The organism is Chryseobacterium sp. FR054, assembly GCF_056844565.1.
The window spans coordinates 1,119,294-1,176,964 of record NZ_JBXDSA010000001.1 but is presented as its reverse complement, the minus strand read 5'-3'; the positions used below and the strand labels follow the sequence as shown (position 1 = coordinate 1,176,964).

At 40.3% G+C, this 57,671-nt stretch carries 35 protein-coding genes (1 of these 35 only partly in view); 20 read left to right on the top strand and 15 right to left on the bottom strand.

The annotated features are described in order from the left end of the window. The 10 genes from AC106S_RS05430 to AC106S_RS05385 all read left to right on the top strand — a co-directional run. Positions 1-480, top strand: the 3' portion of a protein-coding gene (locus tag AC106S_RS05430) for a hypothetical protein (protein ID WP_482438065.1). It extends 456 nt beyond the left edge of the window; the window shows 480 of its 936 coding nt (coding positions 457-936); the start codon falls outside the window, past its left edge; its stop codon occupies positions 478-480. Next, positions 480-2,072 (top strand): hypothetical protein, encoded by a 1,593-nt coding sequence (locus AC106S_RS05425; protein ID WP_482438064.1) that lies wholly within the window; start codon positions 480-482, stop codon positions 2,070-2,072. The genes AC106S_RS05430 and AC106S_RS05425 overlap by 1 nt, the downstream gene beginning before the upstream one ends. A gap of 1,002 nt (positions 2,073-3,074) precedes the next feature. Next, positions 3,075-6,002 carry a S8 family serine peptidase gene (locus AC106S_RS05420; RefSeq protein ID WP_482438063.1) on the top strand — a complete coding sequence of 976 codons (2,928 nt, stop codon included), beginning with the start codon at positions 3,075-3,077 and terminating at the stop codon, positions 6,000-6,002. 13 nt (positions 6,003-6,015) lie between these two features. Next, a complete protein-coding gene (locus tag AC106S_RS05415; RefSeq protein ID WP_482438062.1) occupies positions 6,016-9,501 on the top strand; it encodes a hypothetical protein in 3,486 nt (1,161 codons plus the stop codon). Between the two features lie 92 nt (positions 9,502-9,593). After that, the gene (locus AC106S_RS05410) at positions 9,594-16,433 is read left to right on the top strand and encodes a hypothetical protein (RefSeq protein WP_482438061.1); all 6,840 of its coding nucleotides are present in this window, start codon (positions 9,594-9,596) and stop codon (positions 16,431-16,433) included. 8 nt (positions 16,434-16,441) lie between these two features. Continuing rightward, on the top strand, positions 16,442-22,624 hold the full coding sequence (locus tag AC106S_RS05405) for a hypothetical protein (protein WP_482438060.1): 6,183 nt from the start codon (positions 16,442-16,444) through the stop codon (positions 22,622-22,624). A gap of 17 nt (positions 22,625-22,641) precedes the next feature. After that, positions 22,642-24,453, top strand: coding sequence for a hypothetical protein (locus tag AC106S_RS05400; RefSeq protein ID WP_482438059.1), 1,812 nt, complete (start codon positions 22,642-22,644; stop codon positions 24,451-24,453). Positions 24,454-24,455: 2 nt separating this feature from the next. Beyond that, on the top strand, positions 24,456-25,916 hold the full coding sequence (locus AC106S_RS05395) for a hypothetical protein (RefSeq protein WP_482438058.1): 1,461 nt from the start codon (positions 24,456-24,458) through the stop codon (positions 25,914-25,916). A 353-nt stretch (positions 25,917-26,269) separates the two neighbouring features. Continuing rightward, positions 26,270-27,268, top strand: a complete 999-nt coding sequence (locus AC106S_RS05390) for a hypothetical protein (RefSeq protein WP_482438057.1) — start codon at positions 26,270-26,272, stop codon at positions 27,266-27,268. Between the two features lie 19 nt (positions 27,269-27,287). Then, positions 27,288-27,806 (top strand): hypothetical protein, encoded by a 519-nt coding sequence (locus AC106S_RS05385; protein ID WP_482438056.1) that lies wholly within the window; start codon positions 27,288-27,290, stop codon positions 27,804-27,806. Positions 27,807-28,512: 706 nt separating this feature from the next. On the opposite strand, the gene AC106S_RS05380 is transcribed toward AC106S_RS05385, so the two are convergent. After that, complete coding sequence (locus tag AC106S_RS05380; protein WP_482438055.1) at positions 28,513-28,983, bottom strand: Lrp/AsnC family transcriptional regulator; 471 nt, start codon at positions 28,981-28,983, stop codon at positions 28,513-28,515. A 143-nt stretch (positions 28,984-29,126) separates the two neighbouring features. Here AC106S_RS05380 and AC106S_RS05375 point away from each other — a divergent pair, with 143 nt between their 5' ends. The 9 genes from AC106S_RS05375 to AC106S_RS05335 all read left to right on the top strand — a co-directional run bounded on the left by AC106S_RS05375 (position 29,127) and on the right by AC106S_RS05335 (position 42,624). Then, positions 29,127-30,515, top strand: coding sequence for an MFS transporter (locus AC106S_RS05375; RefSeq protein WP_482438054.1), 1,389 nt, complete (start codon positions 29,127-29,129; stop codon positions 30,513-30,515). A gap of 547 nt (positions 30,516-31,062) precedes the next feature. Continuing rightward, positions 31,063-31,809 (top strand): metallophosphoesterase, encoded by a 747-nt coding sequence (locus AC106S_RS05370; protein ID WP_482438053.1) that lies wholly within the window; start codon positions 31,063-31,065, stop codon positions 31,807-31,809. A gap of 83 nt (positions 31,810-31,892) precedes the next feature. Beyond that, entirely contained in the window at positions 31,893-32,810 is a 918-nt protein-coding gene (locus tag AC106S_RS05365) for a helix-turn-helix domain-containing protein (protein WP_482438052.1), read from the top strand. A 218-nt stretch (positions 32,811-33,028) separates the two neighbouring features. Further along, positions 33,029-34,174, top strand: a complete 1,146-nt coding sequence (locus AC106S_RS05360) for an efflux RND transporter periplasmic adaptor subunit (protein WP_482438051.1) — start codon at positions 33,029-33,031, stop codon at positions 34,172-34,174. Positions 34,175-34,183: 9 nt separating this feature from the next. After that, a complete protein-coding gene (locus AC106S_RS05355) occupies positions 34,184-37,324 on the top strand; it encodes an efflux RND transporter permease subunit (protein WP_482438050.1) in 3,141 nt (1,046 codons plus the stop codon). Positions 37,325-37,341: 17 nt separating this feature from the next. Next, positions 37,342-38,757: an efflux transporter outer membrane subunit gene (locus AC106S_RS05350; protein WP_482438049.1), complete on the top strand. Its 1,416-nt coding sequence runs from the start codon at positions 37,342-37,344 to the stop codon at positions 38,755-38,757. 59 nt (positions 38,758-38,816) lie between these two features. Continuing rightward, a complete protein-coding gene (locus tag AC106S_RS05345) occupies positions 38,817-39,371 on the top strand; it encodes a DUF2652 domain-containing protein (protein ID WP_482438048.1) in 555 nt (184 codons plus the stop codon). Positions 39,372-39,566: 195 nt separating this feature from the next. Further along, positions 39,567-41,711 (top strand): outer membrane beta-barrel family protein, encoded by a 2,145-nt coding sequence (locus tag AC106S_RS05340; RefSeq protein ID WP_482438047.1) that lies wholly within the window; start codon positions 39,567-39,569, stop codon positions 41,709-41,711. Between the two features lie 118 nt (positions 41,712-41,829). Next, entirely contained in the window at positions 41,830-42,624 is a 795-nt protein-coding gene (locus AC106S_RS05335; protein WP_482438046.1) for a response regulator transcription factor, read from the top strand. 148 nt (positions 42,625-42,772) lie between these two features. On the opposite strand, the gene AC106S_RS05330 is transcribed toward AC106S_RS05335, so the two are convergent. From AC106S_RS05330 to AC106S_RS05275, 12 genes are all read right to left on the bottom strand, one after another. After that, entirely contained in the window at positions 42,773-43,378 is a 606-nt protein-coding gene (locus tag AC106S_RS05330; RefSeq protein WP_482438045.1) for an isochorismatase family protein, read from the bottom strand. 24 nt (positions 43,379-43,402) lie between these two features. Then, the gene (locus tag AC106S_RS05325) at positions 43,403-43,762 is read right to left on the bottom strand and encodes a nuclear transport factor 2 family protein (RefSeq protein ID WP_482438044.1); all 360 of its coding nucleotides are present in this window, start codon (positions 43,760-43,762) and stop codon (positions 43,403-43,405) included. Between the two features lie 57 nt (positions 43,763-43,819). After that, positions 43,820-44,038, bottom strand: a complete 219-nt coding sequence (locus AC106S_RS05320; protein WP_482438043.1) for a (4Fe-4S)-binding protein — start codon at positions 44,036-44,038, stop codon at positions 43,820-43,822. Between the two features lie 55 nt (positions 44,039-44,093). Next, entirely contained in the window at positions 44,094-45,125 is a 1,032-nt protein-coding gene (locus AC106S_RS05315) for an LLM class flavin-dependent oxidoreductase (protein ID WP_482438042.1), read from the bottom strand. 238 nt (positions 45,126-45,363) lie between these two features. Then, on the bottom strand, positions 45,364-45,711 hold the full coding sequence (locus AC106S_RS05310; RefSeq protein WP_482438041.1) for a DUF4377 domain-containing protein: 348 nt from the start codon (positions 45,709-45,711) through the stop codon (positions 45,364-45,366). A gap of 84 nt (positions 45,712-45,795) precedes the next feature. Beyond that, positions 45,796-46,347, bottom strand: coding sequence for a hypothetical protein (locus AC106S_RS05305; protein ID WP_482438040.1), 552 nt, complete (start codon positions 46,345-46,347; stop codon positions 45,796-45,798). 18 nt (positions 46,348-46,365) lie between these two features. Next, complete coding sequence (locus AC106S_RS05300) at positions 46,366-47,940, bottom strand: hypothetical protein (RefSeq protein WP_482438039.1); 1,575 nt, start codon at positions 47,938-47,940, stop codon at positions 46,366-46,368. 54 nt (positions 47,941-47,994) lie between these two features. Then, positions 47,995-49,557, bottom strand: a complete 1,563-nt coding sequence (locus AC106S_RS05295; protein ID WP_482438038.1) for a cell division protein ZapB — start codon at positions 49,555-49,557, stop codon at positions 47,995-47,997. 75 nt (positions 49,558-49,632) lie between these two features. Next, a complete protein-coding gene (locus AC106S_RS05290; protein WP_482438037.1) occupies positions 49,633-50,892 on the bottom strand; it encodes an Ig-like domain-containing protein in 1,260 nt (419 codons plus the stop codon). 46 nt (positions 50,893-50,938) lie between these two features. Next, entirely contained in the window at positions 50,939-52,582 is a 1,644-nt protein-coding gene (locus tag AC106S_RS05285) for a hypothetical protein (protein ID WP_482438036.1), read from the bottom strand. A gap of 319 nt (positions 52,583-52,901) precedes the next feature. Further along, positions 52,902-53,216, bottom strand: coding sequence for a helix-turn-helix domain-containing protein (locus tag AC106S_RS05280; RefSeq protein ID WP_482438035.1), 315 nt, complete (start codon positions 53,214-53,216; stop codon positions 52,902-52,904). Then, on the bottom strand, positions 53,203-53,631 hold the full coding sequence (locus AC106S_RS05275; protein ID WP_482438034.1) for a transposase: 429 nt from the start codon (positions 53,629-53,631) through the stop codon (positions 53,203-53,205). Before AC106S_RS05275 ends, AC106S_RS05280 begins: the two co-directional genes overlap by 14 nt. 388 nt (positions 53,632-54,019) lie before the next feature. Here AC106S_RS05275 and AC106S_RS05270 point away from each other — a divergent pair, with 388 nt between their 5' ends. Beyond that, positions 54,020-55,708 (top strand): LuxR C-terminal-related transcriptional regulator, encoded by a 1,689-nt coding sequence (locus tag AC106S_RS05270; RefSeq protein WP_482438033.1) that lies wholly within the window; start codon positions 54,020-54,022, stop codon positions 55,706-55,708. Positions 55,709-55,806: 98 nt separating this feature from the next. Here AC106S_RS05270 and AC106S_RS05265 read toward each other — a convergent pair whose 3' ends face one another. Both AC106S_RS05265 and AC106S_RS05260 read right to left on the bottom strand, forming a co-directional pair. Then, positions 55,807-56,298 (bottom strand): SMI1/KNR4 family protein, encoded by a 492-nt coding sequence (locus tag AC106S_RS05265; RefSeq protein ID WP_482438032.1) that lies wholly within the window; start codon positions 56,296-56,298, stop codon positions 55,807-55,809. Between the two features lie 7 nt (positions 56,299-56,305). Continuing rightward, complete coding sequence (locus tag AC106S_RS05260; RefSeq protein WP_482438031.1) at positions 56,306-57,415, bottom strand: SMI1/KNR4 family protein; 1,110 nt, start codon at positions 57,413-57,415, stop codon at positions 56,306-56,308. Positions 57,416-57,671 lie beyond the last annotated feature (256 nt).

Genomic DNA, 57,671 nt, shown 5'->3' with positions numbered 1-57,671 from the left:
GACATCAGAAGGGGAGGAAGCTATCACAGCAGCATAGAATCGTTTCTGAATGCGAATATCCCGCTTACCTTCATTATTGTTACAAGCTATGAATCTGCCCATAGGGACGACTCACTGATCAACGAGTTCCTGGATGAGCTGGAAAGAAAAGGAAAAAACCTGAAATCTGTAAACGCTATTCTGGTCATTTCCAAATGGGATAAATCAGGAAGAATGGACGTGGAAGATGCCAGAGCCCTCAATACTTTCATCTCTGAACGTCTGCCGATGACTTCACAGAGGATTGATACCTACGGACTCAGCAAGACCTACTACACCGTAGGAAGCATTCAGAATACTATGGGACAGGAGAGGATCAGCCTGCTTGACCTTTCTACGGCCGCAGTCTTATCCAAATGGCTGTACAGAAGCATTACAGGATACGATCTGGATTACGAAGGAACCTTTTGGGAACGTCTGAAATTTAGTTTTACAAGCTGATGAACGGAACGTATTTTTTCACAGCATTCGGAACTTTTGGAAATCCGAATGGCTTCAGACAGTCCTTTGTACTCGGAGGAAATGCAGCAATAGCAAAAGAAATCCGGACCTTCGATCTGAAGACGGATGCCATCAAGCTTTTTCCTGACAGCCGTATTTATGCCTTGCGGAAAGATTACGCCGGAGGTAGCGGTATCATTTCCTATAACGTGTATACATTTGCCAAAGAGCAGAACTCAAACAGGGGAGGAACGTTTATCGGATCGGGTCTGCTGTTTTCGGGGAAATCGGCTTCTGAAGGCCTGGTTATTGAAACCCTGAATGAATTTCACGAAAATCTCGAAAAAAATAATGTTACAGAAGGAGTCATTTCAGTGGGGCATTCTGATCAGTTTGCCGTACAGAAGCCTAAAGATTTTGATAAGCTGGGATTCCATCTGAAGAGTATTGATGAGGTGGATTTTACCCGGTTCAACGGGAATTACCTGGTGGTATACTGTATAACAGATCCGGTGGAACTGAAGGAAAAACTGGTAAAAGCAGTTGAGCTTCTCAATGTTTATGATACTGTTTACTTTACACAAAGCAGTGAGATTGCAGAATTTGTGCAGCAGAAAGGGATTTTTAAAATCGTTAACGATGAAGGTTTTGAAAATGAAATCCAGGTCCTTCAGGAGCAGAAAGAAAGATCAGTTCAGAATCTGATCCGTGAACTGGAGGCTGAAAAAGCTGACCTGAATGAAGGAAAGCAGAAATCGGTAACCGAGCTCAGCCGGCAGATTGAAAGAAACACACAGCGTCATCAGGAAAATGAAAAAAAGATAAGGGAATCGAAAGACCAGGTTCAGGCGGTCGGCAAAGAATATGATCAGTATTCAAAAAAGATAGAGGAACTGATCCGTACTTTAAAATCCGGAGAAAATACCGGGACCGTCAGAAAAGAATACCAGGAACATAAAAAAATGCTGAGTGCTGCAATCAGCAGGAATAAGGATGTTTCTTCCCTGAATACGCTGTCGTTTTCCGGCCAGACAGGACCGGGAACTTTAAAACAGAATTCCTTGCCGGAAAATCCTTTGGCAGAATTCAATACCGGACAGAACAGGGAAAAAGGATCCCGGAGAAATCCCTACAAAATAATGACTTTCATTCTGCTGTTCCTGCTGGTAGGCTCCTATGCTTCCTGTTTCGTATTTTTCTATAAGGACAAAAAGCTGGAACTGCCTTATACTGAGGCTTCAGTTTCTGAAAATACAGATCCGGCAGACACTGCTTCAGCGGTAAAACCGGATTATCCGGCAGCAGCCATACAGGAACCGGCTTTAAAGCTGAATCCGGCTCCGAACGGCCAGCTGAATGATAACGACAGAATCCTGATCTCGAAAAAAGTGAGGTCCGGAACAAAAATCGACAGCCTGGTTGGTGCGATCTATAATCTTAACCCTTCCACCATCAAAGATTATTACAGACATCAGAAAAAAGATTATAAAGAGAGACTTTACCTTATGAATACAGCCAGTTTTAACATCAAAAACTCAGATACGGTCTGGGTGGATACCTTAAAAACAGTGCCCAATTACAGCCCACTTTAAATATCGGTTGAATGCAAAAAAGACGGCCCGGAAATTTACTTTTCCGGGCTGTCTTTTTCATATATAACGTCAGGTTTTGTCGCCGGCTCCTGATATTTTTGCCGTAAGATAAATGGATGATCCATTTATTACAGGCAGATTTCCTGAAAAACTGAATTTCCACCCGTGATCTTTTTTACTAAAAAAATCCTTTCCGAAAATAAAATATAATGCGTCAAGTTTTGACGTTGCCCCCTGATACTTTTGTTTCAGAATCAATTGAGGAATAAAATTCATAAAATAATAAATGATGTAGTGAATTTTAATAAAATTATGCATAATAACTAAAAAATATTAGGTTTTTACAGAATTATAACTGAATAAAAATTTAATGTACCCAAACCAGATATTAATAAGAATATGAAAAAGACTAAAACCAAAATCAAAATCATTCTGAGGCGTAATCAGCTTCACAGATAGACATCCTGACATTTTTATTCTCCGTTTAAAAATACCGGTCACAGAAAGCTGTAAGGAAATTTGAGCAGAAGACGTATTAAATCAAAGGAACGATGTTCCTGTTGAAATAACGGAGAATAACGGACAATACGGTTCCAAAAACCTTTTTATGTTTATTCACCAAAGAATTTTTTCAGACTCAAAGGGCAGTGATCTCTGAAGAATTTTTTGAAGAAAACAGGACAAACATGAAACTGAAAACACAGATTCATAGAGTATCATACAAATTTCTCCCATTTTTTATAACTCTTTTCAGAACAGAGCAGAAAGCAGAAATCTCCGTACGGAATATTCTTATCTGTTTGTTTTCAGATTTCCCGCATAGCCGGGAAGAGAAATGTCATGAGATGTAATTGGTTTTTCTGTGATTATTCAAAAAAACTTAATGCGTATGAACAATGAAATTTATAGGGATAATCCCATAATGAGTTTTGAATCATCCTTTCCGGATAAACGGAAGGAAGTAGATTCTTATCAAGTTTACAATAACAAAAATATTACATAATGAGAAATTGGCATCACGAACTTATAAATGTTCCGCAAGCACTTGCTTTAATGCCTGATACTGTACGACATGGTGATAACACGCTCTATATAGGTGTGGTGGAAAACTTTTTGGAATTCGATCCCCTTGTTGTAGACGATAACCTGGAAAGGAGATTCAAAGTTTCGGAGTATAGAGCAGCGAATAAAAGCTTGTATCAAAATAAACAGAATTTTACCAGACAGGTATTAGATGGGAAATTTACCCATGATATCAAAATAAACTATATGCTCAGTAAGGATGATAAGTCCAATTATTTTTCTTCACACACAACCTCTGTAGCATCAATAATTGCGGGTGTAGATTATGAAACCTCCCAACCGATAGGTATAAAAGGAATAGTACCCAGGTGCAACCTGATCAGTGCATACAAATTTCAGGGTATGCCGATGATTGCTTCAGTAAATAAAATGGTGAAAGGTAATTTAGACTCCTACCATCATGAAAAAAATATTGGGTATTCTTCATATTTTAAGTTTCAGGATAATATTATTCCCCTGGCTCCGGGTAATGCATCCGAATCTCAAAATAATATCGCGGCATCTATTGTTAATACAAGTTTTAGCTGGCCTGTGCGAACTAATGATGTAGACGCCAGCGATTATATTTCAAGGAAAACAGTAGACTTCATATACAGTGATTTGTTTGCATATGGAAGAAACGGAAAAGGTATTTTGGTTATCTCATCTGCAGGTAATGAAAATATCAAAATAACAGAGGCTAACAGGTATAATGCTCTTACTAAAAAACCATTACTGGTATCAGCATCAAAACTTGTATTGGGAATACCAAATGATTTTAATGGTAATAATCCTGTATTCAATGAGGAAAGAGCCGGATATTCAAACTATGGTCAAAGGGTAGATCTTTGTGCACCAAGTAGCCCTGCCGCAGATTTCAAAGAAGGTGATAGCTTTATTTATGCTTCTGCGAATATAAAATGCGGAGATGTAGGAGCAAATGATAATACCTATCTGTTTCCTGATGTAAATGAAATAAACTCCTCAAAGGTTAAACTCACCGGTGAAATAAAAGGAGTATTTCCAGGACAGGCTATTGAATTCGGGGCACAGAATAGCTATTTCCATGAATTAAGACACATAAAAACAACTGAATTTCTTACGGTGAATAATCAGAATTTTCTGAATATTACATTAGATAAACCTGTTGAATTTACTAAGACCAAAGGAAGTCTGAGTATTGTAAACACCAAAGCTAAAGTGCTGGTCTGGAAAAAAGATGCGGAAAGACCGCAATACACGACTAATATTGTAAAAGTAACAGATTTACGGGGATTTCAGAATGGACAGGACGTATACATCTATCCTGAAGCCGATTATAATAATGGTGTTCAGGCTAAAATTACAAATATCAGCTTTGATACTAAAAAAATTACTGTAAATACCTCATTGGCAGTTTTGCCGGAAAACTTAAAAATAATTCCGGGGCAAATGAAAATGAAGGTAAAGACGATAGACGAGAAAGGGAATTTTATTGTTTTAGACAATATCAATGATATTAAGTATTCATTTTTTAGCGGGCAGTATGTGCTTGTAGATGATAAATATTATAATACCCTGGGTAAAATAGGATTCAAGGGTGATTCTCAATATAACAGAGGGTTTATAGATCATATTGGAGATAATGTAATAGAAGCCTATAAAGAGATTTTTATAAAATCCCTTTCATATGGAGATTTTACTTCCAAGTTCGGAGGAACTTCTGCTGCCTCTCCTATTGTATGTGGTGTTGCTGCAATGCTTATGTCTGTAAATAAAACTCTCAATGCAGCAGAAATCAAGCATATATTAAAACAGACGGCCAATAAAATCACTGGTGATAATAAGTATAAACTACAGGACAAGATCAATGAGTACAATTATGGTTATAGAATCAATGATTATTTTGGTACCGGAAGAGTCGATGCATCTGCGGCCGTAGCAATGGTACTCAACTGGGCGAATGAGCCTAAACCGATCATGAGACTCAGACATACTCCCGATGGAACGCCTGCAGGTACGGTTCCGGACAGTCCTGATATCTGGATCGCTCCGATCAACAGTGCAGATACTTTGATACCGGATGCTCAAAATAAATATAATACTCTGAAAACCAATCAGGAACAAAAAATATATGTCAGAGTAAGAAATGAAGGGAACAGAACCAGTTTTAAAGAGACCGACCTTAGAGTTCTGGTAGCTTTTACCAATGAAGCAGACCCGAAATTCAAATTTCCTGACTGCTGGTTTCATAATACGGAGAATTTAAATATGAAAACTCTGCTTTTAGATGTAAAGGAGGTATTACCGATCGAGGCAGGTAAAGATAGAGTTGTCGTAATACAATGGAAAAATCTTTCTGATGTTTGGAAAAAACATAATCCGGAAGGAAAACTTCGTACGTTTATTCTTGCCCATATTGCTCCTTTTGATGGCCCCGATGTAGATCTGAATGATATTAAGAATAATAAGAACCTGAGCTGCAGGGAGATCATTGCTACTCCAATTTCAATTAATGCTATTGGAGCTAACGGCAAAGTCGATATTTTAAACGATCATAATCAATACGAACTAAAAGTGGAAAGCCAGACCACCAATAAAAAGTTCAGCTTTGAAAACTATAATATCGCTTCAGCCGACCTTGACACTATGGAGTTCAAATTTTCACTGGTCAACAGAACAACCAATAATGTTGAACAGGATGTGGTCTTCAAAAAGATCAATGGAAACTGGGCGATGAATACTGTCCCTTCCAACGGATGGCTGCAGGCGGATATGAATATTTCAGATTCCACGCTGTACACCAATTACAAGAATGCTCTTCTGAATTATGAATTCAATTTCAATAATAATGATAAAGAGATCAGATTTAACGTGACCAACGCTTAAAACAAAAATTAATATGTCAAATTTTTTCGATTATAGTTTTCCTGTCGTACAGGAAACACAGTCAGATCCGGGCGGAGGTCCGGGATCGGGGATTGAAGGGCTGAATGTCCCCCCAAGAAAACCGGAATCGTACTTCTTTATGGATCCTTCCGCCGCTCAGGTGCCTTCGGATAAGGCTTTTGGACCTGTCAGCAGCGATGAATTCCAGATTACAACAGGCTTTAACAGTGGCGGAACAGAGGTGAAGGCCTATGCGGTAACCTCCGGAACTTTATTCTTTGCCCAGCATGGAAATGAAATCAATAAAGTCAACATCTTTTTAAAACCCAACAAAGATATCGGGCTGGGGGTAAAAGTGAAATACTTTGTGTACAGGGGGATAAAAACAGAAAATATCTTCAAAAATGTAGGCGGTGAAAAATTTCTGATAGAGAAACTCAATGTCAATACACTGGATTTTTTAAAACCTGTGTGGGACGATTATACCGAGTTCAATGAAACAGATCAGGATTTTAAAGCAAAAAAGATAGGCTATCTGGACGAGAATACACCTGTTGATCAGATCCTGCAGATGTTCTTTACAAAAGATACACATTCCCTGCTTCATGTAACAGGAGGAATGCATATCGGTAATTTTGAAGGAAATTTCGGCTTTGAAATTGTTCTTGATGACGGTGACTTTACAGAAGGAAAAGCTGTTTCAGGATTGCAGTTCAACGAAAAATTCGCCAACGCGAAAGAATGTATCCTGAATACAGGAACTGCCGGAGCTGCGTATGTGTTCGGAAGCAATACCAACGGAATCGGAGAAAAGATATTCCGTGAAAACATCTACCATTTTGTAGATCCCGCGGCCTACTATGGAGCCCATATTACCGCTGTCGGAGCCAATAACAATAATGGCGGAAAGGTCAAAGTAAAGAATGGAAGCTCAGAAGATACCTGGAAAAAAGCGGCTGATATTTTTACCCATGTCGTGAGTAAGTTCAAAAACAAAAACAAGGTATATCTTTATATAAAAAGTACAAAAGGACGGTCATATAATTTTTATGACCAGGTGGCTAAACCTGTTCTGGTTTCTTACAGTGTGAACAGCGTCACTACACAGCTTGAGCAGTTCCATGCTGACGGATGGCCTATACAGATCTTTAACAATGAAGCAGACTCTGTCAGGATTACTTTAAAGTTAACCAAAATCCGCAATAATCAGGTATATTATCATACCGGAATGAATGGCGGAACATTCTGCAAAGATGAAGAACTGGTATATGAAATTGAAGGAGGAGGACATATTCCACGCTATATGACAGCAGATATTCCTGCCAACCGTGCCTCCTCACTGATATTTTTATCATGTTCCCTGAATGACGATAAGAACAGCTTTTTTGGCCCTCTGGATATTGATACCATTTTTGAAGAAGAGGATTTTACAGGAACCGAGAGCAGAATGAGCTGGGGAGTCAGTACAAGACCTGTTCTGGCAGGGCGGGGAAAAGAAGCCGTTCTTTATAATACCAAGATCGTATTTGATAAGAAAAATCCGGATGTCAGTAAAAGGCTTAAAACGTTTTTTTTAACTCCGGTTACTTCTACCGTTGAGAATGATGAATATGCTGAATTCCAGAATCCCGGTTTCCTGAGTGCCGGTTATACCTCCAAGAAGATCAGCAGTTCCCGGGAGTTCTGCAGGGAAGTCTTAGGAAAAGCCAATGCTTCCGTTTTCAGAGGAAAGATTGCGGGTAATATTTATTCGCTGGCATTCAGAGCGGATGAATCTGTGAATGTTTTCCCCAATATGATACTTGGGCTTACACAGGCGGATATTGATGCTTTACTGGCGAGAATTCCGGCTGATGAGAAAAACAAGGCTTTAAACTATTATATAGATTTTCAGGAAAATAAAGCCACGGATGCCGAAGCGATGTATTTTGCCAAATATGCAGTACAGGTAAGCTACGAGATCGGGGATGGAATAAGAAAATCTACGCAGACCCCTTCGGGACAGGCTGAAATTTATATGTACAGCACAGACGAACAGTTCTTTTTTACCAAAAGCTATTCAGATCATTTTGCCTATTACGAAGAATTGGCAGAGACTACCGTAGATTTCAGACCGGCAGATAACTGGATGCAGTTTTATAAATATCCGCTTGCAGCTCCTCCGGGATCTCCTCCCGGAACACCTCCTGCACGCAATAATAATCCGGATTTGTTCTATGGTTTCGACTGGCTCAGAAAAGGAGACAGTGAAAGAAAATCTCCTTACAGGATCTATGATATGGCGTATCAGAATGCTTATAAAAGTATAGGAAGAAATATATCAACCGATCCTAATAGTTCCAATGTAACACTCGACAAAAAAGAATATGTAAGAGCGAAAGGATTATACAGGTCGATTCCTATGAGCTGGAAATTACCCAATGGTAATCTGTTTACCGGTACGGATGATTCCGTATACACCAATACAGAACCTGATGATTTGTATGATAGAGACTACTCACCGGCCTGGATCAGTATTCCAAACATAGAAAACTATAAGATCAGCACTCTGAAACTGAAGATGAAGATCAGAAGCCAGAAAAAAGCAACGGATTTAAGGCTCTATTTCAATGCGGGGAAATTTAAAATCAAAAAGATTGGAAGCGCCACAGGTGCTGCATTAACCGTAAAAACAGATGAAAACTTTGCCCAGTCACAATTGAGTTATGTAAGCTTTGCCGGCAGCGATATACCGGCAGTAACCAATGGTAAAAAGGTAAACTGGATCGATTTCGAGTTTGAAGTTATTGCCCCATACGAAAAACTGGAAATCTTTAAGGTAATGGCCGGGAAATTACTGGCCGGCAAAATGTACCTTTTCCCTAATTCTGCGGAAAATATCCGGGAGAAAAAGCTTCTGGTTGTAAAGATCAGACACAAAAGCGGGGATGCCGGAATTGGTAAAGTGACGGATGATGAACTGGAGCTCCTGAGAATATTCAGCAGTACCAATAACATCAAATTAACCATAGATACGACGTCCGTACCGGAAAAAGACCTCATTGGTGACTCTACCTTCCAGAATTATTTCGATTCCCCGGACGTAATCAATGACGAAAAACAGGTAAGCGGAATGAGGCTGGCCAAATATCTGAAAGGGCTTGTTCAAGGGTATGATGACCATGTAAAAGTCTTTTTCATCAATGCCAGAAATGAAGAATCTGGAGTAGGAGGAGCTACCTCTCAGGAAATCAAGACCATCTTAATGTTTAATTCGGCCCACGAAACGAGCGGACCTCACGTATGGGATCTGGCACATGAATACTTTCACAGTCTGGGCATTGCCCATGCTTTTACAGACCGGGATATTCAGGAATCAGCCTATCTGACATTTGCTAAAGGATCCACCAACAATGTCATGGATTATGACAATGACGATCCCACTGCACTGTCGTTCATTCAGGGAACCTTCTTCTGGCAGTGGGGAATTGCAAGAAAGAATGCATCCAGGAACTCTTAGTATGAATAATACGGTTTTCCGGCTTCTTACGTTACGGATGCCCTTAACTCCGGGATGTAAGAAGAAAATAAATTTAAAAAATATAAACGAATATGCCTAATAATACACCAGCACCATTACATTATTATCCGAGGCTTTCTAATCTGATTACTTTAGACAGCCTCCCGTCTTCGCTGGATTTCGTGAAGACCCTGGCCCAAAGCATATTTTCCAGGATATATTACAAAAATTATCAGGGAAGTATCAGCCCTTTGGGTGAAAGTGCGTTTTACAGCTTAAGCATTGTTTCAAAAACCAGATTGGAGTTCGATCTGATCTATGGATTGAAGTTTGTGCTTAACAGAGACCATGAGGATAATACCATTTCCTCATTTCCGGTAACAGTCCGCTACAACTGGCCTGTTATTGCCTATCTGTCGAGATTTGATCTGGACAGCTTTTCATTCGAGCCTCAGGAGATCTTCAATATTGCACTGGTTTGTCTGAATGTTTCAGAAGAAACAGTTGTGAATGAAGCCATCAATGTATTTGTGAACGGAACAGGTGATCCGGTTCATCAGTTCGTAGATGATTTCAATGCAGAGCTCGGAACAGCATTGTCTACCCCAATTCCTTATCCGGTAACGGGTAACAGAATCAGGGAGCTGATTACTTCCATCAACAAAGCGTATGGAGACGGAGCTGCACTTGCTGCATTCTCCCTGTATATTCTGGACAAAGCAGACCTGTCTAAAACAAAAGAAAATATTAAGAAATTCTTTAAAAGAATTCTGCCTGAAGACATTAATGAATACATTAAGAATATTATCAGACCGCAGGCCCTGGTAACCCTGGAAACCTCAGCTTCCGTTGAATTTCCAAGAAATATCCTGCTGCCGTGGAAAGAAGAAACGGTAAACGGAGAAGTCGTTCTGATGCCCGACCCGGATGACAATAAAAAGACCAGTTTCGATTTTGCAAAAGCGGTTTTCTATGCAGATACCGATGCGGGAATTGGGTATAACCTTGATCTTGCAGGTACACTGGATCCCAAATATTCAGAAATTGCAAAAACAGGCTTACTCATCCAGATCGAGCGGCTTAAACTGGATCTCAGCAAAAAGAAAAATATTCCCGAAGCCGATGCTATGGGATATCCGCCGGACTTTGTGGGGGTATATGCCGATGCACTGTCTGTAACACTGCCGCCGAAATGGTTCAGTAAAGAGAGTACATACCAGTCTACACTGCGTTTGGGAGGATATAACCTTCTCGTAGGAACAGGTGGGGTTACCGGAACTTTTGCACTGGAAGCAGTACCTGTTTCCAGCGGAGCCGGGCAGGTTACCTCATTCTTTAATAACAATTTCTCATTTACTTATCCTATTACAGGCTATAAGATCCTGAATGACGAAATGATCCAGGAAGTTCCGATCGGAAATTATGACGAACTACTGGCTTATGTGAATGCACTTCCCGATAAAAACCAGTACCGTTTTAAATTCCCGCTGCAGGTAAATGAAAACGGAGGAGCCGCCAAAACCATTGAAAGCCAGGATAAATTCCGGGAATACATCAATTCCTTCTATTCTGGAAATAATGATTATATGTGGCTGAATCTGGGGAAAGATGCCGATAAATCCTGGAAAATAGGATTTAAAAAATTCGATATCAGCTTTTTCCACGGAAAAGTAACCTCATCACATCTGCATGCCCAGCTGGAGCTTCCTAAATTTACAAGACAGGATAATCCGAACGGGCTGGCAAGGATTGATGTTTACGGAGAATGGGAAAGCAAAGAAAACTTTAAACTTTCCGCAGCATTTCTTCCGTCAGGATGGAAAATGAACCTGTTTAACTTCCTGGATTTCCATCTTCAGAATATAGAAGTAGGAAAGAAAAATGACAATTTCTTCATTGGTGCCGATACCAAAATTACCTTCCCGCCAGGATCTTTCGGAGCAAAAATGCTGAAAGACGGAATTGATCTTCCCGCAATGCGTTTTTACGGTAACGGTAAATTTGAACTGGCCGGAGGAAATACCGTGATCCCGGTTAACCTTAGCCTGGATATCGGACCGATCACGATGAGTGTAACGGCCGTTCACTTCGGAACCATTCAGCGAATGAAGAACGGGGTAATGAGAAGTTACAACTATATCGGGTTCGATGGAGGAATCAATGTGAATCCGCTTGGTCTTGATGTAAGAGGAAACGGAGTGAAGTTCTATTATACCAATGACAATGATGAGCATGGTGGTAGCGGAGACAGCTATTTCCATATCTCCACTTTAGAGATCGACCTTGTGATTCCGGGATCAGCAAGCGCTTCAGCAGCAATGGCTATTATCAAAGGAGCACTTACCATTCCGGAACCGGGAGTTTCCACAGAGTACAGAGGAAAAATCTCAGTACAGCTTCCTAAAATGAATATGTACGGTTCAGCAGAAATGGCTTTTGATCCTAAATATCCCGGCTTTTATATTGATGCCAGCGTAGAGCTTCCGGTGGCTATTCCGTTGGGCTCCTTTGGAATCTTCGGATTCAGGGGACTTCTCGGGTACCGCTATATTGCCCATAAAAAAGCGATCGGAATGACCGATGACGATTCCTGGTACGACTTTTACGTACACCCGGAAAGAGGGATCCATATGGACAAATTTATCGGCCCGCAATATACCAAAGAATTCAGTGCCCCGTTCTCGGTAGGTGTTGGAGCTTCACTGGCAACTCTGGACGGGCGTCTGGCCTCACTCAGGGCGATGGTGCTTCTGTCGCTGCCAAGTATGTTTGCCATTGATGCAGGGCTTACCATTATCAGCGAGCGTCTGGGGCTTACGGAAGATGATCCGCGTGTTCCGCCTTTCTATGCATTTGTCATTGTAGGGAACAACTCTCTGGAGATAGGAGCAGGAGGAAACTTCCAGCTCAACAAAAAAGACGGATCTTTTATAGACATCAAAGCCGAGGTACAGATGGGATTCTTTTTCAAGAACCAGAAACCGTGGTATGTGAACTTCGGAACAAAAGATAAACCGATTACGGCATCCCTGTTTAAAGATTCGGTGAATATCCGGGCACAGGCCTACCTGATGATTGCCGCCAAAGGAATAGAAGCCGGTGCAAGGGTAGACTTCAACCTGAACCTATTCATCGTCAAAGTGTGGGCTGCTATCGAAGTCGGTGGAAAAGTCAGCTTTGAAAGACCGCAGACAGGAGGATATATCTATGTAGAAGGAGGAGCGGAAATCAATTTGTTCATCATCAGTGTATCCCTGTTCATTTCCATCTACTTCAGGGTAGAACTGATCAAGCCGTTCCTGATTCTTGCAGAACTGAAATTTGAACTGAAGGTGAAAATTCTTTTCATTAAGATTAAACTTAAAGTTCATTTAACCCTCAAATGGGAGAAAAACCCGGATACAGATACCTCCGGAATACCACCTATTACCTATGAATCTGATTCCCCGGATATCGATTATCCGAAAGAAGCCAGACTGGAAAATGCGGTAAAAGGAGTGCATATGCTTACCAATGAGGAATTTATTCTTAAACCTCTGCCTGTAAATGTAGTGCCGGACCCTGCTGCTATTAAAGAGAAGTTACCTTATATCCCATTGGATACCTATGTGGATATCAAGATTGAAAAAGGAATGATTCCGGTAGCGGCTGTTGATAAAAAGATCGGCGGACATACAACGGGAGCCAACGGATATCTTGATCTGATTCCGCCTGAGAAAAACCAGCCGGGAGGTCATGTGATCCGCCAGGTACAGCATAAATATTCTATTGAAGATGTGATCATCAATATCGTTAACGAACAGGGTGTCTGGGAAGAATACAATCCGTACAGGGCGGTAGTTACAGAAGAAGAACTTCCGAACCTTCCGAATATCAATAATTTCAAAATTGGTTTCTGGCAGAAGAACAATGAAAAATACGATACGATCAGAATTCTTGCTTCCACGCCTTTCTCTTTCATGGACGGAGGACAGCCGGGATGGTTTATTCCTGAGCAGTACGGGATCACTGCCTCTACCTTATTCTGTACGGAACATACGGAAACATGGCATGAATCCAACGTTCTGGATAAAACGGTAGGAACTGTATACCACCAGCCTTTAATGTATCCGAATGAATACATCAACGGAGCGTATTACAATATTCTGGGAGCCGCATCGGATAACGATTATATGAGTGTTTCCAACATATCCAATCCGCATAACTTTGCCAGGTCCTTAAAGATCGAAAACGGAAACGGGATGGTCATTCTTCTTCCGCAGGCTTCTGCCCAGGTAAGATTATGGCTTACCACAACGGCTGTAAACCTGAGGGTAAGATACTATAAAGATGTTTTCTCCAATTCCATCTACCAGCAGTATGAACTGATCAATGAGGTAGTAAAATCAAAAGCTGAACTGGCTGCCGATCTACTGGCGTATAAATCAGATGATTATGGCGGACAGTATGTAAGCAAAATAGAAATCATTCCTCAAAATCAGAATCAGGCGGAGATAGATTCTATTAATGCCCAGATTGAGCAGCTATGGCTGGATGCAGCTTCCAACTCATCAGGTGAAGTATCCACTATTTTTCTTAACAGGTTCCAGCGTGAAGTGTACAAATCTCTTATGGCAACGCTGTCTAAATTAAGAAGCAGAGGATGTACATCTTCACTGTGCAGCGAACTTGATTTTGATATTCTTCATACTCAGGATAATTACCAGGGGACCGGATGGCCGGGAACTGTAAATCTTTCAGACTCTACGGTAATTAACAATTATACGGAATACCAGGCACAGTTCAATGCAGTGACAGGCCAGGACGGACCTTATGTGGACTTTAATACCCATTCCGTAATATTCCTGTATGTACCATTTCAGGACCCTTCCGTTCTGCATAATACCACAATCGGGAAAATATCGGCAGGTTCATCCAGACTGGAGATCTGCTATGTAGATGATCTTCCGAAACGTCGTACAGACAAAGCGGTGATCATTAAGGTAAATAAAACCCAGGACAAGCCGATTAAACTCAGCTTTACACCGGACTGCGGATGTAACGGAAAAGAAGACCCGTGCCATCGTAAAGATGAACTGTGCAACTTCCTGACCCAGCTGATGTATGACCTTAACACATGTCTTTTATACAATGGCAGTTCAGATGATCTGAGATGGCATTGGAAATGTTTTGAAATTTTCATCGGAAGTATTCTCCGCTTTGAAGAAGAACATCCTCAGTATGAACTCGTAGGAGGTTATGGATATATCATTAACGAATTAAAGGAACTTGAAGAATACGGACATCTTGAAGGGGCTACGGTAACAGGAGCAATGCAGATTGTGAAGAAAATCTATGATATCATCTACCAGCTTGGAGATTGCGGATGTAATGACAGCGGTGAAACAGCCGTGAACTGTTTTACACTGATGCACCAGGTATCATGGCTTACGGCACAGGATCATGAATATCAGCAGACTATTCCTTCTCAGCCGGCTGTGGTACAGGATTCTCAGCTGATGATGGAGGCCATGGAAAAAGTAATTCAGCCGATCTGGAGACCAAACAGTGTATACTGTGTCAATCTGAAGCTGAAAGACGAAGTAAACGGAGATACACCTCACATTTATGATTACTATTTTGGATTTAAAACCGCCGGACCGATCGGACATTTTGAAAAAAGAAATATAAAATATCTCGAACTGATTAAAGATGAAAACGGAGTTCCTTTGGATCCGGAGCAGAGAAAAAAACCGGAAGAATATCCGATTACCTCTCTCAAATCTTATATCGATATGAAGAGGTCTTATCCTAATGCAGACGGAAGCCTGCTGATGTCCAAACCGATCTTCTATGGAAACAGAGAATGTGAAATACGTCTGTTCTTTACAAAACCATATGTCTACAATATGCTCAAGACTTGGGATAAAATAGAACCGGGACTGAAAAAACTGAAAGGAAATATCAATATCGTGATCAAAGATCCTGTTACAGATGTTATTGTACCTTATCCGCTGCCTCAGGACTGGACCATGCACGAAACAGTACCTGAAGGAGAAGAATCCTGGTTACCGGATGATCCTAATCTTCCTCTAAGCATTCAGCAGATGTTCAATTATGTGAATCATATTAACCAGAATCCGGGTTCTATGGTCTGCAGCCTTCAGTTGGGAGATCCTGTTAAACCGAAATCATACAGCTACTCAGTTGTACTTACGAATCTGAATCCTGAAAAGCTGTATACAGCAATTGTGTACAATGCCTTTGATGAAGACGGAAACGGAAGCATTGCCGATCAGCTCAACGACAAAGGAGAGATCATCTATGAAGAAAACCAGAAAGTTCACGAGTTTACCTTCAAAACTTCCAGATATATGAATTTCAGGGAGCAGGTAGAAAGTTATAAACTGAAAGATTTTGACGATACTAACGTCCTTGTAGATGAAAAAGATGCGGTTTATAAAATCAATGTAAACCTTTCGGAACAGTCGCTGAACGATGCCTATACTTTGGTGTCCGGAGGAACTGAAAATGCATATCTGAAAAATCTGGTAGAAACCTATTCTGAAGTGTTTGACAGGGCTTTTGAAGGAGTTTTGGGAATAAAACCACTTGATCCGCCTTCCGCAACAGAATTTGTGAAAATTGTAAATGCAGAAAAAGATGTCGTGGCAATCCTGGTGAGAAACCCGGAACCGTTCAACGATCCGAAAATTCCTCTGACTGAAGTGGCGAATACTTTCGAAATTCTTAAAGCAGACGGAATAAATGCAGATGACAGCTTTAAGGTTTTATACTCAAAAGATTATTCACAGATGCTGATCATGAATAAAAACAAGAAAATAACCAATGAGAAGATCCGTTGCAGGTTCAGATACAAAGCATGGAACGGAACTGCCTATACAGAGCAATCAGAGGTGATTACAAACGATATACAATTAATCAATAATTAAATCAAGACATGAGTTTTTTTAAATATAATCATTACAACACTTCTGAAGTGGCTATTAATTCCTCTTACAAAGGAACTGACAGTGTTATTTTTGCCGGACGTTTTAAAGATTCCGGGCTGATCACGGCGATCAGCGAGAATGGAGTGCTGCAGTGGAACAAGGCCTATAACTTTGCAGATGGCAGAGATCTGGTTTTTATCAAAGCGCTTCCGTTTTCAGATAATGAACATATCCTGGTCGGAATCAGATCTGGAAAGACCCCGGTGATAATAAGAATCAAAAACTCCGGAGACATCATCTGGAGCCGTACTTTTCCGGATATTACAACCAGTGAAAAGAATCTGTTTGCCGAGATCTTTATAGGAAACATGATCTATCTTGCCTATTATGACCTCAATATGGGCCGAAGCGGAACACTTCTCATCGATGGAGAAGCAAATGTTTTATCGAAAAAATATATAGAAAACCAACCCGGAAGCTATCTGCAGGTCACAGGTATTGCCACATATCAGGAAATGGTGCTCCTGAGCGCCAATGAGGTGATCAATAATGATATGAAAAGAGGGGTTTTCATGAAAGGACAGGTAACAGTCCCTGTTCTCGAGTCCATGTATACACAAATGGGAGGTGCTCCCATAGAGCTTAATGGAATTTACTGCCGTGAAATCCAGGGGAATTATGAAATATACCTGACAGGAGTGGTGGACGGAACCCCGGTTTTAATGACCGGGGAAAGTGACCAGGCTATTGTTTACTCTCATCATCCAGGCCAGGATCTCCGGTTTACCTTTGGCAATGATTACTTTTATATCTGTAACAGATACAGTGAAGTTACCCTTTCTAAATATAATTTCACCCATGACTGGACCAAAAGAGTAGATCTGAAAGGATTTATGATCGATCACGTTAAACAGAATAAAGTAGTGGTGAGAGCAGAGCCGGATACCGATAATTATTCAGGGTATATGGCCGGTACAATCGACAGCTGCCGGACTACGCCTGTCGATAATTTCCAGCCGGTTTTCAGGGAATATCAGAGACAGGATGCAGGCTATACCTCTTCTGATGCTTCCTCTTCAGTAGACTATCCGGATTTTATTCTTGAAGATCTTTCTTATGAAGGAGAAAACATCTGTGATAACGGTGGAGGTACAGCCATTCCTTTTAACGATCTTTCCGGGCTTCAGACACCAAGTTTCTATCTTCAGGCTGCCGGCTCCAAAGGAGAAGACAGTGCCAGGGGAATCCACTTGAGATGGGCATTCGGAGGGTTGCTGGGTGAAAATCACCTGCCTAAAGGAAATATGGCCGGTACGTATTATAACTTCAACAAACCCGGGGATTTCGTAAAAATATACAGAACCCCTTATGTAAAATCGGTTTTCACACTCGATTTTTCAACACCTCCGGAACTGATCGATGACGGGCAGAAAGCATGGATCTATAAGTTTAATAACGGCCAGAGAATGATCTATGTTTATTTTAAAAATAAAAATACATATTCCTTTGTAAGACAGACCGTAGACCCCTTCACAGAACCCCTGAAATTTATCAGAACCTATGGGAACGAACTCATTGAAATCCATTGTAAAACGGATATGTTCTTTGCCGCAACGCAGAACGTTACATGGCAGCCCGGTTCCCGTCTGATGACAGAAGTTCTTTCAACGGAAAACTCAGGAAATGTTTCGGAATATTACCTGAGCTGCCGGAGAACAGGCAGGGTGGGAGCTCCCTATTTCACCGCAGAGAACGGGAAGATCATCCGCTTCAAACCGGATAACTGCCTGGTGTATTCTGTTGATTTTGAATTTTATTCAGACTTTATCATAAGCAGAAACGAAGAGCAGGCCTGGACTTTTATCAATGATTTCTCTCTGACTCTGGAAAGTGAGCGCGCTTATAAAGAACTCGATCCGCTTCCCAATGAAAATCCCGTTCATGGTGCCTGGCTGAGATACAACGACAATGCATTTGTGAATATTGAGAACTATAAAAACAGATGGGAACATTCTTCACAAGGGCCTCTTGACAGAGATATCAGAACTGTTGTGGAACAGTATATAAAACTGAGTGATGAACAGGCCAATCCAAAAGCCTATGAAACCATTGATTTTAATTTTTCCCAGGATTCTGTGAACGATCCTTTCGTTACCATTTCCAATGATCCTCCGGAGCCGGGTTCCACACAGGTTGCCAATCTGGATATGCTGAATATTGCAGCACTGGATTATCATGTGGCAAGAATGCTCGGACTGGGTTATCTTGACATCAGAGACAGTGTTGTAGGACAGGAATTTATCTATATTGCCGAGTACTATACCAATAACGATCTGGATATCAATGCTTCCGAGAAGACCTATCAGCTGCTTTCAATGTCTCTCCCTGTATCTACGGATATAGAAAGACTTCCTATGCCTGTGGACCTGATGAAACTGTCGAAAGGAATGGGAGCCAATAACCAGAATTCTTCCCCTTTATATGATAATGAAGGATATTCACATGATGGAAAATTCCGCTATATAGGAATTCATAATCAGAATGTTCCTGATTATGAAGTCAATCCGGGCTTCTTCGCATCATCAGTTCCTTTTGATGCCTCACAAATGACCAAACCGGTATATGCAGGATTGGAATACCGTTTCATAGAACCCGGAAAACCCGATAATTATCTATGGTTCAAGCCTGAGCTCTGCCATGATACCCGCTATTTGAATATAGACGGAACCGTAAATTCTGATCAGGCCTTTGAAACACTGCCGATAAGAATTCCGGATAATAATGATCCGATGTATATGCACAAGCAGGATAAAACAGGAACCTACTTTTATAAATCTTATGGGATCAGCTGGTTCTCCAGATCGGGAATGGGAGATATGGAACTTTCCATAGAAACAGAAATCAAACCATTCAACAGGCTGCTGCCTCCGTCAGGGGTTACCGCTTTTAATATTCAGAAAGAGTTCCCGCTGACATTTACCTCCAAAGAAGAACAGCTGAGGCTAAAGGAAATCGGGAGTACAGATAAGACACTGGTAAGGCTTTTATATGATTATTACAGCTATCAGGATATGATGACCTATTCTATTCCTTTTGATTCTGCAATACCTGATCAGGACTATCTTAACGATCCAAACTCACTGTTCCCTGATGATAAAGAGGTTTTTGCAGATGAAGCTGAAATTTATTTCAGAAACTATACGCCAAAGATCATTTCCGCAAAAGCATATGAGGTAGCCTATCATCCCAATCAGCTGATGGCAACCATCCGGACGCAGGATTATGCTGTTCCGGGGTCAGGAGCTACCGTGCCGGGAAGTTCGCAGCCGTCGATTGTTCCGGAATATTTCAAATCCAGGATTCCGGACGGATCCGTGGCAGCCGATTTTATCGGAGGAATATTCCTGATGGATTCGGAATCCTATATCATCCATGAAATTGCTCAGGGAGCACAGGGACTGGATTTTACAGTCTTCAAAAAAGTTCCGAGTGAGGCAATCATTGCAGGGCAGACTCCTGTTATTGATCAGACGTCGCTTGCACTTCCCGTCATCAGTTCTGCATCTGAAGGATTATTCAGTGCTACGGAGAACCTTCAGAATACAACAGCATGGGGAGTTAAAAATCCAAATTCGCTGAAAGTGAAGATCGGTACAGACGACTGGACGGTACACAGGGAAATCATATCAGTACCGCAGTCTGGAGGAACAGTTCAGAAATATCTGGAAAAGAGCAGGGGCTTCTGGAAAAATGCCAATATCGAACCGCTTTTTGAAAAACTGTACAAATACCAGAACAGTGTCGGTACCGTTATAGAATATGATGTTGATAATCCTCCGCAGGTATTTCAGGGAGTATATAAAATAACCTTCCCCGGGTTTTCATTAAGCCAGCATCCGCAATATTCTGATGGCGGTCATTCAGCAGAGTGGTTCAGGGGAATGGTGAGACTATTTACCAATGAAAGTTATGTAGACGGGACAGCCATCGATTCCAGATCCATATTTAAAGTGGTAAAAACCGAAGGGATAGGAACATCTCAGGATCTGGTACTTTATATTTATGACGAAAGTTTTGAGATTATTGAAGAGGTAGACAGCCATCTTCCGATTCTGTACACTGCTGCAGATACCATCCCGAAATTGCCGTCAAATCCTTTAACCGGAAAAGAGCTGGATGTCAATTATTATCCTTCCTATAAGGTGTATCTGTATGAAAATACGGACAACAACCTGAATGAGGACAATATTTTACCGTCAGGAGACGAAGATGTAAGATATTCTATTTTCGGACTGAGAAGTGTTGATGAAGACAATACCGATATGCAGGGGGCAAAATATAAATCGAAGTTCAGCATTCCTGCGGTGATGTTTGCCAACAGGATCATAGAACCCAAACAGCCCCGAAAACCTAAAGGTTCCAAATATGCAACCAGACCGGATAAATTTGGAAAATCTACTTATAGTTTTATTACAAAATATCAGCAGAAACCTTATTCGGTACAGTTTTTCAGAGCAAACAATACCCTGATGCTGGCCGCGCTTTATGAAACTGAAACGATCAGGGAAATAAAAGCCAATCTGGCATTGCTCGGTGGAAACGAAGAGACATTCTTCAATGACCGATGGATGAACTTTGTGGATTTTGAAATGCTAACCAGTGGAGCAGACGGCTATGAAATACTTCCGGAAACAGGAGACTTCACCTATCAGCTTCCGCTTCCGGACAGTAAGGATTTCTTCAATGCAGTCAATCATTTTATCACAGAGCATAATAAGTATTATAAACTCGTTCAGGGCTGTCCGCTGATTGAAGAAGTAGAATTCGGAAACGTAGAGTTCAGCAGGGAGATTATTTCAGCAATTCCGGGTGTTTCAGGATCTTTAAGTTTCGGAGCATTTGTTAAAGAAAGGCTGTTCAACTGCTTCATGCCGCTTACAGAAGTTCCGGTGATCTATCAGCATATTAAAAACCTTAATTTGTCTGACAGTCTGGGACACAGACCGAAAAATAAAAAACAGAGCATCAGGGATGCCAGCGGTTATCTGCTGCCCACCACCCATTCTGATTTTGATATGGCACCAATGGCTGCAATATACAGCCAGGCACCGGAACATTCCACCCTGTTTACAGACTTTACCCTGGACGGTTCTTCGGATAACTTCTACTTCTATGGAGTAAGAGAGCTTGGGAATCAGATGCAGATGGGAGAGTTCAGTCCTTTCTTGGGTCCTGTAAAGCTCGTAAACACCAACCCTGCGGAACCTGCCAAAATCATGAGCCTGCTACCGGTTATGGAAGATACGGCAACAGGTGAAAAGGCAAAAATAAGAATCGAGATCAATGCGTATCCGGAAGTGCAGAAAATTAATAAAATCTCTGTATACAGAACAGATAATAAACTGAGCTCCGAGTCTATTCTCGATATGAAACTCATTAAAACAGTTGATATTGATGATGTGGAAACCGATCCGGAAAACAGTACCTGGATTGTGTACGATGAATTTGAAGATATGGAAAACAAACCGTATGGAGATCTGATGTTCTACCGTGTTGTAGTATCCAGAAAAGTGGAATATTCTACAACAGATTACAACGTAATGCCTCCGGCTTCTCAGGTTATCGTGGAGCAGGCACCGTCTTTGGCCTCTAAAGTTATCGTTTCCACGCTGATAGAAAGTGCTGCCCCTCCGGCTCCGGAACTGAGGTACCATTCCGAACCTGTGGAGTCAGATGTCATCAACTGGGTGATTCTGTCCTGGGATCAGGTTTGCTATAAAGGAAAATATCACCTTTATAAAATGGGCGCACAGGGGAACTGGAATGAAATTGCCAGAATAGATACAGATAGAAAAGACACTTCGAAAGCTCATCTTTACCTGCTTGAAAATGATCCGGTAACAGGTGTCGGAGAATGGATACAGAAAGAAACATTTGATATGACGCAGAATGAGTTCTTCCTTCCGCTGGAAAAGCTGAACCTGGATCCAATGTCCATCAGGAATGCAGACGGCAGTATTCTGTACCACCATTTCAAAATGGTTGCAGAGAATACATCAGATATGTACAGTAAAGAGGAAAAAATCCTTACGATTTACAGAGAAGAAACCTGGTCGGATATAGGAGGGATTTCTCATGACGGAACAGACGGAATGATCCTTCAGGGAACCTTTATTGTAAGACCTAATTAATCATTAAATTTTAAATCATGGCAAAAAAAATAATAGCAGAACTGAAAGAATACTTCAAAGCCGGGAGGAGACCCACGGAAAGCCAGTTCGATGATCTGATAGACAGTTATGTACATTTAGATGCCTCTTCCGAGTATTCTGCTTTTGTAGAGTTCCCTGCCGATTACCGGGCAGGAGACTACATAGAGTTTGTAGAAGTTGAACCTTCCAGTGCCCGCGCAGGTGGATTTTATGAAGTTTCAATAGCCTACACCAGAGGGAATATCGCCTGTGCGGCTACCCATATTGCTGCTGTTTCACATTCAAATCCGGATATCTGGAGAGAATGTGGAACAGTCAATAAGAACAATTATGTTGACGGACCGGAGAACTACAACTTTACGGTTGATGTAAACGGAGGAACATGTAGATTCAGGATCAGAGCCGTAAATATTTACGGAAGTGCAACACAGCCGCTGGGAGTCTTTATCAAGATAAGATCCGTTAATAAAAACCTGGAATGGAGAGCAATAGATAAAAGAGGCAGTATCCGTACCTTCGTTCCTCTCCAGCCTATGAGCAACGAATGGAACCTGTGGGTAGGAAACCTGCTGACCTCTGAAAGTGCTAAAATAGCACTGAAAGTAAATGAAAAAGGAAATGTAGGAATCGGAACCGCAACTCCCGAAGCAAAACTGAATGTGGTTCAGGAAAATACCGACCATAGGAACATTACAGTTGCTAAATTTACATCCAACGGAGCAACCGGTGGAAGTAATATCGTTAATCTTTATTATCACAACAATGTCAATCTGGAGCTGAATTCAGGATTTTCCAGCTATGGAAGAAGGTACGGAGACTATTTCGATTTCAATATCGAAAATGACAATGCCGGATTTACCAGTTACGGAGCCATTAATTTTATTACCGGCAAGAAAATTCAGATGACAGTCCGCCCCAATGGAAACGTGGGGGTCGGGGAAAGTAATCCGTTAGCTAAACTGGATGTCCGCGGAAACATTTTAGCCGGGGAAACTCATGCTACGGAAGGCATCAATGCTTTTTCTATACGTTATGAGGACGGATCGGTCAATAACTGGGGATCACTGAGAAGTAATGCGGAAACCTATATGAGCTACGGAGCCAAAGCAGATAATACAACCGCTTCAGGATGGCTGTCAAGCTGTGGGATCTTTTCAAATTACAAAACAGCTGTAACAGCAGGGAACGAAGGAATAAAGTTCTTGGCTTCTTCCAATCAGCAGACTCCTATGAACGCCCCGGTGGCGATGGCCGAACTGATGAGAATCAGCCCTAACGGTAACGTCGGAATAGGAACTGATTATCCACAGCAGAAACTGGATGTGAGGGGAGCCGTCGTGTCACAGGTAAATACGAATGAAGGAGGAGCCTTATTTCTGGAAAATCACAGCAAAACACAACCCGGTACTGCCAACAGGTGGGCCCTGTACAATATGACAGGAGGCTACGGCAATGGCCTGCAGTTCTGGAGTTATGGCAGTGATGGCAGTTACGGATCGAGATTATTGCTGTCTGACGCCGGTAATATGGCATTGTATGGTAAACTGCAGGCTAAAGATGTCATCATCAGCCCGACTCCTACTGCCGATCATGTTTTCACAGCAGATTATAACTTAAGAGAAATCAGTGATCTGGAACGGTTTATCTCCGAAAAAAGTCATCTTCCGGAAATTCCTTCCGCAGAAGAAATGACAGAGAACGGGCTTTCAGTAGCTGATTTCCAGATAAAACTCCTTCAGAAGATTGAAGAATTAACCCTATACATCATTTCTCTCAAAAAAGAAATTGATGTTCTAAAATTAAATTAACTATGGCTAGAAAAACAGTTGCAGAATTAAAAGAATATTTCAGGGCAGGAAAAAGGCCTACTGAAAATCAGTTTGAGGATTTCATAGACAGCTTTGCCAGTCTGGAAGACCCTCAGCTATTCCCGAAAAACTATTATAAAAAGAGACTTGAAGTAAATTTTCCTCATCAGGTAACCGATCAGGCCGTAGATATCCTGTTCGGAAACAGGGGAATATCCGGCTGGCTGGAAGTGGAAATCGTAGGAACTTTTGCCCACGTCAACAGTGTCGGAAATATAAAAAAACTATTTCAGCTCGGAGCAAATCCGGACAACTACTTATGGAATCCGGCGGTTTCCAGAATTGTGGAAGCAGGTGGACCAATTATTTACAATATCTATATTGGAGATTTTGTTTGGGACAGCAGCAGCAGCCAGTATAAAATAACGGTCTTTCATACAAGCCCGTCAGGCAATATGTATGACATCAGGATTACTTATCACTGCGCCTTAGATACATCGGATCTTACGGATGTAAAGGTTTCCGATATATATACGAAACCTCTTACAGGACAGAAAACTCATTATATCCACTATAATGATAATCTTGGAATAGGTACTAGCTTGCCTGAAAAAAAGCTGCATGTAAAAGCTCCTCCGAAACAGGGAAATTCCAATGTGGTTGCTGCATTGTTTGAAAGGAGCGATACATCGGGCGGCAGTAATATTATTCAGCTCCGTTATCAGTCAACAGCCGATATGGAACTTAATTCAAACTATACAGGAGGTATTTTCAGATACGGTTCATATGGTGATTTCAATATCGTCAATAACGGGCCGGGATCAGGCATCAATTTTGTTGCCAATGCCGCAGTAAGGCTTTCTGTAAAGCCTGACGGGAATATAGGAATCGGTACCCAGAACCCTAAGGCAAAAATGAACATTGTTGCCGGCTACACAACTCCTGATTCCACAGGAGCAATGATCCTGGGAGATACGGATCAGGCCAATCTGAGGTTCGGATGCAGCAGCAATTATACCTGGATTCAGAGTCATGCAGGAATGCCTTTGCATATCAACCCTATCGGTAATAATCTGATTCTGAATACAGACGCTGGAAATGTGGGAATAGGAACCAGAAATCCGGATCAGAAGCTTACCGTAAAAGGGAAAATCCATGCCGAAGATATTATCATTGATATGAATGTGCCGGCAGATTACGTTTTTCAGAAATATTTCGACGGCAGCTCATCAATCAGACCCGATTATTCTATGCCGGATATCCGTGAAGTAGAGCAGTTTGTAAAAGAAAACAAACATCTTCCTGAAATTCCTTCCGGTGAGGATATTCAGAAGAAAGGAGTTAATATCGGAGATTTCCAAATGAAACTGCTGCAGAAAATTGAAGAATTAACCCTGTATCTTATTATTCAGAATAAAGAGATCGAAACTCTGAAAGATGCAGTTAAAAGTCAGCAGAACTGATGTGATCTTATTACAGGATATATTCAGTAAAAATACCTTTAAAAGTGCGGAAGACCTTCTTCCGCATTTTTTATTGGCATACGCCGGATTAAGGGGCTGGTGTGAGCCTGAAGCTCTACGGCCCTCCCGGCCTTTATATTTAAACCCGAATTCGCGGTAAATACAATCTGAATCTGTAATCTGTTTTATGATCTCAAAAAAAGAGTTTGGTATGTTAATTGTTTATTGGTTTGGCGCAATGTGAATATTTTATTTTTTAATTATAAAAATGGTGAAAAATAGTTAATTTATTATAAAAGTGTATGAATAATGTAGATTTAAATGCTGTTAATAAGAAAATGATTTTCCTGTTAATGGTTTTTTTTTATAGTATGGCAGGGGCACAGTGTATAACTTATACCGGGCAGGCAATGACTTCCGGTAATACCTACTGTCTGAACGGAAACCTGACATTAGCTACGGATATTGCTATTCCTGCAGATGCTGTTCTGATTGTTCAGTCCGGATTGCTTACGGTAAAAGGAATTACCGTAGACGGAAATCTGGAAATCAATGATCAGGCTTCTGTAAAATCCGAAGGTTCAATTACCATCGGTGCTTTTAACAGCCAGAAGAATTCAAAAATTAAACTGGGAACCAAGTCTTCTCTTTCACTTACAGGATCTGTTTCTCAGGGAGATCCTACCTTTTTCGGAAATTTTCCCGGAACATCTTCCACAATAGAAATGGGAACCAATAGTGTTCTGGAGATTTGCGGAACTTTCAGCCAGCAGTCTGTTACTTATCCATTTGTGAACTATGTCGGAATACCTTCGGGAAAAGCTTATTGTATAGCGAAAGCCCAGGTAAGCGGGGGAGGAACTTCTATACTCAGTAACGACAGCCAGATCGTAGCCATTGCCATGGATTCCGTAGTAGGGCTGTTACCGGGAGGAGCCAGTTTTTGCGGTCCCAATGCTACTCAGGCAATGTGCCCTTCATTATGGCCCGCAGGTCTGCCGGACAATAAGCAGTTATGCGGATATGCTCTTGAGGTGATAGATGAGATGGACGGATACTGTACCAGGCCGGCGGCTTCCGGTACTCCCGACGGATATACTAAGTTCGGAATTACTGTTCAGCAAAAAAACAGGGTCTGGCCTGAAAATATTCCTAACGGCTTTCTGGCGCTGGAATCAAAACATAAAGGATTGGTTATTACAAGAGTCGCTCATGTGAGCCGGACGCCTCAGTCCGGTGATGCTGTTGCAGATCCCAGAGAAGGAATGGTAGTGTATGATATTCAGGATGCCTGCGTGAAGCTTTACAACGGTACTGAATGGAAATGTATCCAGAGAGGATGTAATGAATAATTTTAATTTGAAGACAATTATGAAAAATATAAAACAGATAGGTTTAGTTTCAGCATTCTTTATTTTCAATATTTTCAGCGCACAGGTTGCAATAGGAAAGGAAGTATTGGAAAGCGACAGTGCGGTTCTGGATTTTGATAATACGGCAGGAAATACAAAAGGTCTCATTCTTCCTGCAACATCAGGACTTCCTTCTGATGAATCTCTTGCCAATGGTACATTTGTTTTCGATGTCACAGATAATAAAGTGAAAGTATATGAAAACAATACCTGGAAACCACTTACAGATGCAGGCGATTCCAGCTCTCTTTCGGTGAATGATTCAGATGATTCCGGAAACGGGGTCATTATAGGGGCTTCCGCGAGCAGCGCGGAGGGAGTATTGGTTCTGGAGTCTGATACCAAAGCAATAATACTGCCTAAGATTGCTTCACCCCACATCCATGTGAAAAATCCTTATCCGGGAATGATCTGCTATGATACAGCAAGCAAAACACTGGCTGTGTTTGATGGCAGCGTATGGAGCTATTGGAAATAAAATTATAGAAATATAATCCCGGTTTTACAGGATTTAAATAAACGGACCTCAAAAAGCACTTGTTTTTTGAGGTCTTTTTTATCAGTTCAGACCATAACATGATCTGTTTATTTGATTTTCCTGCTGCGTGTGGCACGGATATCTGAAATGGATAAATCGGCTGGAATATTGATGGAGCCGGTTCCGGAAATATCCTGTAAAAGAAAAAGTATCCCAACAAAAAACTGGAGATACTTTTATAAGTTTGGAAGAAAAAAGGTAAGATATTATGTTTAATGATCTTAATTAACCGGCTGATTACTCAAAAAATGCACCCCTCTTCTGGTAAGGTTTTCTCATTTGTGTCTGTTTTTCCATCTTTGTGTTTTTGCGCCTTTCTACCAGATTAATATTTTAAAAAGAGGGGGCATATAAAGTTGATTATATGAAATAAAAAATAAATTTTCTACTTTATTATTTTATGTTGTTATTATTTCATTACACGTAAATCATCGGTTTATTTTTTTAACAGTACAAACCTATTTATCTGATCATGATTTTCCAAAAAAATACCTACTACATAGGTACGTCACGTTGGTATCTTATTGTTTTACAGTGTTTTAATTTTTTTTTGTAGTATAGCTGGAAATTATTAATATTTCTGATGTTTAAATCAGTTTCCCGAAAAATATTAATGATGCAAATGAAACTGAAGGAAATGAATTGGTCAGATAATCTGTACACTTTCTTTAATACTGTTCATTACAAAGATACTTTTGGTCTGTCCGATCCCTTCAATCTCTGAAAGTTTATTCACAAAAAATTCGTGAAACTCATCCATATTGGGAGCAAGAATTTTCAGCATAAAATCAAAATCTCCGCTGATGTTATAAAATTCCACAACCTCTTTCAGTTTACTCACCTCTTCAATAAATTTACCTGCTGTTTTTTTGTTATGAACATTCAGGGCGATCATACAGATCACCATCATGCCTTTGTTCACTTTTTTCCGGTCAAGAACCGTTGTGTATTCTTTAATGATTCCGGTTTTTTCCATCCGTTTGATCCGCTCATGAGTTGGGGTAGGGCTCAGATTGATCCTTGCAGAAATATCACGGACGCTCATTTTAGCATCTTTTTGCAGCAGACGGAGGATAGAAAGATCTTTTTCGTCTGGGGTATATAGGTCTTTAGTCATTTGTTCTGTTTTGAAGTGAATATTTGAATGTTAAAGTGAATTTGTTCTTTTAAGTTGTTTTTAAAATGAATTATTGTTCCAAAATTACTATATAATTTTTATATATGTTCTGTTAATTTTAATTTTGCAGGAAATTTGAATATATGGATACAAGGAAGAATTTAATATTGATTATCGCATCGGTGGGAACATTTGTAGAGGCTTTGGATATTGCTATTATCAATTTAACGATTCCTTCTATTCAGCAACAGTTCGGGATCGGGGCTGCCACTGTGCAATGGTTACAGACTTTGTATGTATTGTTTTTCGGCGGATTTCTGATTATCGGAGGAAAACTTTCAGACCAGATCGGACGGAGAAAAATATTTCTGATCGGAGCCCTGGTCTTTATGCTGACCTCATTAGGAGCAGGACTTTCCCAAAGTTTTGAAATGCTGGCTGTCTTCCGTGCCCTTCAGGGGCTGGGGGCGGCATTGGTGATGCCTTCTGCCTTATCTGTTGTAACCAATACTTTCAGAGGAGAACAGGAACGTAACCGGGCGATCGGTATTTTCAGCTCGTTTGCGGCAATCGGCTCAGGAAGCGGACTTTCCGTTGGAGGAATCATCAGTACCTACATGAGCTGGCATTGGGTTTTCCTGATCAATGTTCCCATTCTTCTCATTACTTTGATCTTTGCTTACCGGTATCTGCCGCTGGATGAGAAAAATGAAACAACACAGAAAACAGATCTTGTTTCAGGAATTCTGCTTGTGCTGGGACTGTTAAGCCTTACCTACGGAACCCATGAACTGATTCACATTCAGGAACAGCCTGTATTGATCGTCGGTTCATTGGTATTGTCAGTGCTGCTTTTAATAACAGTTTATAGAAGACTGAAAGCTGTTTCCCAGCCATTGATTGATCTGAAGCTTTTCAGACACAGATCACTTGTGGTTTCAAATGCCGTATTTTTTACTTTGGGCGCTTTTTTCATAGGATTTTTATTCCTTATTTCCCTGATGCTTCAAAAAGATATGGGACATAGTGCGGCTTCTGCCGGATTAATGTTGGTTCCGTTCAGTATCATGTCTGCACTGGCGGCTAAATTTGTACTGCCTCATGTCTCCAAAAGACTGAGTTCTTCCCAAATGGGCGTTTTCGGATGGAGTTTTATGCTGGCCGGGGCTTTGTCTCTATTGTTGTCGGTTTATACCGGGCATCCGCTGGCTGTTGTATTGCTGGGTGCGGCCTGTATTTCAGGAGTAGGAATGACTTTCTGCTTTACCGCCCTTTCAGTAATGGGTATTCAGGATGTGGAAGCTTCTCATTACGGAGTAGCCTCAAGCTTAAGCTCCACCAGTTATTTCCTGGGAGCCGGAATCGGACTTTCATTTATGACTCTGATGAGCCAGATTTTCCCTTCAGAATATGCCGTAGGAGAACTCAGTCTGATGATCCTGATCGGCTATGCCCTCCTGGCATTGGGAATGTTGGTGTACTTTATTTTCAGAAGCTTAAAAATAAGACAGGCTGCCGTTGCCGTTTCATAATTGTAAAAACACACAAACTATATGGTCATAAAGAACCGGTGCTGAGGTATCGGTTCTTTTTTTATATCATACTGACAGCAAATTTAAAATGGATAAAGAACAAAGTTGCTGAATAAGTAAAAATTTCAATCATCCGTATAAATGTTTTTGTAATATTAAAGGATGAATGAAGATTAAAAAATATATTTATCCCAAAGGGGAACAAAAAATTCTTTTTCAACTTTGGTTTGAATCTTGGACATCAATAAAATTATTGGTGATTTTTCTAAACCTAACAGGTCTCAAAGACCTGTTAGGTTTTGGGATTCCTGCAAAATAAATCACAACTAAACAGAGAGAAATAATAATCCGTCTTTTAAGATAAATAAAAAGCTTAAACTCAGCAAAGTAATACCAGTACTTTGTATTTCAAAAATAAACAGGCGGCTTTGTTTATCTTAAAAGCAGGCAGCTGTAATTTGCCCTTGTCTGTCCTTGCGATTAATAAAATATTTCCCTTTAAAGCCCGCAGTTTTGTCCTTTTCTTTCTCTTTGCTACTTTTGCAATATGAAAATACAAGTGATCAGCGACCTTCACCGGGAATTCGGATCTACTGATCTTGATTTCAGCGGTGCAGATCTTGTGGTGCTGGCGGGAGATATTAACCTGGGAACAAAGGGAATAGAATGGATTAAATCTGAAATTCAGAATAAACCGGTTATTTATGTTCTCGGAAATCATGAGTATTATAAAGGCTCCTATCCCAAAACACTGAACAAGATCAGGGAGGCAGCAGAAAACTCCTCTGTTTTTGTCCTTGAAAATTCTTCAGTAGATATTGACGGAATACGTTTCCACGGTGCCACACTCTGGACCGATTTTTCCATTTTTGGAAACCCTGTACAGTATGGAATGCTCTGCCAGCCAAAGATGAACGATTACAAAATGATCAAACGGGATCCATCCTATTCAAAAATGAGAACGGTCGATACATTTAAAATTCATCAGTTTTCGAAACTGTGGCTGAAAGAAAGCCTGGAAGAATCAGCGGGGTTGAAAAATATTGTAGTTACCCATCATGCGCCAAGTATAAAATCCGTTCCTGAACATTACAGCAATGATCCGTTGACGGCAGCCTACGCATCCAACCTGGAGGACGTGATCACGGAGTATCAGCCGCTGTACTGGATTCACGGGCATATCCATACCCCTTGCCGATATAAAATCGGAACTACGGAGATCATCTGCAATCCTCACGGTTATATTGATGAAAAATATAACGGTTATGATAAAGGACTTATTCTCGATGTGTAAAGGAACCGGAAAGTAGGTTTGTCAGCCGGAATGCTTCGTCTTTTTCATAAAAATCCCCTAATTTAGCATAGAAATTTATCGTAATGGCGAAAAAATCTGCATCAGCATCTCCGGAATTTGTCTCCATATTCACATTTGAAGAACTGCTTGAGCAGGTGGAGTTTGATCTCCGCGTGAAGGAGTTTGTAGTGATGGAAATTGATAAGGCCAGTTATGCTGTAAAGCTCAATACCCCTTACCGCTCAGATTATTTCTGTATTTTTATGGTACAGCAGGGAGACATCCGTTTCAGGCTTTATGATCAGAGTTATGAAGTTTCCAAAGGAGATATTGTCTTTTGCCCGATGTCTGAAACTTTCTGGGTAGAAAAGATTGCAGAGGATTACAAATCCAAATACATTTTCTTCTCCGCAGATTTTATTTCCCAGGCCGGTTTTAATTATAAATCGAATCATGTGATGAAAAGTCTGTCATCCGATCCTACCCATATTATCAGGAATGAGCCGGATCTGTTCAGAAGAATCAATTTTCATCTGGATGAGCTGAAAGCACTGAATAACACGGAGAAAGATAATTACTACTTCAATGAAATGATCTGGCATCACTTTTCATTGGTGATTTATGAGATCGATAATTATTTCAAAAAAATAGAAAAACCGCATCAGGTTACCCTTCGTGAAGATGAACTGACGACCAGTTTTTTTACCCTCGTGCAGGAACATTTTAAAGAGGAGCATAATGTTCAGTTCTATGCGGACAGGCTTTTTATCAGTCGTAAATACCTGACCAAAGTAATCAATAAAACCATGTTTAAATCTCCCAGGGATATTATTCATCAGGTATTGGCAGTAGAAGCCAGACTCCTGCTCAAAAATCCCAACCTGAATGTAAACGAGGTGGCTGCACAGCTGAAATTCTCCGATCAGGCATCGTTCAGTAAGTTTTTTAAAAAACACGTCGGAAAGTCTCCGCTGGAATACCGTAAAGATGATTTGTATTGATAATCAATAGATTATATTTTTTCAGATGTCTTTTTGATAAAAATGTGTTGTAATTTGGATAAAAACGGGTAATATGGTCAATTTTATGCTGTATAAATGATATTTCTCATGTTTTGAAAAATAAGGAGTCTTTCTGACAAAACAAGAGGTTTTTTGAATATTTCCCTTGAATTTTTTTCGGACGAATTTTGCCCGGTAAATTTAAAAGGAATATTGTTATGCAGAGATTTTTTATCCAGAAATCCACCATCCTTTTCCTCTCGCTTATTGTTCTGGCGGGATGTAAGAAAAGTAATCCCAATCAGTCTTATCAGCAGCAGGCACCCGAACTTCCGGTAGAAACGGTTAAGCAGGGGGATGCTTCTGTTTCCAGAGAATATGCCGCCTCTGTTGAAGGGGTTTCCAATGTAGAGATCCGCCCTCAGGTAACCGGTTATTTAAGCAAAATTTTTGTAGATGAAGGAGATTATGTGAGAGCGGGGCAGCCCCTGTTCAAAATTGAAGACCAGGTATTCCGTGAGCAGCTGAAAAGCGCACAGGCCGCTCTGATCACCGCACAGGCTACTCTGGCCACTTCTAAAATAGATCTTGACAGGAAAAAAGAACTTCTGAAAAACAAAATGGTTTCCGATATCCAGGTGAAAGAAGCTGAAGCTGCGTATAACGGTGCAAGAGGTGCAGTCAGCCAGGCGATGTCCACCATCGAATCTGCGAAGATCAACCTGAATTTCTCCACGATTAAAGCTCCGGTAAGCGGATTTATCGGAAGATTCAATTACCGTCTGGGAAGTCTGATGACACCTTCCAACCAGGAGCCGATCACTCTTTTATCTGATATTCATGAGGTATATACGTATTTCAGCATGAGTGAGAATGATTTCAATAATTTTCAGAAACAGCATGCAGGAAGCAGCATCGATGAAGTGATTAAAAATACCCCTGCGGTTTCTTTATTGCTTTCAGGCGGTGAAAAATATGCACAGACCGGAAAAATTGATGCCGTGGAAGGGCAGTTCAACAAAACTACGGGTTCCATTACCCTGAGAGCAAAATTCAGCAACCCTGATAACCTTTTGAGAAGCGGAAATACAGGAAAGATCGTTCTCGACCAGTTTTACAGCAATGTGATCCTTCTTCCGATTGCTTCCACAAGAACCATTCAGGATAAAATTTTCGTATTCACCATCAAAGACGGCAAAGCTATGATGCTTCCGGTAGAAGTGAACGGAAAAGCCGGAGATAATTTCATCGTTTCAAAAGGTCTGAAAGCCGGTGACCAGTACATTGCCACAGGATTTGACAGACTGCAGCCGGGAACTCCCGTAACGGCACAGAAGAAAAATGCGCAACAGAAAAAATCGTAAGAAGAAATCATGTTAAAAAGAATTATAAAAAGACCCGTACTGGCAACGGTAATTTCCGTGCTGCTTGTCATTCTGGGGATCGTCGGTATGGTAAGTCTGCCGATCACAAAATTTCCGGACATCGCACCGCCTACCGTTATGGTAACGGCTGCCTATCCGGGTGCCAATGCGGAAACCATTGCAAGATCTGTGGCTCCGCCTTTGGAAAATGCCATCAACGGAGTGGAAAACATGGATTACATCACGTCCACTGCAAGTAATGACGGTACTTTAAGCATTACCGTGATCTTTAAATTGGGAACCGATCCCGATCAGGCTGCCATCAACGTACAGAACAGGGTAGCTCAGGTAACCAACCAGCTTCCGGCAGAAGTGGTACAGGCCGGAATCACCACACTGAAAAGACAGAACAGTATGATCGCGATGGTCTCTCTCACCAGTAAAGACGGAACTATGGATGATCTTTTCCTGGAAAACTATGCAAAGATCAACATCGTTCCCGAGCTGAAAAGAGTGAAAGGAGTAGGAGATGCTATGGTATACGGAAATAAAGACTACTCTATGAGGGTATGGCTGGATCCGAATAAACTGACTTCCTATAACCTTACCCCGGCAGAAGTTTCCCGTGCGATCCAGTCTCAGAACCTGGAAGCGGCACCCGGAAGATTCGGGGAAAGAAGTAAAGAAGCTATGGAGTATGTTCTTCGCTACAAAGGAAAGTTTACAGAGCCTGACCAGTATGAAAATATTACCATTAAAGCACTGAGTGACGGCTCCGTTCTGAAATTAAAAGATGTTGCCAAAGTGGAATTTGGCGCGTACAGCTATACGGTTTCTTCCAATTACAATAAAAAACCTTCGGTAACGATGGCGATATTCCAGATGGCAGGATCCAATGCCAATGAAGTGCAGATCGCACTTCAGGAAAGAATGAAAGAACTGGAAAAATCGTTCCCGCAAGGCATGAATTATGAAATTCCTTATGCAACGAAAGAAGCACTGGATCAGTCGATCGACCAGGTGATCCATACCCTGATAGAAGCATTTATCCTGGTATTTATCGTGGTGTATATCTTCCTGCAGGATTTCCGTTCCACTCTGATTCCGGCTATTGCAGTTCCGGTATCGATTGTAGGAACATTCTTCTTTATGAAAATTTTCGGGTTTTCAATCAATATCCTGACGTTGTTTGCCCTGGTACTGGCCATTGGTATTGTGGTAGATGACGCCATTGTCGTCGTGGAAGCGGTCCATGCTAAAATGGAACATAAAAAACTCAACCCGAGGGCCGCAACCATGTCGGCGATGAGCGAGATCACAGGAGCTATTGTTTCAATTACCCTGATCATGTCTGCCGTATTCGTTCCGGTAGCGTTTATGAGCGGTTCTACGGGACTGTTTTATCAGCAGTTTGCTTTAACTTTAGCCATTGCCATCGTTATTTCTGCGGTAAATGCCTTAACACTGAGCCCCGCTTTATGTGCTTTGTTACTGAAGCATAACCACGGAGGAACCCATGAAAAAATGAACTTCAAAGACCGTTTCTTTGCCGGTTTTAATGCCAGCTTCAACAAGCTGACCTTCCGTTACGGAAAATCGGTGTTGTTCCTGTTAAAAAGAAAATGGATAGCGATTGTTCTTATCCTTGTTTTCGGAGGACTGTTCGCATGGATGTCCATGACAACGCCTAAAGGATTTATTCCGGATGAAGACCAGAGTTTTATTATCGTTACAGCCAACCTTGCTCCGGGAGCTTCTAAAGACAGAACTTCCCAGGTAGTTTCCGATACGGAAGACCTTTTGATGAAGAATCCGGCAGTAGATGAGGTGATTTCCGTAGATGGACTGAACCTCTTCAGTGGATCAATGTCATCCTCCGCGGCATCTATTTTCGTAAAGCTGAAAAAGGGTGAAGAGAGAGGAAAAGTGAGCAATATCAACGATATTATCGGGCAGGTTCAGGGAATGCTTTCTCAGGATAAAAGAGCCAATTTCCTTGTGCTGAATACGCCAACAGTAGACGGTTTCGGAAATACCAGCGGGATGGAACTTGTGCTTCAGGACCGTACCAATGGAGAACTTCAGAATTTAGGAAATATTTCTTACGGAATGATGGGCGCTTTGATGCAGAGACCGGAAGTGGCCGTGGCATTTACCACCTTTGATGTTACCTATCCGCAGTTTGAAGTGCTTGTAGATGAGGTGAAGGCTGCACAGCTGGGAGTGAGTGTTGCTGATGTGCTTGGCGTAATGCAGGGATACTACGGAAGTATACAGTCTTCGGATTTCAACAGATTCGGGAAATATTACAGGGTATTGGTACAGTCTACCCCGGAAACCAGACAGGACAAGGAATCTCTGAACGGTATTTTCGTTAAAAATAATTCAGGGGAAATGGTTCCTGTAAACACGCTGGTGACATTAAAGCAGGTGACTGGTGCTGAGGTGGTGGACCGTTTCAACCTGTTCAACTCTTCCAATTTAACGGTAATGCCGGCTCCGGGATTCAGTACGGGACAGGCAATGGCAGCGATAGAAGAAGTGAGCAAACAGGTACTTCCGCCGGGATATACCTATGATTATAAAGGAATGAGCCGTGAAGAGGTTTCGGCAGGTTCACAGTCGGTGATGATCTTCGGATTGTGTATTGTGTTTGTATTTTTCCTGCTTTCTGCGCAGTATGAAAGCTATGTCCTTCCTTTAGCGGTGCTGATCGCTATTCCGGTAGGTTTATCAGGAGTATTTGTAGGAATCACGCTGGCAGATCTTTCCAACAATATTTATGTACAGATCGCTTTGGTGATGCTGATCGGGCTTCTTGCCAAAAACGGGATCCTGATCGTGGAATTTGCCATTCAGAGAAGAAGAGCAGGGAAAAGCCTGATCGCTTCGGCAGTAGAAGGGGCAAAAGCACGTCTGCGTCCGATTCTGATGACTTCACTTGCATTCATTACGGGACTTCTTCCGTTGCTGTTTGTGGTAGGACCTTCTGCTTTAGGAAACCATTCCATCGGCTATGCAGCGGTTTCGGGGATGCTTTTCGGAACGATACTGGGAATTTTTGTGGTTCCGGTACTTTTTGTAGTCTTCCAGGCCCTGCATGAAAAGATGAGTGGAAAAACGATAACGGACGCCGACTGGGAATATTAATCCAAATGATTATAACAATGAATTCAATTAAAAATATAGCTTATATCGCACTTATTTCAGGGGTAGCAGTATCCTGCAAAGTTCAGAAATATGAGCAGCCTGAAGTGAAAATGCCAGAAACATTCAGAAATGACAGTCTTGCGGCAGATACTCAGGAGAATATCGCAAAGATCAGCTACAAAGATTTTTTTAAAGATCCTGTTCTTGTTGCTTTGATTGATAAAGCAATGGCACAGAACAATGATCTTCTTGCCGCGCTGAAGCAGATAGAATATGCATCACTGGCTTATAACCAAAGCAAATGGGGAAATGTTCCGGTGATCAGCGGAGGTCTTAATGCCAATATCAGCAGGCCTTCTGATAACAGTATGAACGGAATGATGGCGGGACAGTTTATGGGAAAAAGATATATGGAAGATTATACGGCTTCCGTGAATATTTCCTGGGAAGCGGACATCTGGGGCAAGATCAGAGGCAGGAAAGAACAGGCTTTGGCGGAATACCTTAAAACACAGGAAGCGGCAAAGGCAGTGAAAACCCAGCTGGTAGCTTCTGTGGTGCAGGGATATTATAATCTGCTGATGCTGGATACCCAGCTGGACATCACAAAATCCAATCTCACCTATGCAGACAGTACCCTGAAATATCTTGAAAAACAGCAGGAATTGGGACTTACAACCGCGCTGGCAGTACAGCAGCAGGAGATTGTAAAAGATCAGATCCTGAAATCGATTCCGGCCTTAGAAAGTTCGGTTGCCATTCAGGAAAACGCGATCAGTCTGCTTACAGGTTCTATGCCCGACAGGGTTGAGAGAAGTGCAGGCCTGAATAATGTGCAGTCACCGGATAAAATTGCAGCGGGAATCCCTTCGGAACTATTAAGTTACCGGCCGGATATTAAAAGTGCCGAACTTGAAGTAAGGAAAAGCGCTGCGGCCATTCATGTCGCCAAAATGAATATGTATCCTTCCCTGAATATTACGGCACAGGGTGGTCTGAATGCTTTCCAGGCCAGCAAATGGTTCAGTATTCCCGGATCACTCTTCGGAATGGCTGCCGGAGCTATTGCACAGCCTATCCTGAATGGGAAACAGCTGAAAACCCAGTATGAACAGTCGAAAGTACTGGCGGATCAGGCTGAACTTGGTTTTAAACAGTCTGTTTTAAAGGCGGTAGGAGAGGTCTCCGATGCACTGGTGCAGATCCGGAAGCTGGAAGAACAGCAGAAAATCGCAGAGGGGCTGGCTGCGAAATCCAGTGAAGCGGTAAAGAAAGCGGATATTCTGTTTAAATACAACTCAGCGACCTATGTTGAGGTGATTATCGCTCAGACGAATAAACTTCAGACAGAGCTTGATCTTGCTTCCCTGAAAGCACAAAGACTGAACGCTATTACCGCCCTGTACAGAGCGGTAGGCGGGGGATGGCAATAAAGTAAAACTGAGCCTGCTTCGTCTGTAATGATGCAGCAGGTTTTTTAATCCATATTATTATGAAAAATGCAGATATACAGGACGGAATTATTCTTATTCCCGATTTCAGCGGATTCACCGAATTTGTGTTCAGCACAAAGCTTTACACGGGAGAATATATTGTGAGACAGCTTCTCTCAACGCTGATTGATGTAAACGGACGTTATTTTGAGATTTCCGAGATCGAAGGTGATGCTATTCTGTTCTACCGTTATGATGAAAATCCGTCTTACGGGAATATTTCTGCCATGCTGTGGAAAATGCGGAATGCTTTCAACAAAAAGATCGAGGAACTGAGCAGGGCATTAAGTACGTCTATTGATCTGTCGCTGAAATTTATAGTGCATTACGGAAAGTTTTCGCAATACCAGATCGGAAGTTTTAAAAAACTTTACGGAAAACCTGTTGTAGAAGCCCATCAGTTACTGAAAAATGACTTTGCAGAACAGCCTTCCTATGCTTTATTCAGTAATTCTTTTCTGGAAAGCAGCAGTAATAATGAGGTGCATATGAAAACTTCAGGCCGCCATCTTCCCGAGGTAGGAATGATTCATTATTTTGAAAATGTAAACTAGCATATCTATTTTTTAATCCTTGTAAATTTGCTATTGTATGTCCGGATTTTTCCGGGCATTTTTCATTTTTAAGTGATATAAAGAATGTTGTTTTTTGCTTTAAAAACGGGGTATTTGAAATATTTTTTATTTTTCCCATATTTCGTGTAACAAACTTTCATTCACAGTTGTCTTATAGGAGAAATATTACTTTGGATGAAAATAATTATATGTTCGGTTGCTTTATTAACGGGTTCTTTTACTTTAGCCCAGGCAACGAATGACACGATAAAGAAAAATGAGAAAGAGATAGAAACGGTAACCCTTACTGCCAGAAAACCAACGGTAGAATCTAAAGTGGACCGTACTGTTTTCAACGTAGCCAACAGCTCTATCCTTGCCGGAAATACAACCTGGGATGTTCTGAGAATGACGCCTATGGTAAGTATCGATAATAATGATGCGGTAAAAGCGGAAGGAGAATCGGTAACGGTATACATCAACGACCGTAAATCTGTTTTTACCGGAAAGGAATTAAAGGAATACCTCAAGACTATTCCTGCGGACAACCTGATGAAGATTGAAGTAATCACAAGTCCGTCCTCAAGATATGAAACCACAGGTTCGGTTATCAACATTGTGCTGAAAAAAAGGGATGATGAAGGAATGAAAGGAAGTGTAACCTTCAACAACAGGCAACAGAGAAAGAATTCACAATATACCAACCTTAATCTGAATTATCATAAGAAGAATTTTACCCAGACCTTAATCGGAAGTTACAGTGATAATACCTATGTTCAGAAAAGTTTTTACGAAAATACCCTGTATAAGGACAACTCTCTGAACCAGGTGAATAATGAAGTGATCGGAAGAGGTCAAAGTCCTTCGTTCTCCTCAACTTCCGAGTTTGAACTGAACGATAAAAATAATGTGGGGCTTATCCTGGAATATTATCAGAGCAGAAATAGCTCTACTTCAGATGCTGACGGGATCAATTATTTAAATAATGAATACCAGGACTCTTATCACCAGGATCAGGATGTAGCCGGAAAGTACAGGACTCTGGGAACCAATCTTTTCTATAAATATTATGATAAAGAGAAAAATAAGATCCTTGATATTAACGTAGGTTCCAATTATAATTCTCAGGTAAATGCCAACACGTTCCTGAAAACGTTTAATGTTTCTCCGCTTTCGGATCTTTTATTGACTAATTCTGATGAGCAGACCCGGAATTATTATGTGAAGGTGGACTATACGCAGCCCTTAGGAAAATCCGGCGGCAGCTTTGAAGTAGGTGGAAAAATGGACTTCAATAACAACGTGATCGCGAATGATGCCAACGGAAGTTACCTGAACAATATCCGTAAAAATGACGTTTTCCATTACCAGGATAATATCAACTCCCTGTATGCGAATTACAGCAAAACCTTTTTTGAAAAGCTGGAAACCAGAGTAGGACTGCGTTATGAGCATATCGATCTTAAAATGAGACAGGATATTGCCGGAACGGAAAGAAAAGATTCTTACGGTGCATTCCTTCCTAATTTATTGGTAAAATATACTTTTTCAGATAAATATGATCTGAGCCTTACGTATAACAGAAACCTATGGCGTCCGTGGTATTCCGAGTTCAATCCTTTCCTTGTTCCTACCAACGACGGAACGTACAGCAGGGGAAATATGGATCTGGAACCCAATCCAAGCCACAGACTGTATATGAAATTCGGATTTAAGAAAAAATATTTCCTTTCGGCAAGGTATATGTTCACCGACCAGGATTACTGGACCACTTTAAGGGAAGAAAATAATTTGCTGGTAACCCTTCCTGATAACCTGAACGGAAAGGTTCAGAAATACTACGTGTTCGCCAATACCAACCAGTCTTTCCTGAAGAATAAGCTGAATGTGAATGTCGGGATAGGATGGTATTATGTTGATAATCATGATTTCAATGAAAAGAATAATCTTCAGGGAGCCAAATACCTGAGCTATTTGGGAGGATCTGCGAACCTTTCATACACCAATCTTTTCAATAAAAATATTAATCTGAGTGCCTGGGTGGAAATTGCCAATCAGAACAGCGGTAACTCCTACGGAAACAAAGTGAATGTTTTCCATAATTTCTCAGCTACGAAAATATTCCCAAAAACGCAGATGGAAGTCAGCCTTCAGCTGATGAATATTTTCCAGAGACCTAATTATGATGCAACCAGTTTCAGCCAGTACGGAACTGTAAGAACATCTTCAAAATGGGACTGGTACGGAGCTTCCATTTCCTTTGTAAAACGTTTTGGAAACCAGAAAGTAAAATCGAATACCAAAACCGATGTAGAGAAAAATTCGGGAGGGGGGAAATAATAAATTTAAAACCTTATTAGAAAAGCACTTACAGTTTTGTGGGTGCTTTTTTTTATCAATCTTTTAAAAAAGTAATTATTTAACATAAATTATGTTAATTTTATAGCAAACTAGCTTTATGGATGAGAGATTTTTAACTGATGCCGAAAAGCCTCATCTCCTTGTCAAGGTTTGGAACGATTATCCTGAAATCCTTCAGAACGGAAATGAGATTTTTCCGCCGCCTTCTATTGAAAAGATTATAGGAGATGTATTCTCTATGGGAGAATTCTATTATTACGTGATCAATTTTGCAGACAGCACCTTAAGCGGACACCATCCCAATATCCTCACCATGCATGGTCTGAAAGACTACCCTTATCACCTTAAAGAAGTTATAGATCTGATACATCCCGATGATCTGGATTTTGTAATGGAAGCGGAGAGAATGAGCATTGAAAAAATGAGGGAAATAGACGGATTCAAACACCAGCAGGAGCTTAAGACAAGCTACTGTTTCCGGATGAGAAAGGCAAAAGGAAATTACGAAATGTTTCATCATCAGGCTCTCCACACTAAGAAAAGTGACGACGGAAAACTCCTGCAGGCCGTTAATATTCATACCAATATCCAGCATATTACCAGAGAGAACAGCTATATTGTACTGGTGCAGGGAATAGGAAGCCGGAATGATTTTCATCAGATGCATTACCTTCCCGATATCAGGAATCCCGAACTGAAGAATCTGCTGACTAAAAGGGAAGTTGAGGTGCTCAGCTTACTGATTAACGGAAACTCAGCAAAAGAGATTGCAGACAGGCTGAGTATTTCTTATCATACTGTGACCACACACCGTAAGAATATCCTCAGAAAAATCGGATGCAAAAAGGTTTCAGAGCTGGTAAAGGTGGCTATTGAATATGGATATATCTAACAGGAAAATGGGGCTGTACGGGTTATGGATCATGATTCGGCATACCTGGAATAAAGTACAGCTTCCATCCGGTTTCATTATGATATCTCGTTAAAATAAAGACCAATCTCTGGCAGGGCTGGCTGCATCGACTGGTCTTTATTCTAAATTATATTCCTCCCTGCATAATATCGTATACACTGAAAACCTGTTTTGTCAGTTCCCGTGCATGGGGATTTTTCCAGTCGTTCATCCATTCAGCTCCCAGAGGCATCCATGTAGTAGGAACGGCACCAGCCTGAAGCATTCTTTTAATGCTGTAATGATGGGCATCATGAGAGGCATCACCGGCAGCATCAATTAAGACATAGACTTCATAGCCCGATTTTAACGCATGCAGGACAGAAAAGGCCAGACACATGCTTGTCCAAAGACCGGAAATAATCAGCTTTTTCCGTCCGGTTTTCTGTACTGCTTCCACCACCTGGGTATCCTGAAAAGCATCAAAAGCAGGCATTTCATTACGTTCAATTACTTTTTGCCCAGGAAATAAATCTGTAATTTCTTTGATAAAAGGCCCATTGCCGGCTTCATAAATAGAAGTCAGCACAACAGGAATATCAAGAATTTTAGCTGCTTTTGCAGCCGCAACAGTACAATTTTTAATCGCAGTTCTGTTTCCTGATTCCACACCATTAAACATAGCTTTTTGATAATCGATGAGTAATAACACCGAGTTTTCGGGAGTTAAGAACTCTAATTTTGAATTTTCCATTGTGATTTTTTACTAAAGGTGAATTTATTTTTCTAGGAATACGTGCAGAGATTTTATTCTTTCTCCTTCAAAAATGGCTACATCCATTCCCAGCTGAGCAACAGAACCTCCTTCCGGACCGGCTCCCCAGATTAATCTTCCCATGTCAAAATTGATATTGGCATCTTTTTGTATGGTAAAGATAAAATTGGGCGGCATTTGAGAAATTACATGGTCTACCTGTTTATTAATGTCTTCATAACCTTTGGTGACTTCTCCGAATTCTACTAAAACACAATCTTCTGCATAAAGTTTTTTTATACTTTCAAGACGCTTTTCAGAATCTTTTTCGTTCCACACCTGGGCAATATTCTGCTCCATTAACTGTACTAATACTTTGTTCATTTTTTTTAAATTATTGATTAACGATTAACTCACTGTAAAAGGTGATCAGATTTTGTTTTAAACTTTCGGGATGATATAAGAAAGCGCACCTGACGGGCATTTATCAATTTGATTTTTCAACTCATCCATCCCTGCATTTTCCGGGCTGATCCAGGGGTGATTTTGAACATTATATACTTTTGGTAATAATTTAACACAAATACCTGCATGTTCACATTTTTTAGGTTCCCATACCACTGAAATAGCCTTATTATTAGTGTAAACTTTTTTATCCATGATTTTTTATAGTTATGTTTTTAATCTAAATAAGGAGGAAACAGTTTGTCAATAATTAAAGATTAAACCGTCTTTTTTGAATGATCGGTATTACTTTTTCCCCGATTAATTGAATAGAGTTCATTAATTGCTGGTGTGTAAGTCCGGCATTGTCCATCTGGAAGGTAAAACGATCGATGCCGCCCAAAGCCTCACTATGACGGAATAATTTTTCAGCAACCTGTTCAGGCCCGCCTACAACCAAAACGCCTTCAGGAGCGATTAATTTTTCAAAATGAGCCTTTGTCACCGGTGGCCAGCCACGTTCAGCACCAGCTTTTGTCCATAATTCCTGATATCCCGGAAAATATTCTTCAACCGCTTTTTCAGAGGTTTCCGAAACGTATCCCGGAGAATGCAGGCCAACTTTCAGTTCTTCAGGCTTAAAACCGGCTTTTTTCCCTGCATCACGGTACAGATCAATCAAAGGGCGGAAGTTTTTGGTCTGTCCGCCAATAACCGCTACCATTAAAGGAAGTCCTAAAGTACCTGCTCTTACAAAAGATTCCGGTGTTCCGCCAACCCCTAACCATACTGGTACTTTCTCCTGAATGGCTCTGGGATATACAGGTTGATTATTCATCGCTGGTCTGAATCTTCCTTTCCATGTCACAAACTCATTATCACGGATTTTAAGCAAAAGCTCTAATTTTTCTCTGAACAAAGCATCATAATCCTGCAAATCAAAACCAAAAAGCGGATAAGATTCAATGGCAGAACCCCTGCCAACTGTAATTTCTGCGCGTCCTTTAGAAATCAAATCCAAAGTAGCAAAGTTTTGATATACCCTTACAGGATCATTGGTACTTAATACCGCCACAGCACTTGTTAACCGGATATTTTTAGTTTTTGCCGCTGCTGCCGCCAAAATTACCGCCGGTGCCGAATCTAAAAATTCCTTTTTATGATGTTCACCAATTCCGAAGATGTCCAAACCGGCCTGATCTGCAAGCACTATTCTTTCAATCAGCTCTTCCATTGCCTGTACGCTTCCCAATGTTTTGTTTCCGAATAATGCCGATGCGAAACTATCTATCCCTATTTCCATAGTCATTTTTATTTTTTTTACTAAAACCCTTTATTGGTTATTGCTTTTCAATTGCTAAATTGTTATTGCTTTCTATTTTCTTCATTCTTTAAATTACTTTCCAAAAGACATAGGTGATCTGTTTTGTATTTAAAAATACCTGACATGATAAAACTTAAAATTTAAAAAAATGAACAGTCTTTTATACTTGATAATAAAAGAAGGAGAAGCAGGGGTTTACTTCTCCTCTTCAGAGGTTTTAATAGTTCTGCTTTTTTGTTTTTAAAACCTCTTCCACTAATATGTATTTTAAAGAAGATGCGTCAGCAGGAGGGTTGTTTATTTTTTCAACACGAACTTTTAATTCATACTCATAACCGGGTTGATAGCTAAATCCCTCAATGTTGTTATAAAAATATTCATAATCACCTGTTTTATTTTCTTTCACCAACATACATTTCATTTTTCTCACACCGGCAGAACAGTCCTTTTGTTCCGAACTTATATAGAGTGTTTTAATATCTGTTCCAGAGGTAAGACCGGAACATTGCGTGATAGTAACTCCCAGAGTAACCATTGCAGCTGTTTTTATAAAGTTTTTCATCATAACCATTTATTTAACAATAATTATTTACTATTTTTTAATTAGTTCACTTTTTAAATACGACCCAAATGTCCATTTTAATAAGAATTAATTTCTTTGATAGGTCCAATACGTCCATTGTTGGCCATTGAAGGTACACATCATTTTGTTAGTAGGGTCATAAACTATCATTCCTGCAGATGGGTTGATAATATTAGTTTGTGGAGCAGTTACTTTAGGCAAGATCATTACCTTGGTAGTAGATTCCAACACTACAGCACCAGTAGCTGTAGTTGTTTTAGCTCCTAAAATGGTTTGTTTTCCACTTTCAGTTCCAGTTGGTGGTGCAGGAATCTTTGCACCCGTAGGTTTTGTTGCCGCTGCTGTTAAATTGATATAAGTAGAACCATTGTAATACTTCATCATCAAATTAGAACTGGTATCAAAAAATAAAGTTCCTACCGATGGTGCTCCTGGTATACTAGGTGAAGAAATCCATGGCACGATTAATCCTTTGTTTTGATTCGAAAATTCTAATAATACACTTGGATTGTTTTGGGTAGGACTTGTCTTTATCCCCACCATGGTGTGATCTTGTGCTTGGAGGTTTATTCCCATCCCCAAACTAAGTAAAACGAATAGTATAATCTGTTTTTTCATTGTATTTATTATTTGGGGTTATTGACAGGATTGTACATCAAAGGCTTTCCAGCCTGTATTTGCGCCATCTACTACATAGATGTTTATTTTGTTGGTCGTAATATTGTAAACAGTCATTCCTTCAACCAAATTAGCAGCAGGAATTGCAGCAATCTGTACTTGTGTTAATCTATTCAGTACAAAACCACCCGCCTTAGATTCTATCACCATGTCTGCCCCTTTGTAACTATTTTGCCAGTTTGCTGTTGCATTACGATTGGTGATAGTAGACACCGCAGCTATAGGATTAAGCCCACCGGTCGTTGTCGTTGGATTTTTGTAGCAGGGCACACAGGTAGTAGACACGGTAAAGGTACCCACTGGGGAGGAACACAGATTATCATTGTCATAATAATAATATTTGTATGTTCCTACGGGTAAGTTATAGGTTTGTGTAGTATCAGGTGTTATTACGTTTCCGCTATTATCTGTAATATATACAACGATATTGGGTGAAAGTACAGCAGTATGCTTTACGGCAACGGTAGCACCGGGGGCAGACCCACATGCTAAATTTATAACGCCCGTTGTGCCATTGCCCAAATTGGGGGAGAAGTTATTGCCAGGAGGTGTAGTATCCCCTGCGCCACATAAAAATGAAATATAACTTGCGGATTGGTAATTCCCTGCCACTGCCGGAAACTGCACGGAAATCCCAATACCATTATCGGTATTTGCGTTAGCATCAACGGTGTTATCATACATCATAAATTTATTTGTCTTAATTAATGCCGAAGCTCCCACTCCTGAATAATAAGCTGAATAATAACCCGACCATTTTTGTCCTGACTCATAGATAAAGGCTTCAAAAGCACCATTTTTCTGTACCATAATCGCATCTTTAGTTCCATTGGTCTTGTAGAAGCCCGGTCCATAATCACCTCCGGAAAGGTACGTATCCCAGCCTTGAGCAATAGATATGGGCAAAATTGTGCCATTCGGAGCTGCTACATTTGTTACATTATAGGTTACTTTTACTCTTGTTTCTGGATAGGTATATTCATAAGTTAAGCTATACGGAATATTTACCTGTGCAGTACCGGTTCCAAAAGATAAAGAAAAACTCATGGTAACTCTTTGTACGTTTCCACTGGAATAAGGGATAATTGACGGTGTAGGGAAAACAGTACCGTAATTACCACTATTATCACTATCCATTACTCGTCCACCAAAATATAAATTTTGCATTTTAGCGGCACTTGTAGTACCCGTTGATACCCCACGGTATACCGCTACTCCGTTATAGGAAGTATTACCTCCGGAAGACGGACTAGGAGTATCTATCGGAGCGGTGGGGGTAAACTCATAACCATTACCACTCTGAGTACCGCTGTACATCTGATAGACCCCTTTGTAACGTACCATGATATTGCCGTAGGTTGTAAAGGTGATCTCCATACCATCGGAACCATTAGACTGTGCTCCTTTTCCCTTGTTCATGGTATAGCCTATCACATCTCCATTATTTATAGGAGTAAGCGGTCCTATCTGTCCCAACGCTATTGTGCATGCAAATAAAAAGAATGCAAGGTTCAATATTTTTTTATTAATCATATTAAGTAGTTTTAAAAGTTAAATGTTTTAAAAATCATCATTATAACAGTCGGGCTATTTCGATAATTTTTCTAGTTTCTCTTCTAAAGCTTTAATGCGATTATTTTGTGTTTCTATTTCTTTCTGCAGTTGTTCTGTTTTTTGGTTTTGTAGAGTTATAATTTCTTGTTGTTCTATGACATGTAAGTATAATTCCTCCAGTTTTTCTAGTTGCTGTATAGAAAGCTGGGTAAGATCTACCTTGTATCCATTTTCAGTTTTAGCTACTTCATCAATAGGCGTTACCCCAGGTAAGTGATGGTTTTTCGCTACAAAATCTTTTACTACGCTTAGTGGTGTAAAGTTATATTTCGCATTGATGGTTGAGTTGCCTGTAAAATATTTTTCAAATACATAATCGGCATAGTTGGAAGATGAGGTAATAACATTTCCTGTGGTTTCAATATTTCCTTTTACAAATAATGAAGAAGCTGAAACAGCGTCTCCAGCTCCGGTTCCAATAGCAACTTTTCCTGTGTGGTAAACATTATCTACAAGGGTAGTGGCAGAATTTGTTGTAGCCTGTATATTCCAGATAGAAGAAGCTCCAGCGGCTGGTGTTGCCCATTTTGTTTTTACCACCTTAGCGCTTGTTCCTCCACCGGATTCGGTATCATACATCAGTACCTGGCCGGCTGTGGGCATCACTTTAGGTAAAGCATAAGTGTCGGTCACCAGTCCTGAATTGGATGTTGTTGAAATACCATTCGTGCCATCATACTGTAAGTCGTTAGATATGGCTCTCATTGTTCCTATTTTAACACCATCGTCATCCAGTCCTAAATAAGTGTTTTTTCCTGCGGCAGCGGAAGTATAAGAGTAGGCATATAAGTCTACCCAGCCTAATCCTGAAGCCTTCTGAGTACTACTGGAAAACATACTAATTTTACCTCCTGCTTTATGGGTGTCATTTCCCGAGAATATTTCTGCAACCGGAGCACTATCAGTATTATAATAGCTCAACATATTATAGGTGCGGGATTTGGCCTGGCTTTCACCATTGTTACTGTTTGCGGGTTTTTCATAAATAGAATTGTAATATGAACTATCATTCATATTTAAAATACCTGCTCTTGTACCTGCAAAATTTTGTGCATCCAGTATTGTACTTCCTTTTACGTATAGCTTTTCTGTACGTGCAGGATCCGTAGCTAAGCTTCCTAAAGCTACATTACCGTTTTGATAAATATTTTGTCCATTTGCTGTTGCTGCAGTATTGCTGCCTTGTATATTCCACGGTTCAGTTGGAACAACAGGAGTACCGCCAATCGCCTGCCAGACGGTACCGTCAAAATAGTAATATCCGGCACCGGTAACTTTAGCCGTAGCGGCATTAGTGGTTCCGGAAGCATCCGTTACATAAACAATAGCTCCCTGTTGGTTAGAACCATAGATAGTCTTTGCAATTAGTTGTGCTCTGGTTAAACGGGGAGCAATAAAACCATCGGGTACAGTCTGTTCTCCCGGTTTTCCAACAACATCTAATGTGGCTGCCGGAGTAGATGTATTTACACCTACCTGGGCGTGTATTTTCATGCTTGTGGCAATAATAATAACGGGTAATAATAATTTTTTCATGAAGTTTTTCTTTTATATTGTGAATTAAATAATTTGTTTTTTCTGGTTCAGAACTGAAATACTCATGATGCAGATTTAATAGCCTCCACCGGCACGCTGTCTCAGGTCTGGATTTATATAGCTTTTTCCAAGAACTTTGATGGTAACGGTGGCTTCTCTGAAAGAACCGTTGGTGAATGTAATACGGTATTTAAACGTATCTGTACCTGCAAAGCCAGGTCTCGATTTGTAAATCAGCTTATCGTTTCCACTTACTTTTACTGTACCGTTAGCAGGATTATTGGGTACACTTAAAGTATACCCGGCAATTAATGTCGGATTATAAACATCATTAATCAATGGAAAATGAGGAAAATCAATATTGGATTCTGTCATATAATTATCATCTTCCAGCTGCACAATAGGGACAGACTCTTCATCAAAAGCTAAAAAAGCCACATCAGAAGTTCCTCCAAAAATGTAGCGCATTTTTCTGATCTGTCCTACGTTGGCAGACGTGATTCCGAACTCACTGAAATTGAATGCCAGTAAACGGATCTGCCTGGTTCCGGATGTGGCCGGTGCGGGCGTACCTGTTTCGTAAACTCCCGAGAAATCCGGCTGATATAAGTCAAAACGAAAGGTTGCTAAATGGGGAACTTTTGTACTATTGCTCGTATCAATTGAAGTAGACGACAAAACTGTACCTGATGCATTTAAAAATTCAATCCTGTCTAATCCTGAAGCTGAAGGTGTGGCAATCTGTGAGACAATAAAATCAGGCACACCGTCATTTAATTTGGAAATAATCATAGGAATATCTAAAATAGCTTCTATCATGCCGCCTGCAGAAATATTGGCAATTCCTGTTGACAGATCCAGCCCCTTTTTACCGTCTTCCAGCATTTCCTTAATTCTGGCAGGAGATGAAATATTATATCCATTAAGGTTAGGATATCTTGCAGGCAAAGCAGGAGGTCCTGATGCAGCGGGGGAAATAACAGCCACACTGGCGTTGTTATCCGCAAGCGAACCCACCAGTACAAGATTTACCGCAGGATTGGTTCCGGTACCTTTAACCAATGCATAATCTATTAAGGGAAGTGCTCTGAATTTCTTGGCTGTAAAAGTAGTCCCGGATAATAAATTATCATTTACTCCGGTTGAATATAATATGTTATTATATCTGAAACCTACTAAATTTACCGTCATATCAGGTATTGTAGTGCTTACGGAAGGATCTCCGGAACTGAATAATGCTCCGTTGTACTCTCCGCGCAATCCTGTTACGGGTAATAACTGGGACTTGGCAAGAACACCTATCAATAAAAATGAAAAATATCTTAATTTTATCATGTTGTCAGATTAAAAAATAGAAAATGTCTTTTTTATTACAGTTCACTTAGTTTTTTACCTCAAATACAATATTCATATATGTTTTGCTTGTAACATTAGCATTGGACAGAATTGCATAGGATAAAATCCCTGATGTAGAAATGCTGACATTCGTGAACACGGCGGGATCATAATAGGTAACATGATAGATCAGTTCATCCGGACTTAGAATAGGTATTCCATTGTTGGCTTCAGAGCTTACAGAGGTTGCTGAGGTTGCGGAAGCATTCATTTGGCTTTGATAATTGGCATATAAATTAATAGTCTGTATTCCCGTTAAAAAAACACCGCTTGCATTATAGAGTGGAATATCTACCGGAGGAGAATAGAAAAATTTCGGCATCACCGATTTTGCTGTTTTAATATTATTGGGATCTGCTGTGGCATCGCTGGTTTTTGTGACCAATACTCTGGTATCGTATTTTTTCGCAGTTACAGGCCCTGTGGTAATCTCGGTTGTTTTTAAATTGGCAATCTTAACAGGATCTTTGGTGGTATCCCCAACAACCGTTAAGGGATTTGTAGGGGCAACTGTACCAATACCTATATTATCCTGTGGTGTTGAAGCAGAGGGAAAACCGGGTACACGCCCTAAAACAACAGAGTTAGAAGCACCGACCTGAGAACCTGCCCCAATGGCCGTAGCATAAGTAACTCCTGTTGTTACATTGGATGCCAGTGTAGAAGAATTTCCAAGGAAAGTAGAATAGCTGTGAATAGAAGTTACTGAAGTATTGGAAAGACTTTGCAGGGTATTGGCCCCTAAAGCTACGATGTTTTGAAGCGTCACATTAGAAGCAGCCTGATTATCGTTAGCAGCCCCGGAACCAATGAACGTATTCCCAAGATGGTTGTGATCACCCGATGGTGTTTTCTGTGCGGCATTAGCTCCTATGATGGTATTGTCGGTGGCTTGCAGAAATCCGGCTCCTGCATTGGCTCCTAAAGCGGTATTATTGTCACCAAAAGCTTTATTTAAAGCAAAAGCTCCAACGGCTGTACTGTTATTGGCTCTCTGTTGTACTAAGGACTCATGGCCCAATGCTGTGTTTCCGTTTGTTGTTGTAAGACTGAATAAGGTATATGTTCCGATCCCTAAATTCTGATCCCCCGTTGTGAGATTGGCCAATGAATTATAACCCATTGCTATCGCAGCATTAGCTGAGGTTATTTTATTAAGGGTATTATATCCCATACCAAGATTAAAAGATCCTGTTCCGGCAGAAGTTCCGTTTCCGTTGATTCCGGCATCCATAGTAAGATGATTGGAAGCACCAACCATCCTTAAGTCTATTTTTCCGGATGGTATGCCGATCCAGACATTTCCGTCAAAATAATAATAACCGGGGGTATCAATATTGGCTACCTCTGATAAGCTCGGTGGGTTTCCGGAAGGTGAAGCTGCATCCGTAACAAATACTATGGCACCTTTCTGAGGGGTGTCGTAGGCAGTTGCTGATTTTGCAGCCAGTTCAGATTTAGTAAGCCGGGGAGATATAAAGCCATCAGCAGCAGCAGCGTCATTCACTGTTCCGGATCTTTTCTCTTTTATATCCAGTGTAGCAGCCGGTGTGTCAGTATTAACACCTACTTGAGCATTAGAGAAGGAAACAATAAAAATAAAGGCGATGGAATATAAATTTTTTATCATAAGTTTGGTTATTTTGATAATAGTATCGTGTTTATACAGGTATTTAGTTTTTGAATATGTTTTTATGCTTTATACTGTTTTATCATATATAGATCTTACCACATATGTTGCCGTTCGAATAAACAGGTCAGACTAAATAAAATTTATTTCTGATTGTTTTTTCGGTCTAAAGTCAACCTGCGTTTCAGGCAGTGTAATAATTAAAAGAAATGCTATCGTGAATAAAATAGGTCTCATAAATATTCTCTTGTTTTATCTGAATAAAATTTTTAAAAGAAAGGATTTCATATTGATGAACAGGGATTGGAAATTTTAACAATCAATAGGCACGGATATCTCTTTTCCATTTTGTAATGGTATTCCTGCTGATTTTAAAGTGTAAAGCAATCTGAGAGTTGTTAAGGTTGTTTTTTTTCTGGTAATTCAGTATTTCCAATATGGTATTCATGTCATATGACCTGTGGGGAGTATGTTTCTGCCTGTCATCATTTTCAAAAATAATATCATTAAGTTTGATAATATCCATGGAGTTAAGCTCTTTTTTTAGCAGGTAATAGCTGCAGCGTTCTCTTTTTTCGGGGTACTTTCTGGTAATGATGTCAGAATAAATTTTTTTGTAATCAGGAGTTTTCATAAGGGTATTTTTTAATCCATTTGTATAAGGTAGTTTTGGGAATCCTGTATTCTCTGATGATCTCTTCTTTTGTTTTCTCATTATTCTCAAGCAGTTCCAGGATAAAACTGATGATGTTCTTGGTATAAATATTTTTTCTTATCTGTGTTTTTTGAGGAGGAACATTCTGTTTTTTTTGTTTTATATTTCTTGCAGGAGCAAAAAGAATAAGATGCTGGGAATAAGGCCTGAAAAAATCATATTCCAGTAAACTGCTTATTTTTATTAAAGTTTCCGTATTCAGACTTTGGGAACTGAAGAGGTCTTCAGTTTCTTTTTCATTCAAACCGAGATGGCTGCTTAAAGAAACCGTATCTTTCTTCTGTTCTGCAATTGTTCTGATGAGGGCTCCAATATGTATGTGTTTTAAATCCATAACGTTAAAAAATAGAAAGGCATAATATCTTAGCACATTTTATATTATACCTTTCGGGTGTATATCCGCTTTAAGCTGTTACGATATCTTTCAGCCCGGATTATTATAATTGATTGTGTTTTTACAGGTATAATTTCTTTGGGAACAAAAATCAAAAGAAAGCATGAAATGACATAAAAACAGCAGATATAAATAATGTACATGTCTGATTTTGGCGTATACAAATTGTATACATTAATTTTAAGTAACTGGTTATTAGTGTTTTGTGTTATCCTCTTTTTGAGCAATAAAAATCTGCTTTTGAAACATTCCATTTATATTTGTGCTGTCAATACGGCAGTAAATTTTATTTATGATAAAAAATATCTCTGTTATTTTTATTTTTTTTATGTCTTGCATTGTTTTTGGACAGAGCGATTCAGACAGGCAGCAGCAGCTGGTATACGCCTGCCTTTACAGTAAAGATCTGGATATGGCCAGGCAGCTGATCAGATCAGAGTTTCTTGCTTCAGAAGATCCTTCAAGAAAGGTGATCGGCTATGTTTATCTGAGTGATTATTATACCCTTGCGAAAAATGAAGAAGAAAAGATAAGAGCTCTTGAACATGCAAAAAAGCTGGCACGGCAGACAAAAAATCCTGTTGATATGGCGTATGTTAATCTGGGGTATGCACGTTATTATCAGAACCTTAAGAAAACAGATCTTTTTATAAAATCTATTAATGATGCGGTAAATGTTTTCAGCCGGTATCAAAATGAAAACTTCATGCTTGCGATACTGTATTTTTTGAAAAACCGGTATAAAGTCCAAAATGCGCTTGAAGGCGATTACAGAAGTGATGCGATCAATGCGAAAAACTATGCTTTAAAATCAGGAAATAATGTTTTAATTAATTTCACGTACAGCAACCTGGGGTATTATTACAAAAAAAAATTTAATGATACGGAAGACAGAAAGTATCTGGATTCAGCCAGGATAAGTTACAGTAATTCATTAAAGTACTGCGATCTTATTGAGAATTATGATGCCAGAAAAAAGGGATATGCTGTATATTACCTTAATTATGGCAGTCTGATGAATGCGATGTATCCGGATGACCAGGAAAAGATTCTTAAACTTTATAATACAGCATTGAATTCGATCGGAAATAGCCCGAAACTCACTGAAATTTCCACTTCAATCTATAATAATATAGGTTCTGTTTATGAGAATCTGGAAAATACAGTAATGGCCAAACAGTATTATGACAAGGCTTATGTTCTTTCCAAAGATAATGCAGATATCAATCCGGCAGCTAAACTCACAATTCTTAATAATCTTTCAAGGATCAATGAAGGACAGCATAATTTAGCTGCTGCCCTTGAATATGAAAGAGAAGCCAAAAATCTTATCAACGAAGACAGTGATAAAAGGTACAGTGAAAATATACAAGCATTGGAACTTTTTTATCAGGTAGAGAATAAGAATAATACCATTGAACAGCTTAAAAAAACAAATATTCTATATAACCGTCAGAAATTCCTTTACCTGGCTGTCGCTGTTTTATTTCTGATAGGCATTGCCTTTCTTTATTTTCTGTTCAGATCCCGGCAGAAAATACACGAACAAAAAATAGAGTTGCTGAAAAGAGAACAGGAAATATTTACGATTCAGCAGGAACAATTGGCAAAAGAAACATTGGCTGCCTCGTTACAGCTGGATTATAAAAATCACCTGATCAAAGGACTGGGAGAAAAAATAAAAGAAAGCAGAGGAGATTCCGATCCGGAAATTGATAAGATTTTGAAAGAAGATAAATTGAGTGACCGGGACTTTGAAAATATACAGAGTGTGATTAAAAGAATTCACCCCGGCTTCTTTAAGAAACTTAGTGAAATTTCCAGGACAAAACTTTCCAGCCAGGACCTTAAATATGCTGCCTACATTTATCTGAATATGGATAATCAGCAGATTGCCAATATCCTGAAAGTTGATCCAAAGACTGTAAGAGTAACGAAATACAGGCTGAAACAAAAAATGGGACTGGGCAAAGAAGAAGATCTGAAAATTTTTATACAGAATATCGTTACAAAATAACAGACGGCTTTAGAAATAACAACTTCAACCGTCAGAATAAAATTGTGACTTCTGTTCTGCACGGATAAACTGCAATAGGTTCTGTTTAAAGCTGTAAGTTAAAACAGGGCTGAATATCTTTCTTCAAGGGTTTTGTTGTTTAAAGCTTCCAGGAATTCGGAAAAGTTGTCGGCGATATAATCGGTTTCTTCATACTCAGGCTCTTCCCCAAAATAGATCTTCCCCCAATTATTGGATGAGGTGCCGATTGAAAAATGGGCATATCCGTTTTTTACAGAAAGTATAAAGGGCAGATGAGCATCCCAAAAACGGATGATCTCTTTCCGGATTGTTTCATTACCGTCACAGGCCTCCAGAGACTGCTGTTCAAATTCATTCCAGCTGAATTCATTTTCTGTCCGGGAGCTGTTAAAATCAGCAATACTGTTGAACCATGTCGTATCAGACAGATTGGTAAGCCGTGAAAAAGATTCCAGAAAACTCCTGTAATCTTCAGGAATCTCAGGATAGCGCTTCAGAAAATCTTCGGAAAGTCTTTCATCTGAGTGGCTTTCTATGATAAAATCAGGATGATCTGCTAGTGGATTCATTTTTTTATTATTCTGTGATGAATTCAGTTTCCGTTGTTGCTCCGAGACTTTCCAGCTTTTTAATATCAGCTTCCATCCATTTGAAATAGGCTTCGGAGAATAAGATCCTGGGCTGCTTGCTCAACAGCAGTGCTTCAGGGCCTGAAATATTTAACTCTGCTTTCAGCAGGGAAATTATTTTGATCTTATTGGGGCCTGTATCCGTTATATAAAGTCTTGCTCTCCGCAGATCAGGAGCAGATATTTTTTCTTCATTCTGCCCCTCTTCCGGGAATGACATGCATGCTGCCGCTTCCCGTACCTCGTTCCAGAATTCATTATCCGGAACGCCCTTCAGATAATCCGTTAAAGCATCTTTATCATACTGAATATCCTGAATGTCGTTTAACAGCCTTCCAAACTCCCGGACAGAAGATGCTGCCGTAATGGGGATCCATTCTCCCTGGCCGTGAAAAGCAAAATAAACAGGGAACTGCCGGTCGGATTCTCCAAGATCAATAAAAAAAGGATCATCAAAATAATTGGTGGCTAATACCAGCCAGGTGGATTTAAAATCGCCTGCTTTTAATCCGGACAGATCTTCACCACTGACATTATAGCGGTATCCCTGTTGGAAAAAACAGAGTTCCTCAGGGTTTCCGTAATTTTCCGGCAGTGACATTCCTTCTATCCTGATTTTTGCTTTCAGAAAGTTGTATATATCAATATGTTGGATAATCTCATCATATAATTTACGATTCAGCTGTTGAAAATTCTGTATATCTTCTTTTGAAAATTTTGGGAGAGATTCACGGTCAAAAGGAAACTTCCGCTGCATCCAGTGCATGAGGTCACGGTCCAGAACAGTCAGTTCAGATTCCTGTAAAACACCATAACTGCTTACATATACTTTAGGGTCATTCTCATGAACTGAAATTACTGCCACCTGGCCTCCGGAATCATCCGCAACAGGAATATAGCCCGGCAGATACTGTTCAAAATCATAAGTGTCATACCGCTCCCGTATTTCTTCCTCATCCCGGAATACCCGGCATACATCGTGAACGATTTCTTCAGTATATTTTTTCCGAAATACTTTGATAAAGGCATGCCAATGGGTGGGGAGTTGTTGCTGCATAAGAGTTGATGAGTGCTTTCAAATGTAAATTTAAAAAAATCGCTGGAGAAGCCCATACGATTAAGAAAATATGTAAAGATCTGTATAATCTGCAAGATCAGCGGGAGAAAATGAAAACGTTGTATTAGCTTTTACAAACAAATTCAACAGGACAGAAAATCATAATCAGCAGATATGATCTGTAATCTGCTGATTAACACTTGAGTTTTTTTAAGAGACAAGCTGTACGTTGATAAGTGCCCCTAAGTTTTTAAAA

What these genes read in the sequence shown, in the direction of transcription:
- AC106S_RS05305 (WP_482438040.1), bottom strand. Translation starts at nt 46,347, where the DNA reads ATGAAAAAACAGATTATACTATTCGTTTTACTTAGTTTGGGGATGGGA.
- AC106S_RS05340 (WP_482438047.1), top strand. Translation starts at nt 39,567, where the DNA reads ATGAAAATAATTATATGTTCGGTTGCTTTATTAACGGGTTCTTTTACT.
- AC106S_RS05395 (WP_482438058.1), top strand. Translation starts at nt 24,456, where the DNA reads ATGGCTAGAAAAACAGTTGCAGAATTAAAAGAATATTTCAGGGCAGGA.
- AC106S_RS05365 (WP_482438052.1), top strand. Translation starts at nt 31,893, where the DNA reads ATGGCGAAAAAATCTGCATCAGCATCTCCGGAATTTGTCTCCATATTC.
- AC106S_RS05425 (WP_482438064.1), top strand. Translation starts at nt 480, where the DNA reads ATGAACGGAACGTATTTTTTCACAGCATTCGGAACTTTTGGAAATCCG.
- AC106S_RS05320 (WP_482438043.1), bottom strand. Translation starts at nt 44,038, where the DNA reads ATGGATAAAAAAGTTTACACTAATAATAAGGCTATTTCAGTGGTATGG.
- AC106S_RS05325 (WP_482438044.1), bottom strand. Translation starts at nt 43,762, where the DNA reads ATGAACAAAGTATTAGTACAGTTAATGGAGCAGAATATTGCCCAGGTG.
- AC106S_RS05360 (WP_482438051.1), top strand. Translation starts at nt 33,029, where the DNA reads ATGCAGAGATTTTTTATCCAGAAATCCACCATCCTTTTCCTCTCGCTT.
- AC106S_RS05375 (WP_482438054.1), top strand. Translation starts at nt 29,127, where the DNA reads ATGGATACAAGGAAGAATTTAATATTGATTATCGCATCGGTGGGAACA.
- AC106S_RS05290 (WP_482438037.1), bottom strand. Translation starts at nt 50,892, where the DNA reads ATGATAAAATTAAGATATTTTTCATTTTTATTGATAGGTGTTCTTGCC.
- AC106S_RS05410 (WP_482438061.1), top strand. Translation starts at nt 9,594, where the DNA reads ATGCCTAATAATACACCAGCACCATTACATTATTATCCGAGGCTTTCT.
- AC106S_RS05405 (WP_482438060.1), top strand. Translation starts at nt 16,442, where the DNA reads ATGAGTTTTTTTAAATATAATCATTACAACACTTCTGAAGTGGCTATT.
- AC106S_RS05355 (WP_482438050.1), top strand. Translation starts at nt 34,184, where the DNA reads ATGTTAAAAAGAATTATAAAAAGACCCGTACTGGCAACGGTAATTTCC.
- AC106S_RS05380 (WP_482438055.1), bottom strand. Translation starts at nt 28,983, where the DNA reads ATGACTAAAGACCTATATACCCCAGACGAAAAAGATCTTTCTATCCTC.
- AC106S_RS05335 (WP_482438046.1), top strand. Translation starts at nt 41,830, where the DNA reads ATGGATGAGAGATTTTTAACTGATGCCGAAAAGCCTCATCTCCTTGTC.
- AC106S_RS05345 (WP_482438048.1), top strand. Translation starts at nt 38,817, where the DNA reads ATGAAAAATGCAGATATACAGGACGGAATTATTCTTATTCCCGATTTC.
- AC106S_RS05350 (WP_482438049.1), top strand. Translation starts at nt 37,342, where the DNA reads ATGAATTCAATTAAAAATATAGCTTATATCGCACTTATTTCAGGGGTA.
- AC106S_RS05295 (WP_482438038.1), bottom strand. Translation starts at nt 49,557, where the DNA reads ATGAAAAAATTATTATTACCCGTTATTATTATTGCCACAAGCATGAAA.
- AC106S_RS05300 (WP_482438039.1), bottom strand. Translation starts at nt 47,940, where the DNA reads ATGATTAATAAAAAAATATTGAACCTTGCATTCTTTTTATTTGCATGC.
- AC106S_RS05420 (WP_482438063.1), top strand. Translation starts at nt 3,075, where the DNA reads ATGAGAAATTGGCATCACGAACTTATAAATGTTCCGCAAGCACTTGCT.
- AC106S_RS05370 (WP_482438053.1), top strand. Translation starts at nt 31,063, where the DNA reads ATGAAAATACAAGTGATCAGCGACCTTCACCGGGAATTCGGATCTACT.
- AC106S_RS05315 (WP_482438042.1), bottom strand. Translation starts at nt 45,125, where the DNA reads ATGGAAATAGGGATAGATAGTTTCGCATCGGCATTATTCGGAAACAAA.
- AC106S_RS05285 (WP_482438036.1), bottom strand. Translation starts at nt 52,582, where the DNA reads ATGATAAAAAATTTATATTCCATCGCCTTTATTTTTATTGTTTCCTTC.
- AC106S_RS05280 (WP_482438035.1), bottom strand. Translation starts at nt 53,216, where the DNA reads ATGAAAACTCCTGATTACAAAAAAATTTATTCTGACATCATTACCAGA.
- AC106S_RS05415 (WP_482438062.1), top strand. Translation starts at nt 6,016, where the DNA reads ATGTCAAATTTTTTCGATTATAGTTTTCCTGTCGTACAGGAAACACAG.
- AC106S_RS05385 (WP_482438056.1), top strand. Translation starts at nt 27,288, where the DNA reads ATGAAAAATATAAAACAGATAGGTTTAGTTTCAGCATTCTTTATTTTC.
- AC106S_RS05400 (WP_482438059.1), top strand. Translation starts at nt 22,642, where the DNA reads ATGGCAAAAAAAATAATAGCAGAACTGAAAGAATACTTCAAAGCCGGG.
- AC106S_RS05330 (WP_482438045.1), bottom strand. Translation starts at nt 43,378, where the DNA reads ATGGAAAATTCAAAATTAGAGTTCTTAACTCCCGAAAACTCGGTGTTA.
- AC106S_RS05275 (WP_482438034.1), bottom strand. Translation starts at nt 53,631, where the DNA reads ATGGATTTAAAACACATACATATTGGAGCCCTCATCAGAACAATTGCA.
- AC106S_RS05265 (WP_482438032.1), bottom strand. Translation starts at nt 56,298, where the DNA reads ATGAATCCACTAGCAGATCATCCTGATTTTATCATAGAAAGCCACTCA.
- AC106S_RS05260 (WP_482438031.1), bottom strand. Translation starts at nt 57,415, where the DNA reads ATGCAGCAACAACTCCCCACCCATTGGCATGCCTTTATCAAAGTATTT.
- AC106S_RS05270 (WP_482438033.1), top strand. Translation starts at nt 54,020, where the DNA reads ATGTCTTGCATTGTTTTTGGACAGAGCGATTCAGACAGGCAGCAGCAG.
- AC106S_RS05310 (WP_482438041.1), bottom strand. Translation starts at nt 45,711, where the DNA reads ATGATGAAAAACTTTATAAAAACAGCTGCAATGGTTACTCTGGGAGTT.
- AC106S_RS05390 (WP_482438057.1), top strand. Translation starts at nt 26,270, where the DNA reads ATGGTTTTTTTTTATAGTATGGCAGGGGCACAGTGTATAACTTATACC.